The sequence below is a fragment of the Frateuria edaphi genome, assembly GCF_021117405.1.
Lineage (GTDB): Bacteria > Pseudomonadota > Gammaproteobacteria > Xanthomonadales > Rhodanobacteraceae > Frateuria_A > Frateuria_A edaphi.
The window spans coordinates 1465470-1521810 of record NZ_CP088251.1; the positions used below are offsets into that span (position 1 = coordinate 1465470).

The 56341-nt window shown below is 65.8% G+C and carries 55 protein-coding genes and 1 riboswitch (2 of these 56 only partly in view); of the genes, 36 read left to right on the forward strand and 19 right to left on the reverse strand.

Annotated elements, in window-relative coordinates:
• Positions 1–122, reverse strand: the start of a protein-coding gene (recN, locus tag LQ772_RS06980; protein WP_231325264.1) for a DNA repair protein RecN. The gene continues 1552 nt to the left of window position 1, outside the view; 122 of the gene's 1674 nt are visible here — the first part of the coding sequence; the start codon lies at positions 120–122; its stop codon lies beyond the left edge, outside the window.
• A 116-nt stretch (positions 123–238) separates the two neighbouring features.
• On the opposite strand from recN, the gene hrcA reads away from it, so the two are divergent.
• From hrcA to LQ772_RS07010, 6 genes are all read left to right on the forward strand, one after another.
• A complete protein-coding gene (gene hrcA, locus LQ772_RS06985) occupies positions 239–1294 on the forward strand; it encodes a heat-inducible transcriptional repressor HrcA (RefSeq protein WP_231325266.1) in 1056 nt (351 codons plus the stop codon).
• 82 nt (positions 1295–1376) lie between these two features.
• Complete coding sequence (gene grpE / locus LQ772_RS06990) at positions 1377–1898, forward strand: nucleotide exchange factor GrpE (RefSeq protein ID WP_231325268.1); 522 nt, start codon at positions 1377–1379, stop codon at positions 1896–1898.
• A gap of 118 nt (positions 1899–2016) precedes the next feature.
• Positions 2017–3933 (forward strand): molecular chaperone DnaK, encoded by a 1917-nt coding sequence (gene dnaK / locus LQ772_RS06995; protein WP_231325269.1) that lies wholly within the window; start codon positions 2017–2019, stop codon positions 3931–3933.
• Between the two features lie 123 nt (positions 3934–4056).
• Positions 4057–5193: a molecular chaperone DnaJ gene (dnaJ, locus tag LQ772_RS07000; protein WP_231325271.1), complete on the forward strand. Its 1137-nt coding sequence runs from the start codon at positions 4057–4059 to the stop codon at positions 5191–5193.
• A gap of 130 nt (positions 5194–5323) precedes the next feature.
• Positions 5324–6118 (forward strand): 4-hydroxy-tetrahydrodipicolinate reductase, encoded by a 795-nt coding sequence (gene dapB, locus LQ772_RS07005; RefSeq protein ID WP_231325273.1) that lies wholly within the window; start codon positions 5324–5326, stop codon positions 6116–6118.
• Between the two features lie 112 nt (positions 6119–6230).
• A riboswitch (yybP-ykoY riboswitch) is annotated at positions 6231–6349 on the forward strand.
• 118 nt (positions 6350–6467) lie between these two features.
• Positions 6468–7466 (forward strand): sodium:calcium antiporter, encoded by a 999-nt coding sequence (locus tag LQ772_RS07010; RefSeq protein ID WP_231325275.1) that lies wholly within the window; start codon positions 6468–6470, stop codon positions 7464–7466.
• Between the two features lie 3 nt (positions 7467–7469).
• Here the strand turns inward: LQ772_RS07010 and LQ772_RS07015 are convergent, their stop codons facing one another.
• Entirely contained in the window at positions 7470–8165 is a 696-nt protein-coding gene (locus tag LQ772_RS07015; protein WP_231325277.1) for a 2OG-Fe(II) oxygenase, read from the reverse strand.
• Positions 8166–8375: 210 nt separating this feature from the next.
• On the opposite strand from LQ772_RS07015, the gene carA reads away from it, so the two are divergent.
• The 3 genes from carA to greA are packed head-to-tail and all read left to right on the forward strand — an operon-like array spanning position 8376 to position 13203.
• The gene (gene carA, locus LQ772_RS07020) at positions 8376–9503 is read left to right on the forward strand and encodes a glutamine-hydrolyzing carbamoyl-phosphate synthase small subunit (RefSeq protein WP_231325279.1); all 1128 of its coding nucleotides are present in this window, start codon (positions 8376–8378) and stop codon (positions 9501–9503) included.
• Complete coding sequence (carB, locus tag LQ772_RS07025; protein WP_231325281.1) at positions 9503–12730, forward strand: carbamoyl-phosphate synthase large subunit; 3228 nt, start codon at positions 9503–9505, stop codon at positions 12728–12730. Before carA ends, carB begins: the two co-directional genes overlap by 1 nt.
• Positions 12727–13203 carry a transcription elongation factor GreA gene (gene greA / locus LQ772_RS07030; RefSeq protein WP_231325283.1) on the forward strand — a complete coding sequence of 159 codons (477 nt, stop codon included), beginning with the start codon at positions 12727–12729 and terminating at the stop codon, positions 13201–13203. Before carB ends, greA begins: the two co-directional genes overlap by 4 nt.
• 121 nt (positions 13204–13324) lie before the next feature.
• Here greA and ykgO read toward each other — a convergent pair whose 3' ends face one another.
• The 4 genes from ykgO to LQ772_RS07050 all read right to left on the reverse strand — a co-directional run bounded on the left by ykgO (position 13325) and on the right by LQ772_RS07050 (position 17192).
• Positions 13325–13450, reverse strand: a complete 126-nt coding sequence (ykgO, locus tag LQ772_RS07035) for a type B 50S ribosomal protein L36 (protein ID WP_008215056.1) — start codon at positions 13448–13450, stop codon at positions 13325–13327.
• Positions 13451–13515: 65 nt separating this feature from the next.
• Positions 13516–14424 (reverse strand): LysR substrate-binding domain-containing protein, encoded by a 909-nt coding sequence (locus tag LQ772_RS07040; RefSeq protein ID WP_231325284.1) that lies wholly within the window; start codon positions 14422–14424, stop codon positions 13516–13518.
• A gap of 318 nt (positions 14425–14742) precedes the next feature.
• The gene (locus LQ772_RS07045) at positions 14743–16755 is read right to left on the reverse strand and encodes an NADPH-dependent 2,4-dienoyl-CoA reductase (protein ID WP_231325286.1); all 2013 of its coding nucleotides are present in this window, start codon (positions 16753–16755) and stop codon (positions 14743–14745) included.
• 179 nt (positions 16756–16934) lie between these two features.
• Positions 16935–17192: an acyl-CoA-binding protein gene (locus LQ772_RS07050; RefSeq protein ID WP_231325288.1), complete on the reverse strand. Its 258-nt coding sequence runs from the start codon at positions 17190–17192 to the stop codon at positions 16935–16937.
• Positions 17193–17291: 99 nt separating this feature from the next.
• Between LQ772_RS07050 and cmk the strand changes: the two genes are divergently transcribed.
• From cmk to LQ772_RS07105, 11 genes are all read left to right on the forward strand, one after another.
• Positions 17292–17975, forward strand: coding sequence for a (d)CMP kinase (gene cmk / locus LQ772_RS07055; protein WP_231325290.1), 684 nt, complete (start codon positions 17292–17294; stop codon positions 17973–17975).
• Between the two features lie 184 nt (positions 17976–18159).
• On the forward strand, positions 18160–19833 hold the full coding sequence (gene rpsA / locus LQ772_RS07060; RefSeq protein WP_231325292.1) for a 30S ribosomal protein S1: 1674 nt from the start codon (positions 18160–18162) through the stop codon (positions 19831–19833).
• 85 nt (positions 19834–19918) lie between these two features.
• The gene (locus LQ772_RS07065) at positions 19919–20224 is read left to right on the forward strand and encodes an integration host factor subunit beta (protein ID WP_231325293.1); all 306 of its coding nucleotides are present in this window, start codon (positions 19919–19921) and stop codon (positions 20222–20224) included.
• A gap of 205 nt (positions 20225–20429) precedes the next feature.
• Entirely contained in the window at positions 20430–20687 is a 258-nt protein-coding gene (locus LQ772_RS07070) for a lipopolysaccharide assembly protein LapA domain-containing protein (protein ID WP_231325295.1), read from the forward strand.
• Positions 20684–21856 carry a lipopolysaccharide assembly protein LapB gene (gene lapB, locus LQ772_RS07075; protein WP_231325297.1) on the forward strand — a complete coding sequence of 391 codons (1173 nt, stop codon included), beginning with the start codon at positions 20684–20686 and terminating at the stop codon, positions 21854–21856. Before LQ772_RS07070 ends, lapB begins: the two co-directional genes overlap by 4 nt.
• Positions 21853–22893 carry an MraY family glycosyltransferase gene (locus LQ772_RS07080; RefSeq protein WP_231325299.1) on the forward strand — a complete coding sequence of 347 codons (1041 nt, stop codon included), beginning with the start codon at positions 21853–21855 and terminating at the stop codon, positions 22891–22893. The genes lapB and LQ772_RS07080 overlap by 4 nt, the downstream gene beginning before the upstream one ends.
• Positions 22880–24802: a polysaccharide biosynthesis protein gene (locus LQ772_RS07085; RefSeq protein ID WP_231325301.1), complete on the forward strand. Its 1923-nt coding sequence runs from the start codon at positions 22880–22882 to the stop codon at positions 24800–24802. The genes LQ772_RS07080 and LQ772_RS07085 overlap by 14 nt, the downstream gene beginning before the upstream one ends.
• Positions 24803–25675 carry a UTP--glucose-1-phosphate uridylyltransferase GalU gene (galU, locus tag LQ772_RS07090; RefSeq protein ID WP_231325303.1) on the forward strand — a complete coding sequence of 291 codons (873 nt, stop codon included), beginning with the start codon at positions 24803–24805 and terminating at the stop codon, positions 25673–25675.
• 188 nt (positions 25676–25863) lie between these two features.
• Complete coding sequence (locus LQ772_RS07095; protein ID WP_231325304.1) at positions 25864–27150, forward strand: NAD(P)/FAD-dependent oxidoreductase; 1287 nt, start codon at positions 25864–25866, stop codon at positions 27148–27150.
• The gene (locus tag LQ772_RS07100) at positions 27147–27485 is read left to right on the forward strand and encodes a tRNA-binding protein (RefSeq protein ID WP_345778313.1); all 339 of its coding nucleotides are present in this window, start codon (positions 27147–27149) and stop codon (positions 27483–27485) included. The genes LQ772_RS07095 and LQ772_RS07100 overlap by 4 nt, the downstream gene beginning before the upstream one ends.
• A complete protein-coding gene (locus LQ772_RS07105; RefSeq protein ID WP_231325306.1) occupies positions 27482–27916 on the forward strand; it encodes a GNAT family N-acetyltransferase in 435 nt (144 codons plus the stop codon). Before LQ772_RS07100 ends, LQ772_RS07105 begins: the two co-directional genes overlap by 4 nt.
• A 53-nt stretch (positions 27917–27969) precedes the next feature.
• Here the strand turns inward: LQ772_RS07105 and ygfZ are convergent, their stop codons facing one another.
• Positions 27970–28764 (reverse strand): CAF17-like 4Fe-4S cluster assembly/insertion protein YgfZ, encoded by a 795-nt coding sequence (gene ygfZ, locus LQ772_RS07110; protein ID WP_231325308.1) that lies wholly within the window; start codon positions 28762–28764, stop codon positions 27970–27972.
• A gap of 113 nt (positions 28765–28877) precedes the next feature.
• On the opposite strand from ygfZ, the gene LQ772_RS07115 reads away from it, so the two are divergent.
• The 14 genes from LQ772_RS07115 to lpxK all read left to right on the forward strand — a co-directional run bounded on the left by LQ772_RS07115 (position 28878) and on the right by lpxK (position 41917).
• The gene (locus LQ772_RS07115) at positions 28878–29045 is read left to right on the forward strand and encodes a DUF1674 domain-containing protein (RefSeq protein WP_231325310.1); all 168 of its coding nucleotides are present in this window, start codon (positions 28878–28880) and stop codon (positions 29043–29045) included.
• Positions 29046–29130: 85 nt separating this feature from the next.
• Positions 29131–29526: a succinate dehydrogenase, cytochrome b556 subunit gene (sdhC, locus tag LQ772_RS07120; RefSeq protein ID WP_231325312.1), complete on the forward strand. Its 396-nt coding sequence runs from the start codon at positions 29131–29133 to the stop codon at positions 29524–29526.
• A complete protein-coding gene (gene sdhD, locus LQ772_RS07125) occupies positions 29523–29918 on the forward strand; it encodes a succinate dehydrogenase, hydrophobic membrane anchor protein (protein WP_231325313.1) in 396 nt (131 codons plus the stop codon). The genes sdhC and sdhD overlap by 4 nt, the downstream gene beginning before the upstream one ends.
• A gap of 5 nt (positions 29919–29923) precedes the next feature.
• Positions 29924–31711 carry a succinate dehydrogenase flavoprotein subunit gene (sdhA, locus tag LQ772_RS07130; protein WP_231325315.1) on the forward strand — a complete coding sequence of 596 codons (1788 nt, stop codon included), beginning with the start codon at positions 29924–29926 and terminating at the stop codon, positions 31709–31711.
• A 23-nt stretch (positions 31712–31734) separates the two neighbouring features.
• Positions 31735–32514 (forward strand): succinate dehydrogenase iron-sulfur subunit, encoded by a 780-nt coding sequence (locus tag LQ772_RS07135; RefSeq protein ID WP_231325317.1) that lies wholly within the window; start codon positions 31735–31737, stop codon positions 32512–32514.
• Positions 32515–32745: 231 nt separating this feature from the next.
• On the forward strand, positions 32746–32985 hold the full coding sequence (locus LQ772_RS07140; RefSeq protein WP_231325319.1) for an FAD assembly factor SdhE: 240 nt from the start codon (positions 32746–32748) through the stop codon (positions 32983–32985).
• Positions 32957–33382, forward strand: a complete 426-nt coding sequence (locus LQ772_RS07145) for a hypothetical protein (protein ID WP_231325321.1) — start codon at positions 32957–32959, stop codon at positions 33380–33382. The genes LQ772_RS07140 and LQ772_RS07145 overlap by 29 nt, the downstream gene beginning before the upstream one ends.
• Before the next feature lie 148 nt (positions 33383–33530).
• Positions 33531–34775, forward strand: coding sequence for a lipoprotein-releasing ABC transporter permease subunit (locus LQ772_RS07150; RefSeq protein WP_231325323.1), 1245 nt, complete (start codon positions 33531–33533; stop codon positions 34773–34775).
• Positions 34768–35487: a lipoprotein-releasing ABC transporter ATP-binding protein LolD gene (gene lolD, locus LQ772_RS07155; RefSeq protein WP_231325325.1), complete on the forward strand. Its 720-nt coding sequence runs from the start codon at positions 34768–34770 to the stop codon at positions 35485–35487. Before LQ772_RS07150 ends, lolD begins: the two co-directional genes overlap by 8 nt.
• Positions 35488–35649: 162 nt before the next feature.
• On the forward strand, positions 35650–37956 hold the full coding sequence (locus LQ772_RS07160; RefSeq protein WP_231325327.1) for a DNA internalization-related competence protein ComEC/Rec2: 2307 nt from the start codon (positions 35650–35652) through the stop codon (positions 37954–37956).
• A 99-nt stretch (positions 37957–38055) separates the two neighbouring features.
• Entirely contained in the window at positions 38056–38712 is a 657-nt protein-coding gene (locus LQ772_RS07165) for a MotA/TolQ/ExbB proton channel family protein (protein WP_231325329.1), read from the forward strand.
• 8 nt (positions 38713–38720) lie between these two features.
• Positions 38721–39149, forward strand: coding sequence for an ExbD/TolR family protein (locus LQ772_RS07170; protein WP_231325330.1), 429 nt, complete (start codon positions 38721–38723; stop codon positions 39147–39149).
• Positions 39146–40921 (forward strand): lipid A export permease/ATP-binding protein MsbA, encoded by a 1776-nt coding sequence (msbA, locus tag LQ772_RS07175; protein WP_231325332.1) that lies wholly within the window; start codon positions 39146–39148, stop codon positions 40919–40921. The genes LQ772_RS07170 and msbA overlap by 4 nt, the downstream gene beginning before the upstream one ends.
• 9 nt (positions 40922–40930) lie before the next feature.
• A complete protein-coding gene (gene lpxK, locus LQ772_RS07180; protein ID WP_231325334.1) occupies positions 40931–41917 on the forward strand; it encodes a tetraacyldisaccharide 4'-kinase in 987 nt (328 codons plus the stop codon).
• On the opposite strand, the gene LQ772_RS07185 is transcribed toward lpxK, so the two are convergent.
• From LQ772_RS07185 to LQ772_RS07240, 12 genes are all read right to left on the reverse strand, one after another.
• Entirely contained in the window at positions 41914–43635 is a 1722-nt protein-coding gene (locus LQ772_RS07185; RefSeq protein ID WP_231325336.1) for a type IV secretory system conjugative DNA transfer family protein, read from the reverse strand. The two genes, lpxK and LQ772_RS07185, sit on opposite strands and share 4 nt — an antisense overlap.
• A gap of 428 nt (positions 43636–44063) precedes the next feature.
• Positions 44064–45188, reverse strand: a complete 1125-nt coding sequence (locus tag LQ772_RS07190) for a TrbL/VirB6 family protein (protein WP_231325338.1) — start codon at positions 45186–45188, stop codon at positions 44064–44066.
• Positions 45189–45256: 68 nt separating this feature from the next.
• The gene (locus LQ772_RS07195) at positions 45257–46051 is read right to left on the reverse strand and encodes a hypothetical protein (RefSeq protein WP_231325340.1); all 795 of its coding nucleotides are present in this window, start codon (positions 46049–46051) and stop codon (positions 45257–45259) included.
• Between the two features lie 29 nt (positions 46052–46080).
• The gene (locus LQ772_RS07200) at positions 46081–48561 is read right to left on the reverse strand and encodes a VirB4 family type IV secretion/conjugal transfer ATPase (protein WP_231325342.1); all 2481 of its coding nucleotides are present in this window, start codon (positions 48559–48561) and stop codon (positions 46081–46083) included.
• Between the two features lie 48 nt (positions 48562–48609).
• A complete protein-coding gene (locus tag LQ772_RS07205) occupies positions 48610–48918 on the reverse strand; it encodes a VirB3 family type IV secretion system protein (RefSeq protein WP_231325344.1) in 309 nt (102 codons plus the stop codon).
• Positions 48911–49459, reverse strand: a complete 549-nt coding sequence (locus LQ772_RS07210; protein WP_425600826.1) for a TrbC/VirB2 family protein — start codon at positions 49457–49459, stop codon at positions 48911–48913. Before LQ772_RS07210 ends, LQ772_RS07205 begins: the two co-directional genes overlap by 8 nt.
• Positions 49440–50249 carry a lytic transglycosylase domain-containing protein gene (locus tag LQ772_RS17375; protein WP_338029240.1) on the reverse strand — a complete coding sequence of 270 codons (810 nt, stop codon included), beginning with the start codon at positions 50247–50249 and terminating at the stop codon, positions 49440–49442. The genes LQ772_RS07210 and LQ772_RS17375 overlap by 20 nt, the downstream gene beginning before the upstream one ends.
• 16 nt (positions 50250–50265) lie before the next feature.
• Positions 50266–51315, reverse strand: coding sequence for a P-type DNA transfer ATPase VirB11 (virB11, locus tag LQ772_RS07220; RefSeq protein ID WP_231325346.1), 1050 nt, complete (start codon positions 51313–51315; stop codon positions 50266–50268).
• 8 nt (positions 51316–51323) lie between these two features.
• Entirely contained in the window at positions 51324–52508 is a 1185-nt protein-coding gene (locus LQ772_RS07225; protein ID WP_231325348.1) for a TrbI/VirB10 family protein, read from the reverse strand.
• Positions 52505–53272 carry a TrbG/VirB9 family P-type conjugative transfer protein gene (locus tag LQ772_RS07230; protein ID WP_425600827.1) on the reverse strand — a complete coding sequence of 256 codons (768 nt, stop codon included), beginning with the start codon at positions 53270–53272 and terminating at the stop codon, positions 52505–52507. Before LQ772_RS07230 ends, LQ772_RS07225 begins: the two co-directional genes overlap by 4 nt.
• Positions 53269–54141, reverse strand: a complete 873-nt coding sequence (locus tag LQ772_RS07235; RefSeq protein ID WP_231325350.1) for a VirB8 family type IV secretion system protein — start codon at positions 54139–54141, stop codon at positions 53269–53271. Before LQ772_RS07235 ends, LQ772_RS07230 begins: the two co-directional genes overlap by 4 nt.
• Positions 54141–54647: a toxin co-regulated pilus biosynthesis Q family protein gene (locus tag LQ772_RS07240; RefSeq protein WP_231325351.1), complete on the reverse strand. Its 507-nt coding sequence runs from the start codon at positions 54645–54647 to the stop codon at positions 54141–54143. Before LQ772_RS07240 ends, LQ772_RS07235 begins: the two co-directional genes overlap by 1 nt.
• 578 nt (positions 54648–55225) lie before the next feature.
• Here LQ772_RS07240 and LQ772_RS07245 point away from each other — a divergent pair.
• Together LQ772_RS07245 and hisG are read left to right on the forward strand one after the other, a co-directional pair.
• Positions 55226–55558 carry a YerC/YecD family TrpR-related protein gene (locus LQ772_RS07245; protein ID WP_209623028.1) on the forward strand — a complete coding sequence of 111 codons (333 nt, stop codon included), beginning with the start codon at positions 55226–55228 and terminating at the stop codon, positions 55556–55558.
• A protein-coding gene (hisG, locus tag LQ772_RS07250; protein ID WP_231325353.1) for an ATP phosphoribosyltransferase crosses the window boundary here: on the forward strand, positions 55555–56341 show its 5' portion. 110 nt of this gene lie beyond the right edge of the window; 787 of the gene's 897 nt are visible here — the first part of the coding sequence; its start codon is at positions 55555–55557; the stop codon falls past the right edge of the window. The genes LQ772_RS07245 and hisG overlap by 4 nt, the downstream gene beginning before the upstream one ends.

Below are 56341 nucleotides of genomic sequence, written 5' to 3' on the forward strand. Positions count from 1 at the left end.
GCGTCGACCAGCAGCGACTTGCCGGCGCCCGTTTCGCCGCTGACCACGGTGAGGCCCGGGCCGAAGGCGACTTCGGCTTCTTCGACGACGGCGAAATGGCGGACGTACAGGGAAGTGAGCATGGCGTGGAATTGTACGGGCAGAAGTGGCGCGCGGCGCGGCTACCGTCGCGACCGGCGTTCTTGCAAACTCGGCGGCGACACCTTATTTCTGTCCCGTCTCACCGTTTGTTACAGCGATGACCCGACCCCACGACCTCGATGCCCGCGCCCGCCGCCTGCTGCGCACCCTGATCGCGCAGTACCTGGCCGATGGCGAGCCCGTCGGGTCGCGCACGCTGTCCCGATCGTCGGGGCTGGACGTCAGCCCGGCGACGATCCGCAACATCATGGCGGACCTCGAAGACGCAGGCCTGGTCGCCTCGCCGCACACGTCCGCCGGACGCATACCCACGCCACGTGGCCTGCGCCTGTTCGTCGACAGCCTGATCGAGCTGCAGCCGCTGCCGCGCGAGGACATGGCGCGGCTCAAGCGTGAGTTGCCACCCGGACCCACGACCACCCGCGACCTGCTGGGCAACGTGTCCACGCTGCTTTCGGCGATGACCCACTTCGCCGGCGTGGTGACGGTGCCGCGCCAAGGTGACTTTCCCCTGCGCCATATCGATTTCGTGCCGCTGCCGGACGCACGCGTGCTGGTGATCCTGGTGTTCTCCGACAACCAGGTGCAGAACCGCATCGTGCAGCTGGCCAGGCCGCTGGACAGCCGCGAACTGGAACAGGCCGCCAACTACCTCAACACCCATTTTGCCGGTTTGCGCGTGGACGACATCCGCGCCCATCTCCTGCGCGAGCTGCGCGAGGCCGGCAGCGAGCTCAACCGCCTTGTCGCCAGCGCGACGGAACTCGCGGCGGCCTCCTTCGCGCCGCAAGGTGGCGGAGACGACGTGCTGGTGAGCGGCCAGACCAACCTGATGGGTTACGCCGAGCTCGCTGACCTGGACCGTCTGCGCGAGCTCTTCGAGGCCTTCCAGAAAAAAAACGAATTGTTGCAACTGATGGAGGTGTGCGCCCGGGCCCCGGGCGTGCGCCTGTTCATCGGCGAGGAATCGGGCTTTGCCGCGCTGGACGGCTGCAGCGTGGTGACCGCCAGTTACGGCGTGCAGGGGCGGGTCCTGGGTGCGGTCGGCGTGATCGGGCCCACCCGCATGGCCTACGACCGGGTGATCCCGGTGGTGCAGGCGACTGCCGGATTGCTCAGCGACGCCTTGAATCGCGCCGCGACGTCCCTATAACCGCCCCCGGAGGGCGGGTTTCCCGCAGTTATCGGTGGCCGGCACGGAGGTGCCGGTCCGGACCTTTGTTTGGGAGTAATGCATGCAGAACAACGAGCAGACGCCGGACCAGGTGCAGGAATCCGGTTCGCCGGGAACGCAAGGATCCGATGCCCTGCAGGCGCGGGTCGCCGAGCTGGAGGCGAGCAACGCCGAGTTGCGCGAGTCCGTGCTGCGCGAGCACGCGGAGCTGGAAAACCAGCGCAGGCGCCTGCATCGCGACCTGGAACAGGCCCGCCGCTTCGCCAACGAAAAGCTGTTGAACGAGTTGCTCCCGGTCTACGACAGCCTGGAACGCGGGCTGGCCATCGAGAGCAGTGACGCGGCCGCCGTGCGCGAAGGCCTGGCGCTGACCCTGAAGGCGTTGCTGAAGGTCGCCGAGACCCACGGACTGGTGCAGGTTGATCCGGTCGACCAACCCCTCGACCCGGAGCGCCACCATGCCGTGAGCATGGTCGAAGCGCCCGGCAAGGCGCCCGGCACCGTAGTCAACGTGTTGCAGAAGGGCTACGTGCTGAACGACCGGTTGCTGCGTCCCGCACTGGTCGCCGTGGCCAAGGACTGACGCATCGCTCGCTGAACACACAGGCGGCCCCGCGGCATTGAATCGCCGGGCGTGGGCCACCATCTGGAAAACCATCGCGGCCGCGGGGGCCGCCTAGAAAGCATTGGAGCTGAACACTATGGGCAAGATCATCGGCATCGACCTGGGTACCACCAATTCCTGCGTCGCCGTGATGGACGGCAGCACCGCGAAGGTGATCGAGAACGCCGAAGGCGATCGCACCACGCCTTCCATCGTCGCCTTCAGCAAGGACAATGAAGTCCTCGTGGGCGCGCCGGCCAAGCGCCAGAGCGTGACCAATCCGAAGAACACCTTTTATGCGGTCAAGCGCCTGATCGGTCGCAAGTTCACCGACGCCGAGGTCCAGAAGGACCTGCACATCGTGCCGTACGGCATCGTCGCGCATGAGAATGGCGACGCCTGGGTTGAGACGTCCGACGGCAAGAAGATGGCGCCGCAGGAAATCTCCGCCAAGGTCCTCATGAAGATGAAGAAGACCGCCGAGGACTATCTCGGCGAGCCGGTCACCGAAGCCGTCATCACGGTGCCTGCCTACTTCAACGACAGCCAGCGCCAGGCGACCAAGGATGCCGGCCGCATTGCGGGCCTGGAGGTCAAGCGCATCATCAACGAGCCGACCGCGGCCGCTTTGGCCTATGGCCTGGACAAGAAGGGCGGCGACCGCAAGATCGCGGTGTACGACCTGGGCGGCGGCACCTTCGACGTGTCGATCATCGAGATCGCGGAAGTCGACGGCGAGAAGCAGTTCGAGGTGCTGGCCACCAACGGCGACACCTTCCTTGGCGGCGAGGACTTCGACAAGCGCGTCATCGACTACTTGGTCGACGAATTCCAGAAGGACCAGGGCATCGACCTGCGCAAGGATCCGCTGGCGCTGCAGCGCCTGAAGGACGCGGCCGAGCGCGCCAAGATCGAGCTGTCCTCCGCGCACCAGACCGAGGTCAACCTGCCATACGTGACGGCTGACGCCTCCGGTCCGAAGCACCTCAACATCAAGCTGACGCGCGCCAAGTTGGAAGCGCTGGTGGAAGACCTGGTCAAGCGCACCATCGAGCCGTGCCGCATCGCGCTCAACGACGCCGGCCTGCGCGTGTCGGACGTCAACGAGGTGATCCTCGTCGGCGGCCAGACCCGCATGCCCAAGGTGCAGGAGTCGGTCAAGGACTTCTTCGGCAAGGAGCCGCGCAAGGACGTCAACCCGGATGAAGCCGTTGCCGTGGGCGCGGCGATCCAGGGCGGCGTGCTGGGTGGCTCGGTCAAGGACGTGCTGCTGTTGGACGTCACCCCGCTGTCGCTCGGCATCGAGACGATGGGCGGCGTGATGACCAAGCTGATCGAGAAGAACACCACCGTGCCGACCAAGGCCGCGCAGACCTTCTCCACCGCCGACGACAACCAGACCGCGGTGACTGTGCACGTGCTGCAGGGCGAGCGCGAGCGCGCCAGCGCGAACAAGTCGCTGGGCCGTTTCGACCTGTCCGGCATCGACCCGGCGCCGCGCGGCATGCCGCAGATCGAGGTCACCTTCGACATCGACGCCAACGGCATCCTGCACGTGTCTGCCAAGGACAAGAAGACCGGCAAGGAACAGAAGATCGAGATCAAGGCCGGCTCGGGCCTGTCCGAGGACGAGATCCAGCGGATGGTGGCCGACGCCGAGGCGAACAAGGAAGAGGACAAGAAGTTCCACGAGCTGGTCGCTACCCGCAACAAGGCCGACCAGTTGGTGCACGCCACCCGCAGCGCCCTGAAGGAGCATGGCGGCAAGGTCGGGGGCCAGATCGGCTCGATCGAAGAGGCGCTGTCGGAACTGGAAAAGGTCAAGGACGGCGACGACAAGGCGCAGATCGAAGCCAAGATGCAGAAGCTCGAGCAGGCCGCGCAGGCGCTCTATGCCGCGGCCCAGGGCGGCGGCGGTGAGGCCGGTCCGCAGGCGGCGCCGGGCGGCGGTTCGGCCCAGCCCGACGATGTGGTCGATGCCGAGTTCACCGAGGTCAAGGACGAGAAGAAGTAATCGAAGGAAGTCGACGCCGCCGATCAGGCAGCCCGCGCCGGCTATCATGGCTGACGCGGGCTGCTTGTTGATCGGGCAGCCCCGCGGATCGGGGCAGGACAGAGCAGGGGTTTGGTTCAAGTCATGAATGCAGCAACGGGCAAGCGCGATTACTACGAGGTGCTCGGCGTCGAGCGCACCGTCACCGAAGTCGAGCTGAAGAAATCCTTCCGCCGCCTGGCGATGAAATACCACCCGGACCGCTGCCCGGACGATCCCTCCGCGCAGGAGAAATTCAAGGAGGCCAAGGAGGCCTACGAAGTCCTGTCCGACGCCCAGAAGCGCGCCATGTACGACCAGCACGGCCACGCCGCCTTCGAAGGCGGCATGGGCGGCCGTGGCGGCGGTTTCGGCGACATGGGCGACATCTTCGGAGACATCTTCGGCGACATCTTTGGAATGGGTGGCGGCGGTCGCGGCCGGCAACGTCGGGGCGCGGACCTGCGCTACGTGATGGAGCTGGACCTCGAGGAGGCGGTGTTCGGCGTCGGGAAGACAATCGAGATCCCGACCCAGGTCAACTGCCACCACTGCAACGGCTCGGGCTCGGCCGACGGCAAGACGACCCAGTGCAAGACCTGCCACGGCCACGGCCGCGTGCGCATGCAGAATGGCATCTTCTCGATCCAGCAGGCATGCCCGCATTGCGGTGGCAGCGGTCAGGCCATCGAAAAGCCCTGCAAGGCCTGCCGCGGCGAAGGGCTGCTTGAAGAAAAGCGTACGTTGTCGGTGCAGATCCCCGCCGGCGTGGACAACGGCGACCGCATCCGCCTCTCGGGGCAGGGCGAGGCCGGCCCGGCCGGTGCCGAAGCGGGTGACCTGTACGTGGATGTGCGCGTGCGCGAACACGCGATCTTCCAGCGCGAAGGCAACGACCTGCACTGCGAGGTGCCGATCCGGTTTGCCCAGGCCGCGCTGGGCGCCGAGCTCAAGGTGCCGACGCTGGAAGGCGAAGTGGCGGTGTCGATCCCGCCGGAGACCCAGACTGGCCAGACCTTCCGCCTGCGCGGGCGAGGCGTGAAGTCCGTTCGTTCCGGCCGCGTCGGCGACCTGATCTGCCGCGTCATGGTGGAAACCCCGGTGCGCCTGACCCGCGAGCAACGTGAGTTGCTGGAGAAGCTCGAGGCGACCTTCAGCGAAGGCGAGCCTGACGCACACACCCCGCGCGCCAAGAGCTGGGTCGATGGGGTCAAGGAATTCCTCTCCCGCGTCACTTCGTAAACCGGATCTTGTTGGGGCGCTACTCGAATCCGATCCCTCTCCCTGGGTAAGGGAGAGAGCAAAACAGTACGCATGCGCGCCCTAGCTCTCCCGGGTACGCTACGCGCTCCAGCATGCACGGACCCAAGCGATGACCCGACCGCTACGCCTCGCCATCAACGGCGCCAACGGCCGTATGGGACGGGCGTTGCTTGATCTGTTGCGTGACGACGCACGATTCGAGATCGCCGCGGCACTCATCGCACCGGGCATGCCGCAAGTGGGCGAGCGTGCCTGGCATGACCGCGCCACGCCCTGTTTCCGCGCGGACTGGCCACCGGAAGCGCTCGACGCGGTGATCGACTTCAGCGGCCCGGGCGGGCTCGCCTCCGCGCTCGACTACTGCACCGGCCACGGGGTGGCGCTGGTCAGCGGCACCACCGGCATCGATGCCGCGCTGAAGGCCCGGCTGGCGAACGCGTCCTCGCAGATACCGCTGATGCACGCGAGCAACTTCAGCCTCGGCGTGGCGGTACTCACGCGTCTCCTTCGCCAGGCCGCCTCCGCACTGCCGGAGTGGGACCTGGAGATCGTCGAGGCACACCACAAGCGCAAGACGGACGCGCCCTCGGGCACCGCGATCTCGCTTGGAGAGGCGGCCGCCGCGGCGCGCGGTACCACGCTCGCGCGAGATGGCGTCACCGGCTCGCGCGAGGGGGCGCGGCGCGCCGGCAGCATCGGCTTCGCTGTGGTGCGTGGTGGCGACATCGTGGGGGAGCACACGGCGATGCTGATCGGCGCCGGTGAGCGTGTCGAACTGGGCCACCGTGCCACCGATCGCAGCATCTTCGCCCGCGGTGCGATCGAGGCGGCGCACTGGCTGCATGCCCAACCGCCGGCCGCCTACGATCTCCAGGCGATGCTGGCCGCGCGACTCGATGCGTAGGTGGCAGGCCGGGCCCGACCTGTCGCCGTGTATACGACTGTGTCCATCGGCCGGATGCCCACACGGGACGGGCGATGCTTGTCGCGTTCGCACCTTGCCCGTTACCATGGTCTTTATTGTCATTGGGGAGTAGCCATCCTCACCCGCGAAGGCCGTCCGCCTTCGTTCCCCGAGGAACCCGCGTCAACAGACTTGGAGCCAACGCTCCATGGCGTGGGTGGCAGCGCTGCCGTACACCGGCCAGGCGCGTGCCCGGCGAGACCTTTGGCCACGATGTGCTCGAACCCTTGCCGGGCGGGCCGCATCGTCGTGCCATTGGTTTTCCGCTCGCCCGGCCGGATTCGCGTTGATGCTCACTGCCTTGTGGTTCCTGCTTTCCGCCGGGGCGATCTATGCCGCCTGCGAGTACTTCGTCAACGGTATCGAATGGCTGGGCCGTAAGTTCAGGCTGGATGCCACCGCCACCGGGACCGTGCTTGCCGCCTTCGGCACCGCGCTGCCCGAGAGCGCGGTCACCTTCATCGCCGTGGTGTTCGGGCACACCCCCGAGCAGCGCGGCATCGGCGTCGGTGCGGCCCTGGGTGGACCGCTGGTGCTGGGCACCATCGCCTATGCGGTGGTTGGCATCGCCCTGTGGAGCAACCGGCACCGGTTGCGACGCCCCGACGCGGTGGTGAAGGTCGACCACGCGCGGCTTGCACGCGACCAGCGGTGGTTCCTTTCGATCTTCGTGGTCAAGTGCACGCTGGGTCTGGTCGCGTTCGCATTGAAGCCCTGGCTGGGCGTGTTGTTCATCGGTGCCTACGGCTTGTACGTATGGCGCGAGCTGAAAACCGGCGACATGGCGGCGGACGAGGAGGAACTCGAACCGCTGAAATTCCAGCCGCACGCCGACGACCCGGCGATGTGGCGGGTGGTCGCCCAGAGTGGACTTGCGCTGGTGGTGATCGCCATCGCCTCGCGCATATTCGTCACGCAGATCGAGGTGATCGGTCTGGCCTTTGGCTTGTCGGCGCACGTGGTGGCGCTGGTCCTGAGCCCGGTCGCGACCGAACTGCCCGAAACCGTCAACGCGCTGATCTGGGTCCGCCAGGGCAAGGAGCGGCTGGCGTTGGCGAACATTTCCGGGGCCATGATGATCCAGGCGACGATTCCAAGTTCGCTGGCCCTGTTCTTCACGCCATGGCTGTTCGACCTGCCACTGATCGTGGCCGGGGCGCTGACCACGGTGGCGGTGGGTTACCTGTGGTGGCTGTTCCAGCGCGGGCACGTCAACGCGCGCTGGCTGATGCCGGTGGGCCTGCTATACGGAGTGTTCGCCGCGTTCGTGGCCTGGCACCTGGCCTGACGATCAGTCCCGGTGCGCGGCGTTGCGGGCGCGTCGCGCGCCGAAGCGGCGATCCAGCGCGCCGACCAGTTTCTTGAATCCACGCGAGAACTTGCCGCGCCGTGTCTTGCGCAGCTTTTCTTCCTCGCTGGTCAGCCAGGCGACCTGGATGACCCGGCGCTCGCCCTCGAAGGGGAGGTGGCCGTGAAAAGAATTGTCGCAACGCTTGAATACGGCGAACTCACCGTACAGGGGCGTCAATTCCGGCGCAACCAGATCGTCGATGTCGTCGATGCGGCGAAGGAAGCGCAGGCAGCCCTCGCTAGTGTCCGGCCACTGGTGGTTCAGATAGAGCAGGGCGGTGGCGACCTTCGACTTGCTGTCGGTATGGATGGTGCCGTGGCGCTTGTTGAGGTGGCGGCACAGCGTCACCAGCGTGGGGTATTGGGCCAGGTCCGCGATGCCCAGCCGTTCGCCGATCACGCTGGCGAAAGCCGGTGCGGTCAGGTCGGCCACCAGCGCGTTGATCGACGGGCCGCAATCGACCGGATCGTATGGAAAGAAGCCCGCGCTGGTGTAGCGCGGGAAATCGCGTTCCAGATCGTTGCGGGCATCGTCCGGCAACTGGCCGTGGGCGATCAGGAACGGGAACGGGTCCTGCCGCACGTCGGTGTCGGGACGATCGAGGCGGGCGGGATCGAGCAGGACGGTGGCTTTCATGGACTGCTTCGTGGACCGGATAACAGCCAGTTTAGCGCGCGTCGACCACGCACAGAGGCCCGGTTGGATGCCTCGTTCACGCACCGCGCGGTGGACAGAATCGCCCCTCGCACCTATCATTGCGTCCCGCCCGAGACTTCTTCCGACCCAAGGTCCACAAGCCTGCTTGCAGCGGCTTGCGGACTTTGCTGCACCTAAAGGCGGCCCCCAATGCCCACTCCCGCTCTGCTTGCCCTCGAAGATGGCAGCGTGTTCCACGGCCACGCCGTGGGCGCGACTGGCGAAACCGTCGGCGAGGTGGTTTTCAATACGGCGATGACGGGCTACCAGGAGATCCTTACCGATCCCTCCTATGCCCGCCAGATCGTCACCCTCACGTACCCGCACGTCGGCAACACCGGCGTGAATCCCGCCGATGCCGAGTCCACCCGCGTGCAGGCTGCCGGCCTGATCGTGCGCGACGTGCCGCGCCGGCCGAGCAACTGGCGCAGCACCGAAAGCCTGCCCGACTACCTGGCGCGCCAGAACATCGTGGCGATCGCCGGGATCGACACCCGTCGCCTGACCCGCATCCTGCGCGACAAGGGCGCGCTGAACGGCTGCATCCTGGCTGGCGAAGGCGTCGACGCCGAGACCGCGCTGGCAAAGGCACGCGCCTTCCCGGGCCTGAATGGCATGGACCTGGCCAAGGTGGTCAGCGTGCGCGAGCCCTACCGCTGGACCGAGGGCGTGTACGACCTTGACCGCGCGACGTTCACCGCGCCGGGCACCCGTTACAAGGTCGTCGCCTACGACTACGGCACCAAGCTCAACATCCTGAGGCTGCTGGCCAGCCACGGCTGCGACATCACGGTCGTGCCGGCGCAGACGCCCGCCGCCGAGGTGCTCGCGATGAAGCCCGATGGTGTTTTCCTGTCCAACGGACCAGGCGACCCGGCCGCGTGCGACTACGCCATCGCGGCGACGAAGGCTTTCCTGGACGCGAAGATTCCGCTGTTCGGCATCTGCCTGGGCCACCAGTTGATGGGCCTGGCGCTCGGCGCGAAGACCATCAAGATGAAGTTCGGCCACCACGGCGCCAACCATCCGGTGAAGGACCATGACGACGGTCGCGTGCTGATCACCAGCCAGAACCACGGTTTCGCGGTGGATCCGGCGACGCTGCCGGCCAACGTCCGCGTCACCCACACTTCGTTGTTCGACGGCTCGCTGCAGGGCTTCGCGCTCACCGACCGCCCGGCGTTCTGCTTCCAGGGCCACCCCGAAGCCGCGCCCGGCCCGCATGACGTCGGCTATCTCTTTGCGCGCTTCGCGCAGCTCATGCAGGAGGCCCGCTAATGCCCAAGCGCACCGACATCAAGAGCGTGCTGATCATCGGCGCCGGTCCGATCGTCATCGGGCAAGCATGCGAGTTCGACTACTCCGGCGCGCAGGCGTGCAAGGCGCTTCGGGAAGAGGGTTACCGGGTGATCCTGGTGAACTCCAACCCGGCCACGATCATGACCGATCCGGAGATGGCCGACGCGGTCTACATCGAGCCGATCAACTGGCAGACGGTCGAGCGGATCATCGCCAAGGAAAAGCCCGACGCGGTGCTGCCCACCATGGGCGGCCAGACGGCGCTCAACTGCGCACTGGACTTGGCCGACAACGGCGTTCTGGAAAAGCACGGCGTGGAGCTGATCGGCGCCTCGCGCGATGCGATCCGCATGGCCGAGGACCGCGAGCTGTTCAAGCAGGCCATGGCCGACATCGGCCTGGACTGCCCTAAGGCGGAAGTGGCCAGGAGCTACGAGCAGGCGGTCGATATCCAGACCCGGGTCGGCTTCCCGACCATCATCCGGCCGAGCTTCACGCTGGGCGGTTCCGGCGGCGGCATCGCCTACAACGTCGAGGAGTTCGAGGAGATCGTCAAGCGCGGCCTCGATCTCTCGCCCGTGCACGAGGTCCTGGTCGAGGAATCGGTGCTCGGCTGGAAGGAATTCGAGATGGAAGTGGTCCGCGACCGCGCGGACAACTGCATCATCGTCTGCTCGATCGAGAACCTCGATCCGATGGGCGTGCACACCGGCGACTCGATCACCGTGGCGCCGGCGCAGACGCTCACCGACAAGGAATACCAGCGCCTGCGCGACGCCAGCTTGGCCGTGCTGCGCAAGATCGGCGTCGATACCGGCGGCTCCAACGTGCAGTTTGGCATCAATGCCGAGAACGGCCGCGTGGTGGTGATCGAGATGAACCCGCGCGTGTCGCGCTCCTCGGCGCTGGCTTCCAAGGCGACCGGCTTCCCGATCGCCAAGGTGGCGGCGAAGCTCGCCGTGGGCTACACGCTGGACGAGCTGAAGAACGACATCACCGGTGGCCTGACTCCGGCCTCGTTCGAGCCGACCATCGATTACGTCGTCACCAAGATCCCGCGCTTCGCGTTCGAGAAGTTCCCTTCGGCCGATGCGCGCCTGACCACCCAGATGAAGTCGGTGGGCGAGGTGATGGCGATGGGCCGCACCTTCCACGAGTCGCTGCAAAAGGCGCTGCGCGGCCTGGAGATCGGCAAGACGGGTCTCAATCCGACGGGCCTGGACCTGGCCAGCGCCGAGGGACAGGCCAGGGTCCGGCGCGAGCTGCGTGAGCCGCGGCCCGAGCGCGTGTTCTACGTGGCGGACGCATTCCGTGCCGGTCTCTCCCTGGAAGAGATCTTCGACTGCAGCCGCATCGATCCGTGGTTCCTTGCCGCCTTCGAGGACATTGTCCTGACGGAGAAGGAGGTCAGGGTCCAGGGCATGACCGCACTGAACGCGCCGCGCATGCGTGAACTGAAGCGCATGGGCTTCGCCGACGCTCGCATCGCCCAGCTGCTGAACACCGACGAGGCAGCCGTGCGCCACTTGCGCCACACGCTGGGCGTGCGCCCGGTGTACAAGCGCGTGGATTCCTGCGCGGCGGAATTCGCGACCAGCACGGCCTACATGTACTCGACCTACGAGGAAGAGTGCGAGGCCAATCCGACCGACCGCGAGAAGATCGTGGTGCTCGGCGGAGGCCCGAACCGCATCGGCCAGGGCATCGAGTTCGACTACTGCTGCGTGCATGCAGCGCTGGCACTGCGCGAAGACGGGTTCGAGACCATCATGGTCAACTGCAACCCGGAAACCGTTTCGACCGATTACGACACCTCCGACCGCCTGTACTTCGAGCCGCTGACGCTCGAGGACGTGCTGGAGATCGTCGATCTGGAGAAGCCCAGGGGCGTGATCGTGCAGTACGGCGGCCAGACGCCGCTCAAGCTCGCACGCGCACTGGAGGCTGCCGGCGTGCCGGTGATCGGTACCTCGCCCGACTCGATCGACCTGGCCGAGGACCGCGAGCGCTTCCAGCAGATGATCCACAAGCTGGGGCTGCGCCAGCCGCCCAACCGCACCGCCCGCAATGCCGACGAAGCGTTGGCGCTCGCGCGCGAGATCGGTTACCCGATGGTGGTGCGCCCGAGCTACGTGCTCGGCGGCCGCGCGATGGAAGTGGTCTACGACGACGCCGACCTCGCCCGCTACATCCGTGAAGCGGTGCAGGTGTCCAATGATTCGCCGGTGCTGTTGGACCGCTTCCTCGACCATGCGGTCGAAGTGGACGTGGACATCATCGCCGACGCCGAGGGCAACGTGCTGGTCGGCGGCATCATGGAGCACATCGAGGAGGCCGGCGTGCATTCGGGCGACTCGTCCTGCTCGCTGCCGCCGTACTCGCTTTCGACCGAGATCCAGGACGAGCTGCGCCGCCAGGCTGCCGCGATGGCCAGGGAGTTGAAAGTCATCGGCCTGATGAACACCCAGTTCGCGATCCAGGGTGACACGGTCTTCATCCTGGAAGTGAACCCGCGCGCCTCGCGCACGGTGCCGTTCGTTTCGAAGGCGACCGGCATGCCGCTGGCCAAGATTGCCGCGCGTTGCATGGCCGGCCGCACGCTGGCCAGCCAGGGCGCCACCCGGGAGATCATCCCCGACTATTTCTCGGTCAAGGAGGCGATCTTCCCGTTCCTGAAGTTCCAGAACGTCGATCCCATTCTCGGCCCGGAGATGCGTTCGACCGGCGAGGTGATGGGCGTTGGCCGTCAGTTCGGCGCGGCCTTCGCGCGTGGGCATGAGGCAGCGGGCATCCGCTCGCCAAACACGGGCAAGATCTTCCTGTCGGTGCGCGACGCGGACAAGGAGCGGCTGCTGCCGGTGGCCAGGGAAGTGCTGGCGCGCGGTTTCAGCCTGGTCGCCACCGGCGGCACCGCTGCCTTCCTCACCGAGCACGGCGTGCCATGCGAGCGCATCAACAAGGTGCTCGAGGGGCGGCCGCACATCGTCGACCTGATCAAGAACGGCGAGATCGTCTATATCGTCAACACGACCGAGGGCAAGCAGGCGATCGCCGATTCGTTCTCGATCCGGCGCGAGGCCCTGCAGCACCGGGTCACCTACTCGACCACCGTGGCAGGCGCGCGTGCGCTCGTCCACTCGCTGGATTTCCATGGCGAGGCGGACGTGCACAGCCTGCAGGAATTGCACAAGGAGCTGAACGCATGAGTCGCGCCCCCATGACCAAGGCCGGTTCGGAGCGCCTGCGCGGCGAGCTGGATCGCCTCAAGTCGGTCGAGCGCCCGCGGATCATCGCGGCAATCGCCGAGGCCCGCGCCCACGGCGACCTGAAGGAAAACGCCGAATACCACGCTGCACGCGAGCAGCAGAGTTTCGTCGAGGGAAGGATCGGCGAGCTGGAAGCGGCGCTGTCGACCGCCGATGTCATCGACGTGTCCAGGCTGGGCGCCGGCAGCAAGGTGGTGTTCGGTGCAACCGTGGATCTGGAGGACGAGGACTCCGGCGAGCCGGTGACCTACCAGATCGTGGGCGACCTGGAAGCGGACATCAAACAGCGGCTGATCGCCGTGTCCTCGCCGATCGCTCGCGCGCTGATCGGCAAGAGCGAAGGCGACAGCTTCGAGTTCAAGGCGCCCAACGGCGTCAAGCACTACGAAATCACCGGCGTGCGCTACGAGTAACCGCCGTCGAGGGCAGGTGGGCTTTGCCCACCTTGCCGTGCGGGTCCGGTGGGGCGAGCCGGAAACGCAGGCAACAAAAAAGGCCGCATGGAGCGGCCTTTTTTCGTCCAACCCGGAAAGCTTAGCGCTGGCGCGCCTTGAAACGCGGGTTGCTCTTGCAGATCACGAAGACCTTGCCACGACGGCGCACGACCTTGCAGTCACGATGCCGCTGCTTGGCGGACTTCAAAGAGGAAAGCACCTTCACGGCAGGCTCCTGGAAACCAAATCGGGGAAATTCAAGCCGCCAAGTTTAGCCGGTTCCATTGGCGCTCACAAGTCCGCATCTTCAACACCCTTGACGATCTGCAGGAACTTGGCCAGCACCGGGGAAGGGTTGTCCTTGCGGCTGGCGACGGCCAACAGCAGGTAGGCGTCCGGATCCTCCAGCGAAACGTAGCTGACGCCACCCAACTGCACTGCGCGCATGCTGGCCGGAACCAGCGCCAGCCCGATGCCAGCTGCGACCAGGGCCAGCAAGCCATTGATCTGCTGCGCCTGCTGGCCGATCAGCGGATGAAAGCCCGCCTTGCCCGCCAGCTGTACCAACCGGTCATACAGCGTCGCGGCCAGTTCACGGGGCTGGCTGACGAACACTTCGTTTGACAGCGCGCCAAACTGCACGCTGTCCTGTCCGGACAGCGGGTGGCCGCTGGGCACGGCCAGCACCAGCGCTTCGTAGTCGATCACGTCGATCCGCAGCATGCGGGCATCGGACTCGTGGCGGGGTTCATCGCGCACGAAACCCACGTCGATCTGGCCGGCGCGCAGCGCGGTGAACTGCGGTTCGCTGTACATCTCCTGCAACTGCATCCGCACTTTCGGCACGTGCTGGCGAAAGCGCAGCAGGGTCTGCGGGAGCGCGCGATGAAAGGTGACCGAGATCGTATAGGCCAGGCGCAGAACGCCGCTGAAGCCGGCCGCCGCATCGCTGACGTTGGCACGCGCCTGCTCAGCCTGGATGAGGATCTGCCGCGCCTGCTCCAACAAGATGCGCCCGGGCTCGGTCAGCGCCACGTTGCGCTTGTCGCGATCGAACAGGCGCGTGCCCAGATCCTGCTCCAGTGCCTGGATCTGCTGCGACAGCGGCGGTTGGGAAATGTGCAGGCGTTGGGCGGCCCGGGTGAAGCTCAGCTCCTCGGCCACGGCGACGAAATAGCGGAGCTGGCGGAAGTCGAACATAGTCGATTCGCGAATAAATCGGGCTGCAAATATATATTGGATGGGCGTTTGTGACGAGGGTATCGTTTGCCTCGTCCCGCCACCTTCCCCCTCCCCCCAGGTGGCGGTGACCCTCGCTCCGCAGCGACGCTATCCCCGCGGTACCGGCCTCCTCCCCCAGAGCCGCTACCGACGCGTCGTTCGCGGAGCGCTTTCTTTTTGGTTCCCGCGAAACCTCGCGGAACCTCCCTTGCCCCCGACGTCCGCCTGCCCATGCAGGAGCCCGCTTGCCAGTAACGTTTCTGCTCTAGCCCGCAGGCAACGCGCAGTGAGCCGCTCTTACAGCATCGCCGCCAGTCGCGTGCCTTGGGCAATCGCCCGCGTCGCATCGAGTTCGGCAGCCACGTCCGCGCCGCCAATGACGTGCGGCGTCAAGCCAGCCTGGCGCAGGGCGTCGGCCAGGCCTCGGGCCGGCTCCTGGCCGGCGCAGATCACCACATGGTCGACCGGCAGGACTTGCGGCTGCCCTTCGAGCAGGATGTGCAGCCCTTCGTCGTCGAAGCGCTGGTATTGCACGCTGCCCAGCATGCGCACCTGATGGGCTTTGAGCGTGGCTCGATGCACCCAGCCCGTGGTTTTGTTGAGGCGGGCGCCGGGGCGGCCTTCGCTTCGCTGCAGCAGCCAGACCTGCCGCGCGGGAGGCTCGGGTGCGGGAGGTACCAGGCCGCCGCGCGCGGTGAGCGTGCGGTCCACGCCCCATGCCTCCGCCCATCGGACCGGATCCAGCGAGGGGGAGGGCGATTGCTCGGCCAGGAATTCGGCCACGTCAAAGCCGATCCCGCCAGCGCCGATGATCGCGACACGCGAACCGACGGGGTGATCGTGCGCGAGTACGTCCAGGTAGCCCAGTACGCGCGGGTCGTCGCTGCCTGGGAAATGCACCTGCCGCGGCAGTACGCCCGTCGCCACCACGATTTCGTCGAAGCCGCTCAGCGCCGCCACGTCCGCCCGACAGCCAAGCTGCAGATGTACGCCCAATTCCGCCATGCGGTGGCGGTAATAGCGCAGCGTCTCGTGAAACTCTTCCTTGCCGGGAATGCGTTTGGCGTAGTTGAACTGCCCGCCGATGTCGGTCGCCTGTTCGAACAGCGTCACCGCATGCCCGCGTTCGGCCAGCGTGGTCGCGCAGGCCAGTCCCGCCGGGCCGGCTCCGACCACGGCGATGCGTTTCGGCTGCGCGGCCAGTCCGATGACGAGTTCCGTTTCGTGGCAGGCACGTGGATTGACTAGGCAACTGGCGCGCTTGTTCTGGAATACATGGTCCAGGCAGGCCTGGTTGCAGGCGATGCAGGTATTGATGGCCGCGCCGCGGCCGGAACGCGCCTTTGTCGCCCAGTTCGGGTCGGCCAGGAGCGGGCGGGCCATCGACACCATGTCCGCCTCGCCCGTGACCAGTACGCGCTCGGCCACCTCGGGCATGTTGATGCGGTTGGTGGCTACCAGCGGAAGCCCAATCTCGCGCTTGAGCCGCTGGGTGACCCAGGCGAAGGCTGCACGCGGCACCGAAGTGACGATCGTCGGCACGCGCGCCTCGTGCCAACCGATGCCGGTGTTGATGATGCTGGCACCAGCCGCCTCGATGGCCTTGGCCAGCATCACGATTTCGTCCCAGGATTGGCCGCCCTCGACCAGCTCCAGCATGGACAGCCGATAGATAATGATGAAGTCGCGCCCGACCGCCTCGCGCGTGCGTCGCACGATCTCGACCGCAAAGCGCATGCGCCGGATGACGTCGCCGCCCCAGGCATCCTCTCGCTGGTTGGTGCGCGCGGCCAGGAACTGGTTGATGAGGTAGCCCTCAGAGCCCATCACCTCCACGCCGTCGTAGCCGGCTTCGCGGGCGAGCCGCGCGCAGCGCACGAAATGGTCGATGGTGCGCTCGATGCCGCGGGCGGAGAGAGCGCGCGGCGTGAATGGCGTGATCGGCGACTTGATCTTCGAGGGCGCTACCGACAGCGGGTGATAGCCGTACCTGCCCGCATGCAGGATCTGCAGGCAGATGTGGCCTCCCTCGGCGTGCACCGCCCGGGTGAGCTTGCGGTGTCGCCCCACGTGCCAGGGCATCGACAGGCGTCCACCGAACGGTTTGAGCCAGCCCTCGATACTGGGCGCGATACCGCCGGTCACCATCAGGCCCACGCCGCCCCGCGCGCGCTCGGCGAAATAGGCCGCCAGCTTGTCGTAGTCTGCCGCGCGGTCTTCCAGCCCCGTATGCATCGAGCCCATCAGGATGCGATTGGGAAGGGTGACATGACCCAGGTCCAAGGGGGCGAACAAGTGCGGGTAATGCATGCCGGCGTCCATTCAAACGATCGTATGAATGTGCCGGGTGGGCGTAATGAAAGCAAGCTGTCTCACGCTGTGCGTGAGGAAATGGGAAAGTTTCAGCACACCATTTCGTACCTCGGGGGCGAGGTTGGAATGGATGGGGAACCCGATGCGACCTGAGATGGCCTCGAGCGACGACAGGCTCAGGCGAGGAGCTGGCGCACCAGCGCGACGTAGCGGCGCATCGCTTCTTCCTGCGGCATGCCGGACAGTTGTGCCCATGCCTCGTGCTTGGCCGTGCCGACGAAATCGAAAAAGCCGGGGGGGTGGGCCTGGATGTCGCCCAGGGAGCCTTGCTTGTACAGGGCGTACAACCTGAGCAGAGTGTCGTTGTCGGGTCGGGCGCCGAGTCGTTTGACGTCCTCGGCGGCTTGTTCGAACTCGCGGCGAAGATTGGTCATGGCAGAGGGCGCTGCAACGGCGGTGCGCGGCTAGATAGCACGCGCCTCGGGGGTGGTCAACGCGCTACCATCGCGTTTTTGCAGATCCCAGGGAGCCCCATGAGCCGCACGCAGCCGGTCCCAGTCCTCACCATCGACGGGCCGTCCGGGTCGGGCAAGGGCACCATCAGTCGGCTGGTCGCCGAGCAACTGGGCTGGCGCCTGCTCGACTCGGGCGCGCTCTACCGGGCGGTCGGCTACGCGGCGGGAGCCGAGGGGCTGGACCTGTCCGACGCCGATGCGGTGACCCGCTGTGCCCAGACGACCAAGATCCGTTTCCAAGCAGCCGCCGATGGCGGCGATACGCGGGTGATCGTCAATGGTCACGACGCCACCGACGAACTGCGTACGGAAACCGCGGGCGCTGCAGCCTCGGCGATCGCCTCGATCCCATCGGTACGGCAAGCCCTGGTCGACCTGCAGCTGGGTTTCCGCAAGAGCCCGGGCCTGGTCGCCGACGGACGCGACATGGGCACGGTGATCTTCCCGGACGCGTCCTTCAAGGTCTTCCTCACTGCCAGCGCCGCCGAACGGGCGAAAAGGCGCTATAAGCAGTTGAAGGAAAAGGGACTGAACGTTACACTTGCATCCCTTCAGCGCGAGATCGAGGCGCGTGACGAACGCGATGCGTCGCGTACGGTCGCCCCGCTTCGCCCGGCCGAGGATGCGGTTCTGGTGGATACCACCGGCATGCCCATCGAGGTCGTCGTCGCGAAAGTTTTTGCCGTGGTGCAGCCCCGATAAGGCTGCACGCGGCTTTAGGCGCCTCCGCCGCGGCGGGGGTTTTGGTCAACGGTGCCGACAGGGCGGTCCGTCACAGGGCGCGTTTTCTGCGACACCCACAACCGGTGGGCCGGTTAGCCCGTGCGCAATTGATCCGACGGCGCGCACAAGGGGCTTTGGGCCTTTTCCCATTTCTGGAATCAACATGACTGAAAGTTTTGCCGAGCTGTTTGAACAGAGCCAGCAGGCCATCGCCAAGCTGAAGCCGGGTGCCATCGTCACCGGCATCGTTGTGGAAATCCGCAACGACGTCGTCGTGATCAACGCCGGCCTCAAGAGCGAAGGCATCGTCCCGATCGAGCAGTTCCGCGACGAAGAGGGCACGCTGGAAGTGCAGGTAGGCGACGAGGTGAAGGTTGCCCTCGACGCCCTGGAAGACGGCTTCGGCGAGACCAAGCTCTCCCGCGAGAAGGCCAAGCGTTCGATGGTGTGGGACGACCTCGAGCAGGCTTTCGACAAGGAAGAGACCATCACCGGCAAGATTTCCGGCAAGGTCAAGGGCGGCTTCACCGTCGACATCAAGGACGTCCGCGCGTTCCTGCCGGGCTCGCTGGTCGACGTGCGTCCGGTCCGTGACCCGGTGTACCTCGAGGGCAAGGACCTCGAGTTCAAGATCATCAAGCTGGATCGCAAGCGCAACAACGTGGTCGTCAGCCGCCGCGCCGTCGTCGAGACCGAGTTCTCCGAGGAGCGCGAGAAGCTGCTGGAGCGCCTGACCGAAGGCGCGGTGGTCAAGGGTACGGTCAAGAACCTCACCGACTACGGCGCGTTCGTGGACCTGGGCGGCATCGACGGCCTGCTGCACATCACCGACATGGCGTGGAAGCGCGTGCGCCATCCGTCCGAAGTGGTCAACGTCGGCGACGAGCTCGACGTGCGCGTGCTCAAGTACGACCGCGAGCGCAACCGCGTCTCGCTGGGCCTCAAGCAGCTGGGCGACGATCCGTGGGTCGCGATTTCGCGTCGCTACCCGGTCGGCAGCCGCATCTTCGGCAAGGTCTCCAACGTCACCGATTACGGTTGCTTCGTCGAGATCGAGCCGGGCGTCGAGGGTCTGGTCCACGTGTCCGAGATGGACTGGACCAACAAGAACGTCAACCCGGCCAAGGTCGTGCAGGTCGGTGACGAGACCGAAGTGATGGTGCTGGACGTGGATGAAGAGCGTCGCCGCATCTCGCTGGGCATCAAGCAGACCCGCTCCAACCCGTGGGAAGCCTTTGCCGCCATGCACAAGAAGGGCGACAAGGTGTCCGGCCAGATCAAGTCGATCACCGACTTCGGCATCTTCATCGGCCTGGACGGCGGCATCGATGGCCTGGTCCACCTGTCGGACATCTCCTGGCAGGCGTCGGGCGAGGACCTCGTGCGCAACTTCAAGAAGGGCGACGAGATCGAGGCGGTGGTGCTGGCGGTCGATCCGGAGCGCGAGCGCATCTCTCTCGGCATCAAGCAGATGGAGCAGGATCCGTTCGGCCAGTTCATGGCCAACAATCCGCGCGGCACGATCGTCAACGGCACCGTCAAGGAAGTGGACGCCAAGGGTGCGGTGATCGACCTGGGCGAGGGCGTGGAGGGTTACCTGCGCGCCAACGACATCGCCAAGGAGCGCATCGACGACGCCACCCAGCATCTGAAGGTGGGCGACAAGGTCGAAGCCAAGTTCACCGGCATGGACCGCAAGGGCCGCCAGCTGGCGCTCTCGATCCGCGCCAAGGACGAGGAAGACCTGCACGATGCGATGGCCGAGTACGGCTCCGCGGCCGGCGGCACCACCAAGCTGGGCGCGCTGCTCAAGGAGCAGCTCAACAAGTCCGAGTAATTCCTTTAGGATTACAATGACTTGAGTACGAAGCGGGGCGGCACCTAGCCGCCCCGCCGTTTAACGTCACGGACATTGGGGACCCATGACCAAATCCGAACTGATCGAGGCGCTGGCCAGGCGCCAGACCCATCTCGCGTTCAGCGACGTGGAGCTTGCGGTCAAGAGCGTGATCGAGCAGATGAGCCACGCCCTGGCACAGGGCGAGCGCATCGAGGTCCGCGGCTTTGGCAGCTTCGCGCTGCATTACCGGCCGCCACGGATGGGGCGCAACCCCAAGACCGGCGACGCGGTGGCCCTGCCGGGCAAGCACGTGCCGCATTTCAAGCCGGGCAAGGAACTGCGTGAACGCGTGAATCTGTCGCTGCAGGCCGAAGCCGAACTGGCCTGATTCGACAAGCGGACATCGTCTGGAGGCAGGCGGCGCAAGCCGATCCTGCCTTTTTTGTTCTCATGCGCGGCTGCTCGATTCTTTTCACAGGTGGCGGACCGAGGGCGGGTTACCCCATTCCGCATTACGGGCCCGATCCCCACCCCACGCCTCTCTGAAGGGGATGATCCGTGCCAGTTCAAGCGGATTCCGGTAAAGTCGCGCGATGCGATTGATTGCCTTGCTCATCCTGGCGCTTTTCGTCGTCATCGGCGTGGTCGTCGGCGCGCTCAACGCCGATCCGGTGAGCTACGACCTGGCCTTTTTCAGGGTGACCCTGCCCAAGGGAGCCGGATTGCTGGTCGCATTGCTGATCGGCTGGCTGCTGGGCGGTCTTACCGCCTGGCTGGGCATGAGCCTGCGCCATCGGCGCGTGCTGCGTCGCGCGCGGCCGTCCAGCGGGAAGACGCCGGCCCGCGCATGAACGTCCTCTACGTGCTGGTTTTGCTGGTGCCTGCCGCGTTCGCCAGCGGCTGGTTTGCGGCCCGCCGGGCAGCGGTCCATCGCTCGGGCATGCGGGTCAGCGAGCTTTCGTCCGATTACTTCCGCGGCCTCAACTACCTGCTCAACGAAGAGCAGGACAAGGCAATCGAGGTCTTCCTCAAGCTCGCCGAATACAACCGCGACACCGTGGAAACCCATCTTGCGTTGGGCAACCTGTTCCGTCGGCGCGGCGAAGTCGATCGCGCCATCCGCCTGCACCAGCACCTGGTTTCGCGACCGGGCCTGACCGAGGCGATGAAGACGGTCGCGCTGCTGGAGCTGGGCGAGGACTATATGCGAGCCGGCCTGCTCGATCGCGCCGAGGCGCTGTTCTCCGATCTGGTCGCCATGAACGCCCACGCACCGTCGGCGCTGCGGCATCTCGTGGCCATCTATCAGCACGAGCGCGACTGGCACAAGGCGATCGACCACGCGCGCCGGCTCGAGACGATGACCGGTGATGACGAATCGCCCATGATCGCCCAGTTCTATTGCGAACTGGCCGAGCAGGCCCGCCAGCATGGCGCACGGTCGGAAGCGCGCGACTACCTGCGCCAGGCGTTCGGGTGCCAGGCCGATTGCGTGCGCGCCTTCATGCTTACCGGCCGTCTGCATGCCGAAGCTGGTGAGCACGCCGAAGCCGTGGAGGCCTACGAGGCCGCCGTCGGCGCGGACATCGCGTTCGTGCCGGAAATCCTGCCGCCGCTGCTCAACAGCTACGCACGCACCGGGCAGATGGAGCGTGCCGAGCATTTCCTGCGTGACATCCTCGCCCGCTACAACGGCATCTCGCCGGTGCTGGCCTTGACCAAGCTCTATAACCAGCGCGATGGCGAACGTGCCGGCATCGAGTTCCTGACGTCGCAGCTGCGCCAGCGCCCCTCGGTGCGCGGGTTGATGGCGTTGATCGATGCGACCATGGACAAGATCGAAGGCGAGGCGCGCGAGAATTTCCTGATCCTGCGCGACCTCACGCGCAAGCTGCTCGAGGGCCAGGCGATGTATCGCTGCAGCCGGTGCGGCTTCGGCGCCAAGGCCCATCACTGGCAATGTCCCAGTTGCAAGGGATGGAGCACCATCCGCCCGATCCACGGCGTCGCCAACGAGTGATCCGTCCCGAATTCACCATCGTGCTGGGATGGAGCCTGGTCGCGCTGGTCATCGCGACGGTGTCGGTCCGTGGCGCAATCGCTTATGCGCACCGGCGTGGAATGCTGGACCAGCCCGGCCAGCGCCGCTCGCACACGCTGCCGACACCGCGCGGCGGCGGCATCGGCATCGTGCTGGCCTGCCTGGTCGCGATGCCCGGTGCGTTGCTGAGCTTGGCCGGTGCCTGGTCGGCGTTGACGATCGCCAGTCTGGCGCTGGCCTTGTTGTTGGTCGCAGCGATTGGATGGTGGGACGACCATCGGCCGCTGCGGCAATGGCCGAGACTGGGCGTTCAGCTACTGGCGACCTCGCTTTTCAGCGCGGCACTGATCGCGAGCGCAGGTCTTGCCTGGGTCTGGTTGCCGCTGCTGGTGCTCGCTGGCGGCTGGAGTATCAACCTGCACAACTTCATGGACGGCATCGACGCGTTGCTGGCGCAGCAGGGCATCTTCGTGGCGGCAGGGCTTGGCTGCCTCGCCGCGAGCGTGGCCCAGCCTGCACTGATGGGGGCAAGCTTCGTCGTGGCGTTGGCCTGCCTCGGCTTCTGGCTCTACAACCGGCCGCCGGCCCGGATCTTCATGGGCGACGTGGGAAGTGGCAGCGTGGGCCTGCTGCTGTTCGCACTGGCGGCCATGCTCTGGCGGGTTGAACCGGCGCTGCTTTGGCCGGCACTCATCCTCGTGTCCGGTTTCGTTGCCGATGCCAGCTTGACGTTGCTGAACCGCTTCCTACGCGGCAGGCGCTGGTATGCTCCGCATCGCGAGCATCTTTACCAGTGGCTGGTACGATCCGGCCGCACGCATGCGCGCGCCGCCGCGTGGTACCTGGGTTGGAACCTGCTCGTCGCCGCACCCGCGGCGATTGTCGCGAGGCAACTCCCGGCCATGGCATTGCCCGCCTGTGCCGCCGTCTATACGGTGGCCGGCGCAACATGGATCGTTACCAAGCGCCGCTGTCTGCGACGTGCACCATTGAAGGACCGTCATGTCGCCACGTAAATGGATCGCTCTCATCCACCCGCGGATCGCCGTCGTCGCGCACGACCTGGCGATGGCCGGATTCGCCTGGTGGATCGCCAAGGCACTGCGCTATGCCACGGTGCAGGGCCAGGATGGCAGCTTCGACGCCCTCGAATTTCCCATCGTGCTGGCGATGCAGGGATTGATGTTCACCTGGACCGGCCTCTACAAGGGCGTCTGGCGCTTCGCCAGCCTGCCGGATCTCTGGAACATCCTGAAGGCGGCGATCTTCGGCACGCTGGCCATCGGCCTGGCGCTGTTCCTCTATGAGCGCATGGAGGGCGTACCCCGCTCGGTCCTACTGCTGTACCCGGTCGCCTTGACCCTGCTGCTGGGCCTGCCGCGCTTGGCTTACCGATTCTGGAAGGACAGCCGGCTGGACCTTTTCAGCACGCGCTCCTCCAAGCGGGTGCTCATCGTGGGCGCCGATCGCGCGGGCGAGGCGCTCTCGCGCGACCTGCGCCATGACGGTCGCTTCAGCGTGATCGGCTTCGTCGACGACAAGGCCAGCTTGCGCGGCGCCTCGATCAATGGCCATCCGGTGCTGGGGTGCATCGACCAGCTGCCGGAACTGGCCCGCGAGGCGGCGGTGGAGATGCTGCTCATCGCGCTGCCGGGCGCCACGACCGGCCAGATGCGCCGGGTGGTGGAATTGTGCGACCAGACCGGCTTGCCGTACCGCACCGTACCGCGGCTCGAGGATGTGGTTGCCGGCCGCGCGCAATTCAACGAAATCAAGGAAGTGGCGATCGAGGACCTGTTGGGCCGCGACGCGGTCGAGCTGGACTGGACCGCCATCCGCGAGACGCTGACAGGCCGCCGGGTACTGATCACCGGCGGCGGCGGTTCGATCGGTTCGGAACTTTGCCGCCAGGTCGCGCGGCTCGGTGCACAGTCGCTGATCATCGTCGAGCAGAGCGAATACAACCTCTATCGCATCGGCAAGGAACTGCGCAGCGACTATCCCGAACTGCTGCTCGAATGCGTGCTGTGCGACTGCGGCGACCGCATCGCCTTGCAGAAGACTTTCGCCGAGACCAAGCCGCAGGTGGTATTCCATGCGGCCGCCTACAAGCATGTTCCGATGCTGCAGAAGCAACTGCGGGCGGCCTTCCGCAACAACGTGCTGGGTACCCGCACGGTGGCGGACCTGGCCAACGAGTTCCAGGTCGAGTGCTTCGTGCTGATCTCGACCGACAAGGCGGTCAACCCCACCAGTGTCATGGGCGCCTGCAAGCGCGTGGCGGAGATCTATTGCCAGAACCTCAACGCCCATTCGGCCACGCATTACATCACGGTGCGCTTCGGCAACGTGCTCGATTCGGCAGGTTCCGTGGTGCCGCTATTCCGCCAGCAGATCCGCGACGGCGGTCCGGTGACCATCACCCATCCGGAGATCACCCGCTACTTCATGACGATCCCGGAAGCCTGCCAGCTGATCCTGCAGGCCGCCTGCCTGGGGCAGGGCGGCGAGATCTTCGCGCTGGACATGGGCGAACCGGTGAAGATCCGCGATCTCGCCGAGCAGATGATCCGGCTCGCCGGCAAGAAGCCGGGTACCGAGGTGCCCATCGTCTACACCGGCCTGCGCGCAGGCGAGAAGTTGTTCGAGGAACTCTTCCACCAGCTCGAGAACTACAGCGCCACGGCGCACGCCAAGATTTTCCTCGCGCAGCATCGCGAGGTCTCGTGGGAGTTGTTGCAGGCGCTGCTCAACAAGGCTTGCGAAGCCACCGCGATCTTCAATGAAGACGAACTGCGTCGCTGCGTTTCCAGCTTGCTGCCATCGTTCCGCTGGAGCGAGACGGCGCAACCGGACAACGTGGTGTCGATCCGCCGCGAGGCGGGGCGTATCGAACAGGGCCGTATCGAAACAGGAGAAAGCTGAGTGACCAAGCCGTTGCGCAAGGTGGTGTTCCCCGTGGCCGGCCTCGGCACCCGTTTCCTGCCGGCGACCAAGGTCGTCGCCAAGGAAATGCTGCCGGTGCTGGACAAGCCGTTGATCCAGTACGCGGTCGACGAGGCGGTGGACGCTGGCGCCGATACCCTGGTGTTCGTCACCAACCGTTACAAGCACGCCATCGCCGATTACTTCGACAAGGCCTACGAGCTGGAAGCGAAGCTCGAGGAGAAGGGCAAGGACGAGCTGCTGGCGCTGGTACAGGGCACGCTGCCGTCCAACGTGCGCGCGATCTTCGTCACCCAGCCCGAGGCACACGGCCTGGGCCATGCGGTGCTTTGCGCCAAGCCGGTCGTGGGTAACGAGCCCTTCGGCATCATCCTGCCCGACGATCTGATCTGGAACCGCGGCAAGGGCGCGCTGGGCCAGATGGCGGCGCTGGCCGAATCGGAACATGCCGGCGTGATCGCGGTCGAGGAAGTGCCGCACGACCAGACCGACAAGTACGGCATCGTCGACGCCGAACCGATCGACCAGCGCAGTGCGCGCATCCGCTACATGGTGGAGAAGCCCAAACCCGCCGATGCGCCATCGAACCTTGCCGTGGTGGGCCGATACGTGCTGCCCGGCCGCATCTTCGAGCTGCTTGAACAGACCGAGCCGGGCGCGGGTGGCGAGATCCAGCTCACCGACGCCATCGAGGCGCTGCTGATGGAGCAGGGCAAGGTGCTTGCCTACCGCTTCGAAGGCACCCGCTTCGATTGCGGCAACAAGGCCGGCCTGGTCCGCGCCACCATGCACATGGCCATGCAGGATCCCAAGCTCGCGCCGGTCGTGCGCGAGTTCGCCAGCCAGCTCTGACCCGTATCCGATGAACCTGTAGGAGCCCGCTTGCGGGCGATGTGCCGGGCGATCAGAGCCCTGCATCATCCGCAAGCCGGGCTCCGGCGCCGACCGTTGCTTCGGCGGGTACTGCGCGCCATGGCGTTCGTTCGAATAGCGCCGGCCACCGCGATATGCTCAGCCGTCGCCCGACTGGCCTGCCTCTCATGCCGCCGCCCGTTCCGTCCTATTACCGCGCCACGGCCACGCCGTACGCCCCGCATGCGCCGCTCGAAGGCCGGCAGGAGGCTCGCGTGGTCGTCGTCGGAGGCGGCTTCGCTGGACTCAACACGGCGTTGGGACTGGCCGAGCGCGGGCTGCGCGATGTCGTGCTGCTGGAGCGCGAGCAGATCGGCCATGGTGCTTCCGGGCGCAACGGTGGCTTCGTGTTCGCCGGCTATTCGTTGGGCGAGCAGGCATTGTTCGACCAGTTGGGGGAGATGCGGGCGCAGGCCTTGTTCCGGCGGACCATCGAGGGTGTGCACCGCATCCGCCAACGCGTTGCCGAATACGCGATTCCCTGCGACGCAGTGGATGCGGGCGTGATTTGGGCCAACTGGTTCCGTGATCCAGGCGTACTGCGCACGCGTCAACAGTTGCTGGCCGAGCGCTATGGCGTGGACTGGGAATGGCTGCCCGAAGCCAGGCTTCGCGAGCTTGTCCGCAGCCCGCGCTACCACGACGGCCTGTTCGAACGCGATGCCCTGCATTTGCACCCGCTCAACTATGCGATCGGACTGGCCGCGGCGGCGGCCGGGCGGGGTGTGCGCATCCACGAACACAGCGGCGTGCGTCGCCTGCAGCGCGACGGCGATCGCTGGCGCGTGCAGACCGCCTCCGGCGAAGTACTCGCCGAGCAGGTCGTGCTGGCATGCGGAGGCTACCTGGCGGGCCTGGAACGGCGCATCGACCGCGCGATCCTGCCGATCGCCACCTACGTGATGGTGACCGAACCGCTGGGCGATCGCCTTGACGAATGCCTGGCCACGCGCGCGGCCATCTACGACACGCGCTTCGCCTTCGACTACTACCGGCCGCTGCCGGACACGCGGCTGCTCTGGGGTGGCCGCATCTCTGTACTCGACCGTTCGCCGCGCGCGGTGCAGCGCTTGCTGCGGCGCGACCTGCTGCGCGTGTTCCCGCAGTTGGGCGAGGTGCGCGTCGATTACGCCTGGTCGGGCCTGATGAGCTACGCGCGCCACCAGATGCCACAGATCGGCGGGCGCGAAGACGGACTGTGGTGGGCGCAGGCGTTCGGCGGCCATGGGCTGAGCTCGACCTGCGCGGCCGGCGAGCTGCTGGCGGCTGCCATCGCCGAGGGTGATCCCGCGTGGCGGGAGTTCAACGATTATGGGCTCGCCTCCACTTACCGCCCGCTGGGCTTCATGGCGGCCCAGGCGAGCTACTGGCGCGCCGAACTGCAGGATTGGCTGAAAACGAGACTGGAAGGATGAGCGTGGAAGAAATCAGTTGGTCGGACTTCGAGAAGGTGCTGATCGTGGTCGGCACCATCGTCCGCGTGGAGCCGTTTCCCGAAGCGCGCAAACCGGCCTGGAAGGTGTGGGCCGACTTCGGCCCTTACGGCGAGCGCAAGACCAGTGCGCAAATCGCCGCGCTCTACACGCCCGAGCAACTGGTCGGCAGGCAGATCGTGGGCGTGCTCAATTTTCCGGAGAAGCAGATAGGCCCGTTCCGATCGCAGTTCCTGTTGACCGGCTTCCACACCGACGAGGGCGTGGTTGTCACCGCGGTCGAGCGACCGGTACCCAACGGTTCGCGGCTGGCGTGAAAGCGCCGCGCGCAGCGCGCACCCCCGACGCTGCCGAGATCGCGCGGCTGGCGGGCGAGTTGGGCTATCCGGTCGACCCGGACAACATGGCCGAGCGGCTGGATGCGTTGCTTGGCAATCCGCGCCAATGCGTGCGCGTGATCGACGGGCAAGGGCGTCTGGCCGGCTGGATCGCCGCCGAGCGACGCCTGAATCTGGAGGTTGGCGAACGCGTGGAGATCACGGGTCTGGTGGTCGACGGCATGGCCCGTCGTGGCGGTGTGGGGCGCGCCCTGGTCGGCGCGGCCGAAGCCTGGGCTGCGGAGCAGGGCATCGACATGGTGGTCGTGCGTTCCAACGTGCAACGCCAGGCTTCGCATCCGTTCTACGAACACTTGGGCTACGCGCGGCAGAAGAGCCAGCACGTCTACGGCAAGCGGCTCGCTCCGTAGGTGGGTCCCGACCCACCGTCATCTGGCCCCGTAAGCGGTGGACCGAAGCCCATCTACGCAGTCAACGCGATTACCTGCACGCCGCCGGACCCGTCCGGAAGCCCCGCCTCCACTCCGGAAGCCAGGCTGGCCTGGGTATCGTCGTGCACCACCGCCAGGGCTTCGGCCGCGCCACCCACCGCCACCACGTCCAGCAACTGGATCGTCTGGCCGTCCACTTCGAGCATGCTGCCCGGTTCCAGTGGGCGCGACAGTCGAACGCGGTGCAGATGCCGTTTGCTGCCGCCGCGGTAATGCATACGCGCCACGATCTCCTGGCCCGGGTAGCAGCCTTTGTCCAGCGCCGTCGCGCCAAGCGCGCCCAGGTTGAGCCAGGCCGGCAGCAGCTCGCCTGCGGTGTTGCGCACAAGCCACGGCCAGCCGGCGCGCACTTGCCGCAGGCGCCATTCGTCGTCGCCTCGTGTGGCCAGCTTCAGTGCGTGCGAACCACAACCGATCACCAGCGTGTCGCCCTGTTCCGTGACGGCATGCAGCGGCATGGGCTCGGCGGTTGCCAGCTCCCGCGATGGCAACGCCAGGACACGCAGCCTGGCGCGGAACACGTAGCGTTGCAGTTCGCCTGCCATCGCCTGCGCCTCACCACCGCGCAGCAGCAGGCGCAGGCGTTGCCCGTCAAGCCGCATCAGATGGAACAACGCGCGCACGCGCCCCTGCGCATCGAGCCAGGCGCTGAACTGCCACTGGCCATCGGCCAGCGAGGCGAGGTTGCTGCTGAATTGCGCTTGCGCGAACGCGATCGCGTCAGGGCCTTCGAGCGCGATGAGCTCGGCGGAATAGGTGTTGGGCATGGCGCATGAAATAAGGGAAGGAACGCGTTAAGGCAAGGTGCGGACAGGTTTTCACGCACCAGTCAAGGTTGTGCTGCTTGGTCAGCGCGTATTACGCTTCTGCGGCTTTACTTATGTCCGAGTCCTCCTCCAAGAACGAACCCGCCCCTGCTTCCGCGCCCGCGGAGCAGCCCGCCGTGCCCGCGCGGCCGGCCGAGGGCGAGGCGCGACCGGAGCGGCCGGCGCCGGATCCCACCCGCTACGGCGACTGGGAAAAGAACGGACGCTGCATCGACTTCTGATTCGCCCGTGGCGGCGCGAGCCGGTACAGGTCATCAGGGGCGGGCGACTCGGGCGAGACGCGAATCCACCACACGGACAGCCGCCATGGCAGACACGCGACGACCGCTCTCACCGCATCTTTCCGTCTACAAGTGGCAAGTGCAGATGGTGACCTCCATCCTGCACCGCGCCACCGGCATCGCCCTGTCCGTGGGCCTGCTGCTGGTTGCCTGGGGCCTGCTCGCGCTGGCCGGCGGCGAGGAGCGCTTCGGCCATTTCACCGCCTTCGTCGGCAGTCCCATCGGCCTCGTCCTGCTGATCGGCTGGAGCTGGGCGCTGTTCTACCACCTGTGCAACGGCATCCGTCATCTGGTGCAGGACGGCGGTTACGGCTACGAGATCGTGCAGTTCGTGCGATCGAGCTGGGCCTCGATCATCGTCAGCCTGCTGCTGACGGTGGCCGTCTGGGCCTACGTGCTTACTCTGGGAGCTGGAGCATGAGCGCCTATCCGAAGGAATACCGCAACCCGCTCAAGAAGGCCCGTGGCCTGGGTTCGGCCCAGCACGGCGTGAGCCACTGGTGGGTGCAGCGCGTCACCGCCGTTGCCCTGGTCGGCCTCGGCATCTGGCTGGTCACGCTGGTGTTGCGCGTGCTGCACGCCGACTACGCCACCGCCCGCGAGCTCGTCGGCCGCCCGTGGAACGCCGTGCTGCTGATTGCCTTCGTGGTCACCGCGTTCTGGCATGCCGTGCTCGGCCTGCAGGTGGTGATCGAGGATTACGTGCACACCCGCTGGAAGGAAGCGACGCTCCTGATGGCGATCAAGTTCATTGCCGTGCTCGCCACCCTGGCGGGCGTGCTCGCGGTGCTGCGCATCGCCCTGGGAGCCTGAGTTCGATGGAAGCCTACAAGGTTCAGCAACACAAGTACGACGTGATCGTGGTCGGCGCCGGCGGCGCGGGCCTGCGCGCCACCTTCGGCCTGGCAGAGAAGGGCCTGAAGGCCGCGTGCATCACCAAGGTCTTCCCGACCCGCTCGCACACCGTCGCGGCGCAGGGCGGTATCTCGGCCGCGCTGGGCAACATGGGCGAGGACGACTGGCGCTTCCACTTCTACGACACCATCAAGGGCTCCGATTGGCTCGGCGACCAGGATGCGATCGAGTACATGTGCAAGGAGGCTCCGGCCGCGATCATCGAGCTGGAGCACTACGGCGTGCCGTTCTCGCGCACCGAGGAAGGCAAGATCTACCAGCGCCCGTTCGGTGGCATGACCACGCACTACGGCAAGGGCACTGCGCAGCGCACGTGCGCCGCCGCCGACCGCACCGGCCACGCGATCCTGCACACGCTCTACCAGCAGGCGCTGGCGCACGACGCGGCGTTCTTCATCGAGTACTTCGCGATCGACCTGATCTTCGACGAGGCCGGCGTCTGCCGCGGCGTGCTCGCGCTGGACATGAACGAGGGCACGCTGCACTTCTTCCGCGGTCACGCCGTGGTTCTGGCGACCGGCGGCTACGGCCGCGCCTACTTCAGCGCAACCTCGGCGCACACCTGCACCGGCGACGGTGGCGGCATGGTGCTGCGCGCGGGCCTCGCGCTGCAGGACATGGAATTCGTGCAGTTCCACCCGACCGGCATCTACGGCGCCGGCTGCCTGATCACCGAGGGCGTGCGTGGCGAGGGCGGCTACCTCACCAACTCCGCGGGCGAGCGCTTCATGGAGCGCTACGCGCCGAGCGCCAAGGACCTGGCCTCGCGCGACGTGGTCAGCCGTGCGATGACGATCGAGATCCGCGAGGGCAGGGGCGTCGGTCCGGACAAAGACCACATCCACCTCAACCTCATGCATCTGGGCGCCGACGTGATCCACGAGCGGCTGCCGGGCATCGCCGAGTCGGCGCGCATCTTCGCCGGCGTGGACGTAACCAAGGAGCCGATCCCGGTCATTCCGACCGTGCACTACAACATGGGCGGCATCCCGACCAATTACCACGGCGAAGTGGTGCAGAAGAAGGGTGACGACGTCGACGCCGTGGTGCCGGGCCTGTTCGCCATCGGCGAGGCGGCCTGCGTGTCGGTGCACGGCGCCAACCGCCTCGGTTCGAACTCGCTGCTGGACCTGGTGGTGTTCGGCCGCGCCGTCGCGGGCCGCTGCGCCGAGCTGATCCAGCCGGGCACGCTGCACAAGGATCTGCCGACCAGCATTCTGGATAACGCGCTGGGCCGTTTCGACGCGCTCCGCTATGCCAAGGGCAGCAAGCCCACCGCGCAGATCCGCGCCGAGATGCAGAAGACGATGCAGAAGGACGCGGCGGTGTTCCGCACCGGCGAGACGCTGGGCGAGGGCAAGCGACGCATCTCCGAGGTGTTCGACTCGTTCAAGGACGTCAGCGTCACCGACCGCTCGCTGGTGTGGAACTCCGACCTGATCGAGACGCTGGAACTGTCCAACCTGCTCGCGCAGGCGGTCGTCACCATGCACTCGGCCGAGCAGCGCATGGAAAGCCGCGGCGCGCATGCCCGCGAGGACTTCCCCGAGCGCGACGACGAGCACTGGATGAAGCACACCCTGGTCAGCCTGAGCGACGCGGGCCAGACCAGCTTCGACTTCCGCCCGGTGCACATGTACACGCTGACCGACGAGGTCGACGTGGTGCCGCCGAAGAAGCGCGTTTACTGAGCAACCGGACCGGAGAACACATCGTGGCAGAGTTCACGCTACCGAAGAATTCCAAGATCCAGTCCGGCAAGCACTATCCGGCCAAGGACGCCAAGAAGCCGCGCACCTTCAAGGTCTACCGCTGGAGCCCGGACGACGACCAGAACCCGCGCATCGACACCTACGAGGTCGACATGGCCGCGTGCGGCCCGATGGTTCTGGACGCCCTGCTGAAGATCAAGAACGAGATCGACCCGACGCTCACGCTGCGCCGCTCCTGCCGCGAAGGCATCTGCGGTTCCTGCGCGATGAACATCGACGGCACCAATACGCTTGCCTGCACCAAGGCGATCGACGACTGCGCCTCGGGCGAGGTGAAGATCTACCCGCTGCCGCACATGCCGGTGGTCAAGGACCTCGTGCCCGACCTGACGCACTTCTACGCGCAGTACGCCTCGATCAAGCCGTGGATCCGCACGCAGAGCCCGGCGCCGGCGCGCGAGCGCCTGCAGTCGCCGGAAGACCGCAAGCAGCTCGACGGTTACTACGAGTGCATCCTGTGCGCCTGCTGCTCGACCAGTTGCCCGAGCTACTGGTGGAACGGCGACCGCTACCTCGGACCCGCCATCCTGCTGCAGGCCTATCGCTGGATCGCGGACAGCCGCGACGAGGACACCGGTGGCCGCCTGGACGACCTGGAAGACCCGTTCAAGCTCTACCGCTGCCACACCATCATGAACTGCGCGCGCACCTGCCCGAAGGGTCTTAACCCCGCCAAGGCGATCGCGGAGATCAAGAAGCTGATGGTGGAGCGGCGTTCGTAATCGCCGAAGATCAAGCTCCCTCTCCCCTCCGGGGAGAGGCTGGGGTGAGGGGACACGCTTGCGACAAAGTTTCACCAGGACCGTCGTGGCGCAGCCGGGAAAGATGAAGCGCTCCACACACGGACGTCCGGCAACGTGCGGTGATGCCGTGGGCCGCTTTTCCCGCAAGACCCGCTCCTCACCCAAACCCTCTCCCCGAAGCGGAGAGGGAGCCAAAGGCGATGCACCTGCATGAGCCTCGCCCGCCTGCGCTGGCGTGCCCGTCGGGGTACGCGCGAACTCGATGCGCTGCTGGGTGGCTGGCTGGACGAGCGTTACGACGCGGCGGACCAGGCCACCCGCCAGGCCTTCGACGAACTGCTGGATACCCAGGATCCGGACCTGTGGGACTGGATCATGGGCCACGCGCAGCCTTCGCGCGTCGACTGGCAGGCGATCATCGATGACATCCGCGCCCGCCATCGGCTTTGACTACCGGCCTTCGCGGCTGACGGGTGGGCTATTGGGCATCGTCACGGCGCTGGGCCTCGTTGCCGTCGCACTCAGCGGTGCACCTCTCTGGCTCAAGCTCGTGATCGCGGCCGGCTCGCTGGCGCTGGCGTTCGTCGCCACGCGGCGCTTGACGCTGTCGCGCATTGCCGGCGTAGGCTACGGTCCCGATGGTTGGACCCTCTACCAGGCCGACCGCACCCCGCTCCCGGCCAGGTTGCTCTCCCATCGAGTGATCGGCGGCTGCGTGCTGCTGCGACTGAAGACCGATCACGCGACCGAAGTCCTGCTGTTGGCACCTGACAACAGCGACGCCGATATCCGTCGCCGTCTGCGTATGCGCCTGGCCGCGCAATCCGCGGTTGCCGAGGCCTTGTAGAAGCGCCCGCGCGCGCCCGCCGTCTTCGCGCCCAAGGGTGCTCCTGCCGATACCACGCGGCACTTTTCCTCATGGGCACTGTCCGAGCGAATACCCGATAATGCTCCGACAGGGCGGCCCGCCCACCGACTGGAAGAAGCGACCGCCCATGTTCCGACCGCTCGAACTGTTCATCGGCCTGCGCTACACGCGCGCCAAGCGCCGCAACCAGTTCATCTCCTTCATTTCCACCGTTTCCATCGTCTGCATCGCCATCAGCGTCACCGCGCTGATCACCGTGATGTCGGTGATGAACGGCTTCGACTCGGAACTGCGCACGCGCATCCTGGGCGCCATCTCGCACGCCACCGTGTCGGGCCTGCCGGGTGAAGCAGTGCGCGACTGGCCTCGGGCGGTGCAGATCGCCGAGGCCAATCCGCACGTCAAGGGGGCCGCACCCTACGTCGAGATGGAGGCCTTCCTGCAGGCTCGTCGCCCCAGCGGTGCGCTGGTGCGCGGCGTCGATCCGTCGCAGGAGCCGAAAGTCTCGGACATCAATACGCACATGGTCGAGGGCAGCCTGGACGAGCTCAAGCCCGACAGCTGGAACATCGTGCTGGGCAAGGAACTGGCGCTGACGCTCGGCGTGACCGTCGGCGACCGCGTGACCATGGCGGTGCCGGAGTTCCGCGCGACACCGATGGGCAGCGTGCCGCGCCTGCGTGGCTTCCACGTAGTGGGCATCTTCGAGCTGGGCATGCAGGAGTTCGACTCGGGCCTGGCGCTGGTCAACATGCGCGATGCAGAGAAGCTCGGCAATCTGAATGGCCCCAGCGGCATCCGCCTCAAGCTCGACGACATGTTCAACGCAGGCCCGGTCGCCAAGGAGCTGGCCAGTACGCTCGGCCAGTTTTATATGGTGCAGACCTGGATGGACAGTCACGCCAACTTCTTCTCGGCGATCTCGATGGAGAAGCACGTGATGTTCATCATCCTGTCGCTGATCATCCTGGTCGCGGTGATCAACCTGATCTCGATGCTGATGATGCTGGTGACCGACAAGCAGGCCGACATCGCCATCCTGCGCACGCTCGGTTCGACGCCACGCAGCATCATGGGCATGTTCATGGTGCAGGGCGTGCTGGTGGGCGTGGTCGGCATCGGCTTCGGCGTGGGCCTGGGCTCGCTGCTGTCGTGGAAGCTGCCGGCGATCGTCAAATGGATCGAGCACGTCACCGGCGTGACCTTCCTCTCGCCGGACGTCTATTACATCAGCGAAGTGCCGAGCAAGCTGGTCGCCAGCGACGTGGGCTGGGTCACGCTGGTCACCTTCCTCTTCTCGCTGCTGGCCACGCTTTATCCCGCGTGGCGCGCCTCGCGGACCCAGCCGGCACAGGCGCTGCGCTATGAATAAGTCTTCAACCATGGACAAGAACGTCGTGCTGCGTGCCAGCGGGATCGCCAAGACCTACGAGGAAGGCGACCTCAAGACCGAAGTGCTCACCGACGTCAACTTCACCCTCAAACGCGGCGAGACGCTGGCCATCGTCGGCGCCTCCGGCTCGGGCAAGAGCACGCTGCTGCACATCATCGGCGGGCTGGACACGCTCACCCGTGGCGAGGTGGAGGTGGACGGGCGCATCCTGTCCAAGCTTTCCGATGCCGAACGCGGGCGGGTGCGAAACCGCTCGCTGGGTTTCATCTACCAGTTCCATCACCTGCTGCCCGAGTTCACCGCGCTGGAGAACGTGTGCATGCCGCTGTTGATCCGCGGCGTGTCGATCGCCGATGCGCAGCGCCAGGCACGCGTGCTGCTGGAACGGGTGGGGCTGGGCAAGCGCGAAGAGCACAAGCCGGCCGAACTCTCCGGCGGCGAACGCCAGCGCTGTGCCGTGGCGCGTGCGTTGGTCACGCGCCCGGCCTGCGTGCTCGGCGACGAGCCGACCGGCAATCTCGACGAGGGCAATGCGGCACACGTCTACGAGTTGATGCTCGAACTCAACCGTGAAGTCGGCACCAGCTTCATCCTGGTCACGCACGACCACCGGCTGGCCGCGAAGATGGATCGCACGCTCGAGCTGCACAATGGCGTGCTGCAGGAAAAAGCCCGCACAACGCTGGGCTGACAGCCAGCACGCCGTAGGGGAGCTTTAGCCCATCACATGCCAGCGGCGATGGGGTGAAGCCCAGCCTGCCAGAGCGTTCGTTCGCGCCGTATCCCTACACGCATTTCAGCCACTCCACCGGCAGGCCCCATTTAAACTGGCTCCTTCCCACGGGAGGGTGGAATGCACGAGGCACGGAGGCCCGGTGCGGCGACAACCGGCGCGGCCTTGCTGTGCGGCGTGGCGGCCGTGCAATGGCTGCCCGCCTTGCCGCCATCGACGTGGATCGCGTTGCCCGGTCTGCTCGTCCTGTGGGCCAGCCTGCGCTGGCCGCGCCTGCGTCTGCCCGCGCTGGTGCTTCTCGGCGCCGCCTGGGCGATCTGGCGCGGCACGCTCGCGCTCGACCTGCGCCTGCCGCGTGACCTGGATGGTCGCGACTTCGACGTGACCGGCACGCTGTCCGGGTTACCGCAGGTGCGCAGCGACGCCACCCGCGTCGTGTTCGACGTCGACCATGCCACCCTTGGCGGGAAGCCGGTGCCGCTGCATGGCCACGTGCGCCTGAGCTGGTACGACGACGCGCCGGCGCTACCGGCATGCTCGCGCTGGCGATTGCACGTGCGACTGCGCCGGCCGCGCGGCCTGCTCAACCCTGGCGGCTTCGATGGGGAGCGGAACGCCCTGGAAAAACGCATCGCCGCCACAGGCTACGTGCGCGAAGACGGCGCCAATCACCTGTTGCAGGCGGGCCACTGCGTTGACGGCATACGCGACCGGATTTCCCGTGGCATCGCTGCCCGTGTGCCCGATCCGCACGATGCCGCGCTGCTGCAGGCGTTTTCCATCGGCGATACCCGTGGGCTGGACCAGGACGATTGGGAAGTCGCCCGTGCCAACGGCGTGCCGCATCTGATCGCCATTTCAGGTTTCCACGTGGGCGTGGCCGCGCTGTTCGGCGTGGCGCTTTTGCGCTTGCTGTATTGGGTTTGGCCCGGTCTGGCGCTGCGCCTGCCGCGGCTGCCCGCGCAGGCGGCTGCAGCGTTGGTGGCGGCTGGGCTGTATGGCGCACTGGCTGGCTTCGGGCTGCCAACGGTGCGTACCTTGCTGATGATTGCGGTCGTCGCGCTGGGCCGATGCAGCCGACGGGCGATCGGCGGCGCGCAGACACTCGGCCTGGCATTGATCGCGATGTTGCTGGCCGACCCGCTCGCGGTGTTGTCGGCGGGCTTCTGGCTCTCATTTGTGGGCGTGGCGTTCCTTATGCTGTGCCTGGAGGCGCGCCCGCGCGGCCTGCGCGGTTTCCTGCACGAGCTCTCCGCGGGCCAGTTGGTGATGACGGTGGCCTTGTTGCCGCTGACGCTGTGGTTCTTCGGCGAAGCGTCCCTGGTCGGCGCGCTCTCGAACCTCATCGCGGTGCCGTTCGTCAGTTTCGTGATCGTCCCCTGCGCGCTGATGGGTACGTTGCTGCTCCTGCTCGCGCCCGGCGTGGCAATGCCCGTGCTGAAACTGGCCGCGCTCTTCGCGCATGCCCAATGGTGGTTGCTTGAGCGGATGGCGGCCTGGCCCGGCGCGCACTGGTACTTGCCCGAAGTAGGACCAGGGGCGCTCGTGTTGGCCACGTTGGGAGCGTTGTGGCTGTTCGCCCCGCGTGGCCTTCCGCTGCGGGGGGTGGGATTGCTGCTGTTCCTGCCGCTGGCCTGGCCAGTGTCGCCGCTGCCGGCGGTTGGCGGGTTCCAGGCCTGGGTGCTGGATGTGGGGCAGGGGCTCTCGGTGGTGGTGCGCACCCGCGGGCATGCGCTGGTCTACGACGCCGGTGCGCGCTATCCGTCGGGTTTCGACCTGGGCGAGGCCGTGGTGGTGCCGGCATTGCACGCACTCGGGGTCGACCGGCTGGACGTTCTCATGATCAGCCATGCCGACAACGACCACGCCGGCGGCGCTTCGGCGGTGGCGGAGGCCTTTCCGCACGCCACGCGCTATGCAGGCGAGCCCGCACGCATGCCGCTCCCGATGCAGCCGTGCCGGGCAGGGCAGGCCTGGCGCTGGGATGGGGTGAGCTTCCGCGTGCTGTCGCCCGCTCCTCACGAAACAGCGCGGCGCAATGACCGTTCCTGCGTGCTGGTCGTGGACGGCGGGGGCGGGCGCCTGCTGCTCACTGGAGACATCAGCAGCCAGGTGGAACCCGCCGTGGCCTCGGCCCTCGGAAGCGCTCGCCCCACAGTGCTCGTGGTGCCGCACCACGGCAGTCGCTATTCGTCCGACCCGTCGTTCATCGCCGCGATCGCACCGCGTCTGGCGCTGGTGTCGGCCGGCTGGCACAACCGTTTTGGCCATCCACACCCGCTCGTGCTCGGGCGCTACGCCCAGGCGGGCGTGCCGCTGCTGAACACCGCCACGCGCGGCGCCATCGAGGTCGACGCGCCAGCCACTGCCGAGCCCGCCATCGAGGTCACCTGGCGGCAGCGCAGACCCCGCTACTGGCGCGAATGAACGGGTGTTTTTGCAACTGCCAAGCGCACCGCGGAACGATGTGAAGGGACTGCTATGATTCGGCGTCCCCTGAGAAGTTGCCCTGGCGGGAGTTAGGCAGTGCTTGAAATTCTGATGGCTGGCGGATGGGCGTTGGCCCCCATCCTGATCTGTTCGGCGGTGGCTCTGGCGATCGTGCTGGAGCGCTGGTGGTCCCTGCGCCGCAAGGCCGTCCTTCCTGACGGGTTGGGCGAAGAAGTGCGCAAGTGGGCGCGCAGCGGCCAGCTCGATCCCGCGCACCTGGAAGCCCTCGCCGCCGGCTCGCCGCTGGGCGAGCTGCTCGCCGGCGCCCTGGCCGTGCGCAACCGTCCGCGCGAGCAGATCAAGGAACGCATCGAGGACACCGGTCGCCACGTCGTGCACCGCATGGAGCGCTACCTCAACACGCTCGGCACCATCGCCCTGATTGGTCCGCTGCTGGGCCTGCTCGGCACGGTGATCGGCCTGATCCGCATGTTCATGCAGGTCATGGCCGGCGGCATGGCGGACCCCACCAAGATGGCCGGTGGCATCGGCGAGGCGCTGATCTGCACCGCCATGGGCCTGGTGGTGGCGATCCCGGCCTACGTGTTGCACCGCTACTTCCGCTCGAAAGTGGCCGGCTATTGCGTCGACATGGAAAAGCAGGCCACCGCGCTGCTCGATGACCTGACCGGCACGCCGGCCCCGGCGGCCCGCCCGCGCCGCACGGCGACGACCGCCGCGACCAGCGCCTGAGGGTAAGCATGCGTATCGGTTCCGACCGTCGGCAGGACGACTTCGAGATCAACGTGATCTCGCTGATCGACGTGCTGCTGACGCTTCTGATGTTCTTCGTGCTGACCACGACCTTCGTGCAGCACTCGCGCCTGCAGGTCACGCTGCCGCAGGCCAGCGCCGAAGAGCGCGACATGCAGGCGCCCGCGCTGACGGTGATGATCGACCGCGACGGGCATTTCTATGTGGGCAGCGATGCGGTGACGGGCGAGGGCGTCGATCCGCTCAAGCAGGCCATCGCACGTGTGGCCGGCGACGACCGCGACCGCCCGGTGACGATCCGCGCCGACGCGAAGACGGCGCACCAGGACGTCGTGACCGCCATGGACGCGCTCGGCCAGCTCGGCTTCACCCGGCTGGCGATCGCGACCACGCCAAGCCAGGAAGCTGCACGTTGACACTCACCCGCAAGGCGGCCGTCTGGGACGCCGAGACGCTGCGCGTCTATAAACGGCTGCTCGGCTACACACGGCGATGGTGGGTAGTGGGGGTGATCGCCATCGTCGGCATGGCGGTCGACGGCGGAGCGTTGGCGGCCTTCACGCAGAAGCTGCGTCCGATGATCGACGAGCTTTTCGCCAAGAAGGACGCCTACCTGATCTTCTGGATGCCGATCTGGATCGTGCTGATCTTCGCCGCGCGCGGCGTCGGGACGTTCATCAGCAGCTATGGCATTTCGTACGTCGGCCGCAACGTCGTGCAAGCGATGCAGGCCGACGTATTCGCGGCCTATCTCCGGCTGCCGGCTGCGTTCTTCGGCACTGAGCCTTCGGGCCAGCAGATCTCCCGTATCACCTACACCAGCGAGCAGGTCGCATCGGCTTCCACCGATGCACTGAAGGTCGTGGTGACCGAGGGCGTCACGGTCATCGGGATGCTGTACGTGATGCTGACCAACAGCGCCTACCTCTCGCTCACGCTGCTGATGATGGCCCCCGGCATCGGTTTGGTCGCCACGATGGTCAGCCGGCGTTACCGGGAGATCAGCCGGCGCATCCAGGGTTCGATGGGCTCGGTGACCGGCGCCGTGGACGAATCGGTCCACGCGCACCGCGAGGTGCGCGTCTACGGTGGACAGCAGCACGAGGCCGCGCGTTTCGGCGAGGTGTCGCACCGGGCGCGCCGCCTCAACATGAAGATCGCCACCACGGCCGCCAGTTCAAGCACGGCCATCCAGACCGTCGCCGCGCTCGCGCTCGCGCTGCTGGTTTACCTGGCCACACGGCCGCAGGTGATCGACGGGATATCCCCCGGCGTGTTCGTGACCGTGCTGACCGCCATGGGCGCCATGATGCCCTCGCTCAAGCGGCTGGCGAACGTACAGGGCACGATCCAGCGCGGCATCTCGGCGGCCGAGGACCTGTTCGACGTCATCGACCTGCCGCCGGAACAGGACACCGGCCGGCTCGAGATCGAGCGCACCCGCGGCGACCTGCGTTTCGAAGGCGTACGCCTGCGCTATCCACGTAGCGAGGTCGACACCCTGCGGGGCATCGACCTGCACTGCGCGCCCGGAACCGTCACCGCCCTGGTCGGCCGCTCCGGCAGCGGCAAAAGCAGCCTCGTCAGTCTGCTGCCACGTTTCCAGGAACCCAGCGCCGGGCGCATCGTGCTCGATGGCCAGAACTATCAGGAGTACACGCTTGCATCGCTGCGGCGCCAGATCGGCTGGGTCGGACAGAGCGTGGTGCTGTTCGACGGAACCATCGCCCAGAACATCGCCTATGGCGAACTGGCCGGTGCCAGCGAGGCGGACATCGTCGCCGCGGCCGAGGCAGCCAACGCGATGGAGTTCATCCAGCGCATGCCCGAAGGCATCCACAGCCCGATCGGGCAGGGCGGCGGCATGCTTTCGGGCGGCCAGCGCCAGCGCCTGGCGATCGCCCGCGCGATCCTCAAGAACGCCCCGATCCTGGTGCTGGACGAAGCCACCAGCGCGCTGGATACCGAGTCCGAACGGTTGATCCAGCAGGCGCTGCAGCGCCTGATGCGCGATCGCACCACCTTGGTGATCGCGCACCGGCTGTCCACCATCGAACACGCCGACCAGATCGCCGTGATGGACCAGGGACGCATCGTTGAACGCGGCACTCACGCGGAGTTGGTAGCCTTGGGCGGTCAGTACGCCGCGCTCCACCGCATGCAGTTCCACGAACAGGAAGAAGGCTGAGGCGTCCTCATGGCGCTCGCGCAGAAGCTGGAAGAAGCCTGGTACAGCGATGGCCGCACCCCGCTGTGGGTGCATCCGCTGTCATGGCTTTACGCCTGCGTGACCGGCCTTCGCCGTTTTCTCTATCGCCATGGCTGGCGACGCAGCGTACGCCTGCACGTGCCAGTGGTGGTGATCGGCAACATCACCGCCGGGGGCACCGGCAAGACGCCGCTGGCCATTGCCGTCGCCCAGGCGTTGCGCGAGCGCGGCTTCAATCCCGGCGTGGTCAGCCGCGGCTACGGCGGCACCCAGCGCGAGCCGCTGCTGCTTGGTGACGCACCGAACCCGCAGCAGGTGGGCGACGAACCCAGCCTGATCCGCACCCAGGGCATCCCGGTTGCAGTGGGGCGCGACCGCCCCGCCGCCGCCCGGCTGCTCGTCAATGCCGGCTGCGACGTGGTCATCGCCGACGATGGCCTGCAGCACTACCGCCTCGCCCGCGACGTGGAAGTGTGCGTGATCGACGCCGTGCGCGGCTTCGGCAACGGCCGTCTGCTGCCGGCCGGCCCGCTGCGCGAACCGCTGATGCGCCTGGCCACCGCCGACATCCGCGTGTGCAACGGCGGTGAGCGCATGGGCGCCTATCCCATGCAATTGCGCGGCGGTGAGGCCTGCTCGCTCACCGACGACACCTGCCAGCCGCTCACCGCATTCACCGGCCAGCGCGTGCATGCCGTGGCCGCCATTGGCCATCCGGCCCGCTTCTTCGACAGCCTGCGTGCTTACGGCATCCTGCCGGTCGAGCATGCGTTTCCCGACCACCACGCTTTCGTCCCCTCGGACTTCAACCTGGGCGAAGACCTGCCGGTGCTGATGACCGACAAGGACGCGATCAAGTGCCGGCGCTTTGCGCAACCGGGTTGGTGGCGGGTGCCGGTGCGGGCGGAGTTGCCTGCAGAATTCTTTGACGCGCTGGCGAGCCGTATCCGGGCGGCCCACGGGGCGCGGGGCTAGCTGGTTTCCGCGGAGCCCTTACTCGGCTGGCCCATCTCCAGTCGGGGCACGCTGGCAGCGCCTAGCAGCCTCGACTTGAAGTAGCTGTCCTCGTAGTAGCGGATCTTGTTGCAGCGGATCGGGTGCGGCGTGCCCTCGATGAACACGATCTCCTTCTTCGGGTCGAGTGCCTTCAGTTCCTGCGGCAGCATCAACGCGCGTTTCTCCTCCACTTCGGCCAGGGACACGCTGCTACCTTGGCCAAATCCTCCCTTGGAGCGAGTGCGTTGCCGTCTGCGTTCCGTGGTGTAGCCGAGCATCTCGCTGTATTCGGTGGCATCGCGCTGCTCGCGCGGCGTGTAGATCACCTGGCAGGCCAGGTTGGTGATCATGCTGCGGGCCTTGTCCGGGCCGTACACCGCGTCCAGTTGTGAGAGCGACTGGATCACGCAGAACACGCGCACGTTGTAGCCTGCGAAGTAGGCCACGCCGTCGACCATCACGTCGATCGGTCCCAGCGCGGTGAACTCGTCCAGCATGAACAGGCATGGATGCCGGAGGGTCGCGTCCTTGTCCGGGGTGACGTCCACGTTGAGCTTGATCGCCTGGTTGAAGAACAGGTTCAATAGATCGGACGCTTCGCTGAGCTTGCTCGGCGAGATGCCCACGTAGATCGATTGCACCCGGCGGCGCAGGTCGGGTAGCCAGAAATCGTTGCCCGAAGTGGCCTTGTCCAGGATCGGGTTGGCGAGGAGGAGGAGAGGAGCCTGCGTGCTGGCGATCACGGAGGTGAAGGTCTGTTCCGCCAACGCGGTGATGTTGGCAAAGGCCGTGCGCGTCTCGTGGCTGACATGGGGTAGCTTGAGCACGGACTTCAAGTGAGCCTTCAAATCGCTCCCGTCCCCGGAAAGCAGGCGATAGATCGCGCCGAGCGTGGGATAGCCATCGTCCTTGGCGAAACCCTTGTCCAAGCCATCGGTCCAGCAATCGAAAAGGAGGCTGGCGGATGCAACGAATGCCGAGCGCGCCATGTTTACCCAGAACGGATCCTGATTCGGCGGGTCCTTGTATAGGCAATCGGCAATGGCCTGCAGGTCGGACGTGCGATAGGTCGCCTCGGTCCGCACGTACGCGAACGGATTCCAGCGATGGGTCCGAAGGTCCTCGGCAAATGGATTGAACAGGAACGTCGGCCCTAGCTTCGAGCGCCATCTCGAGGTGATGTCGAAGGCTTCCTGCTTGATGTCCAGCACGACCATTGAACCCTGGTAGCTGAGCAGGTTGGGAATGACCGCGCCGACACCCTTGCCGCTTCGGGTTGGCGCGGCGAGCAAGGCGTGCCGCGTGCCGCGGAGGCGCAGGAAGCTGCGTCCGAGCCTGCCCACTATGATGCCGGTAGGGTCCTCGTTGAGCAGCCCAAGCCGGGCCAGGTCGCCACGGGTGGCGAAGCGGGCGTCACCGTGGGTGGAGCGCGCGCGCGTCCTGAACATGCAATAGAGCAGTCCGGCCCAAGCGGCCACGGGCAGGCCGAAACCCGCAACCCCGGCCAGCTTGATCTGGGCCATGTAGGGCCGAACCTCCGGCCTGGAGGCAGCGGCCAGGTAACGTCCGTAGGTTGCAGGGTCAAGGGGCGCCTGCAGATGAAGGAGGGCCAACACCAGCCACCCGGATGCGTAAACACCCGCGCTCAAGGCCAGTAGCAGGGCCAAGAAGGCGGCGATCGCCTTGTTGCGGAACATCGTGGGCTCACCTTTCCGTGTGAGTTGTGGATCCGGCCGATCTCGCCAGTGGTCAGGGCACCGAACCCCATTCGGCAATGATGGCGTTCAGTAGGACAGCGTTGGTCGCGGCGTCCGCGCCAGGGCAAGTCATCAGGTACATCCTGCGCAGCTGAGAGGTCGCCGCGGCATCGAACCAGGGGTCGAATACGACGAGGCTGAAAAAGTAGGTGGTCGCGGGGACACAGGCAGCGCCGCCGCTGGCGCCTGCGCCGGAGACGCCAGCCATGCAAGTGTAGACGCTGCAGGGGTCCACGCTCTGGGCATGAGCAGGCGCTACGGTCAGGCCTGAGGCAGCGACGGTGAGCGCAAGAAGGGCAGAACGGGCGTGTCGTATCAAGGCGACCTCCATCGGGTTGGCAAGGCATTTACGCGAACCCGGCGCGTGCTCAGGTCCGGTCTCTCGGATGCGGACGAATCGGGATTGCTTCCGCCTGCTGCGGGGCCGACATGGCCGTCGTGCGTGCGCCGGATACGGACAGCGCAACGCCGTGCGGACCACTGCCGGCATGCAGGTGATGACTTTGCTGTCCTGCCTGCGCAGCTCGCTGCGCAAGCGATCCGCTATATCCACCGTAGGACCCGGGCGGTTGTCCCTGCGGCCCTGGGCGATTGCCGGTGCCGCCGCCGAAGGCGGAGTAGTGCATGAAGCTTCCCAAGGTGCCCTGGAAAAAAGCGGCGGCCAGTGGTGGCACGCTGACGATCAGGACGGTCATCAACAGGCCGATGCCACCTTGCTGCAGTGCCTGGTTGGAGAGGCCTTCAGCACCGAAACCGGTCATCTGGGTAATCAAGTTCGCCGTCCAGAGTGCTGCTGCTACGCGTAATGTCAGCTGCAACACGAGGGAGCTGATGAAACTGAGCGCGGCCATGGAAAAGATGGTGCCGATGCCGTAGAGCAGCCACTTGCGGAAGAGATCCTTGGTCTGGTCGAAGATCAGGCAAAGGATGAACAGCGGTCCCATACCGATGAACAGGGCGATGGTGGCCTGGTAAAGCAACAACATGGCACCGGCAGCCATCGGTGGACTGGCCGTGCCCAGTCCAGCGATGAGCATGGCGTGCGCCTTGCGCTCGGCGTTCTCGATGTCGCCGGGGGCAACCTGCACGGCATCAATCGCGCCCAGTGCAAGTTGTGTCCAGGCAAGGTTCTGGTCGATGGTCTCCGCAGCCGTGTCGTCGCTGCCGGTAAACAGCTGATTGATGCCTGTACTCAGGTCAGTCGTGAACAGCTGCTGCAGATTGGAGCCGAACACCGACATCGTGGTTGCGGCGCTGACGATGATGACGATGCGCGTCATGTTCATCACCATCGCCATCAGTGAATCGCGCGAGTGCCCGGTAATCAGCCGATAACCCTGGATCATGATCCACAACGTGACCATGAGCAGCGCCAGTGCGCTTGCCCAGGTCATGAAGGACGCCATGAGGTCCATTCCAAAGGTGTTGATTTGTTTGCTCAGGTAGTCGTACACCAGCCTGAAGTAAACGAAATCGGCGAGGTTTGTTGGCATTGCGCGTGATTCCCTTCTTGCGCGTTTGGCGACTCACCCCTTGTGCATTGGGAGGCCGCCCGAATACGTCAGTCGATCGAGAATGCCGCTTTCAAGGCTGCCGCCTGAACGACGGTCCCGATCACGCTGCTTCCCTTTAGCGCTTTTTTTGCCAGGATGGATTGTTGCTGGTTGAGGGCCTGAATAAGCGCCTCGTCTCCGGCAATGGCTGTCTGCCATCCCTGCATGGCATAGGCGGCGGTCGCGCTGTAAGTGGCAGCCTGCGTAGTGGCGCCGCTTGTCGTGCCTAGCGTTTTCACCTCGTTTGCCAGCTTGTTCAGCTTTTGCAAAGTTTGGCCGTACTGATCGAGCTTGCCGAGGATAGCCACCGTACGGTTGTACTCATCAATATGGAGCATCGTGATATTTGCACAGACCTGTTGTTGAGCGACGGTAATGGGCGTGTCAGGGCTGAAAGACGATGCAACCGATGTCACAAGCTTGCCGACTATCGAACCGCCTGACGTGCTCGGACAATTCTGGTCGATGAGCTCAGTCGGGTCGTCGATTGGCTCCAGCTTGTTCGACGACAAAGAAACATTGATGCCGAGACCTTTTATGGTCATGAGCAACTGTTTGTACTGTTCGACTTGTTGATAATATTGTTCAAGCTGCTTTGCGTACTCCATCCCTTGCCTGGCGTATTGCGCCATGCTTTGCGCAAGCTGTGACTTGAACCCTTCTTCACTCGCTGCTATGGCCGTGGGGTCGGTGACCAGCACCTGGGCCTGGGTAGACGCAACGCAAATGCCGAGCAAGGCCACGATGAGCGCGACTTGGCTCCAAGGGCGCGGGCGCATCGGGTAACGGAGCACATGGGTCATGGCGTATTCCTCTGGCGAGCGACGTTGAGTTAGCCAGCCGTTGCGTACGTCGCGCGGGCAGCGGGTGGCGCGATGGAGCGGGATTTGCCGCTGCCCTTGCGACTTTCATAAAACCGGTCGAGCCATTGTTCGGGGCGCAAGGCATCGACGGGCAAGCCTTCGACAGCGGCGCACTCGCGCAAGACCTGATGCATTATTTCGATGTTGTCGGTGGACGCCGAGATCACCGCCAGGGCGTCATCCATGCCGCGCAGGTTGAGTTGGCAGACGGCGCTGGCATGGCCCTGCTTGATCAGGAAACAGCGGGACCGCTCGTCGAGGCTCACGACCACCTGATATTCGGCCTCGGTGAGCTTCAGTCCGTTGATGTAGTCCTCGCGGCTCGCGTTGGGATTGGGCAGCAGGATCATCGTGGCCGTCTGTTCGATCAGGGCGGCGGCGATGTCGCTGGCGAGCGCGTCTTCCGGGCTCTGCGTAGCGAAGATGCCCAGGCCATTCTGTTTCCGGATGGTCTTCTGCTTGTTCTTGGCGAACTCCTTCAGGCCGCCCTTGCCATCGAGGATCTTCCAGAACTCGTCCATCACGTAGATCAGCGGCCGACCGTCGATCAGCGCTTCCAGGCGATGCAGGAGGTAGTTGATCACCGGCGCGCGTACTTCCGGGTTGTCGATGATGTCGGTGTAATCGAAGCCGATGATGTTGGCCTTCTCCAGGTCGATCGTGTCGACCGGGTTGTCGAACACCCAGCCGAGCGAATTGCCGGCGGTCCACTTGCGCATGCGGATGAACAGGCCGTCGTCGCCCAGATTGGGCAGGCTCTTCTGGAAGTTGGTCATGTTGCGCAGGCGCATGGGGGTGTCGAGAATGTTCTCGACGGCGCGGAAGATGTCCTCGTCCTCGCGAGGGCTGTACACGCTCTTGCCCGCCAGCACCTTGACCAGATCGGCCAGGAACTGGACGTTGGCCTCGGTCTGCTCGCAGTGGAACGGGTTGAAACCGGTAGGCTTGCCATTTTCCAGCGCAAGGTAGTTGCCGCCGCAGGCGCGCACGAAGATCTCCGCGCCGCGGTCCTTGTCGAAGAAAAAGATGGTCGGCGCGGGTTCGAACTTCTGCACCTGGCTCAGAAGGAAGTTGATCAGCGCAGTCTTGCCGGTGCCTGATTTGCCGATGACCATCGTGTTGGCGATGGCTTTCTCACCTAGCGAGTTCTCTGCCGGGTGGGTGGCATGGAAGTTGAAGTAGTAGGGTTGCCCGTTAGTGCTCTGGAGGGTGGTGACGCAGTCGCCCCAGGGATTGTTCTCCCGCTTGCCCATGGCGAAGTTTTGCAGTGGGCTCAGTCCTAGGAAATTGAGCGAGCTGACATTGGCCAGGCGGGTGCGGTACTTCCAGTTGCCTGGCAGCTGCGCGTAGAAGGCAGCGGTGACGGCGAGGTCTTCCTTGACCGATACGAAACCGGCGTTGGACAACTCCGCGCGGGTCGCTGCGATCTGCTGCGACAGCGCTTCCTGGCTCGGTGCGTAGATGGCGATGGTGAAGTGGTACTCGCCAAGCACGAAATTACCTGAAGACAGCTGGTCCATCGCGAGATCCATTTCGGCGATCTGGCTGAACGCCTTGTCCCCGGAGGACACCATCATGCCCTTGGTGCGGTCCAGCGCCTTGAGCGCATCCTGACGTCCCATCGGGCTGAAGGAGTGCGTGATCACGTACTCGAAGCCCAGATACTTCAGGCCGTTGAGAATGCCGGGGTAGGTGCCGTCGGTGTATTCCTTGATGTTCAGGATCGCGCCGAAGTGGTTGACCCCTTGCGGCGTGGTGATGACGAAATCCCCAGTCCTGGCGGAAAAGCGCTGCTTGCTTAGCGGCAGGTAGTTGTAGACCGGCGCCGGCAGCACGGGCACCGGCTCGTCCAGTCGGTTGAGCAGGTAGCCGTAGAATTCCAGCGCTTCGGAGAACACCACGCCGTTGGCGGCCTCGTACATGCCGAGGCGATGTGGCGCGTAGTCCTTGAGCACCGCCTCGACGTTGGCCGCCAGCTCCAGGATTGTACTTACGGCCTGGTGCTGCTCGGCCTCGAGCCGTGTGACGTCGCCCGACTTCTCGGCCAGCTTCTTCCCGCCGACGACCGGGCGGTAGAGCATGGTGAGGTAAAGCTCGTTCTGCATGAGCTTCTGGCTCGACAGCGCCTCGTAATACGCCTCGGAAAGGGCCTGGTTGAACGGCTGGGCGAAACGGCCCCCGCTGGCGATACGGCGACGGCGGCGTACGTCGTGGACCCAAAACGCAACATTGACGAAATCGGGCGCGCGAAGGGTCTGCAGCATGCGGTTGAAGGTGGCGTGGCGATGCTCGAGTTCCCATTCCTCGCGCCCCACGAACGGCAGGCCACCCAGGCGCCAAACCATCAGGAAATCGCCGCCGGTGGTTTTGAGCACCGTGGGCGAGACGTGGGTGGACAGCGGCACGAGTTCGCTGATCGGGGTCTCAGGCAGGAAGACGGGCTTTGACATGCGCAGGTTCCGGTAACCACCCTGGGATAGGGCCAGGGGGCTGTGGCGTTACGGATTGGCCTTGGACTGGCCGCGGTGAATGTTGGGCGTGAATACCCACATACCGTCGTTTTCCTCGAGGTTCCTGACCCGGGTGCGAAACTGCAGGCGCAGTCCGAGCAGGCGGAAGATCATTTCGTCGCGTCGCGCCATTTGGCGCATCCCGAAGATCACCGGCGGGATCAGCAGCAGAAAGAACAGGTTGAAATACATCGCCAGCAGCAGGCATCCGCCTGCGGCCATGAAAAACGGCACGTAGGGCACGCCCATGAACATGGGCGGTCGGGTGCAGCCACGGAACAGTGCGTCCTTATGCATAGAAATTGAGCACGTGGGTGACCAGGCTCGCGGTGCAGGCTGTGGCGCCCGAAGCGCTGGTGCTGCCGGCCAGGAACATTTTGGCGATCTGCCCCGCGGCGCCGATCAGGACGGCGCCGATCAGCACCGGCGAAATATCCGAGATGCGCTTGTGCGCGAAGGCGATCTGGTAACCGGAGAAGACGATCGCGATTGTCACCACAATGATCGAGATGGCATTCAGGATCTTGTTGACGTTGCTGGCGAATCCGCAAGTGGTGGCGATGGTGTCGGTGACATCCTGGCCGAACGCGATGCTCGGCAGCACGACCGCCAGGCACATCGCCAGTGTCATGAACACGGCGGTCCTGCTGCGGATGAGGTGGCGAGCGTTCGGGTTTGAAGACAGGTTCTTGGCCATCTTGGTTTTTCCTTTTGGACGGTTGGAAAGCAGCGGCCATCGGGCAATGGGCGCTTCATGGATGGCCGCACGGAAGGCAGCCGGATTTGGCGGAAGCGCCAGCGTTTGCCGGCGCGGTCGGTCAGAAGACGAACGCAGCATCAGGAGTCTCTTGGTCGGAGGCGGTCTGGCTGCCAGTGGCGAAGGTGGCTGGCGTGGGCTCGCTACTTGGCGCGTCGCCGGGACCGCTCACGCGCGGCACGAACGCCGACGCGGTGGTCTCGGCGGGCTCCTTGGTCCCAGGTAGCGGCTGCCTGTCGGCCGTCTTGGCGGGGCCCGGTGTCCCTGACACAGCGGCAACAAGCGCGTCCCCACCTGCATCTATGGCCACCGAACGGATCAACACGCGATAGGCAGAGCTGCCGGGTGCGGTAGGGAGCGCCGTCGGAACCGATTTGTCTGCAGGATGTTCGGTCGTCTGCGGGCGGACGGTTATCGGCTCGGAGGTCCCAGGCGGGTCGACGTGCAGCGAGGCGAAGATCCGTTGCACGTAGCCATCGCGGTAGCCCGTGGTGAAGTTGCCCGAGTAGTAGCAGCTGAAAGCCTTGCCCCAGTCATCACCCGAGCGGCCATAACACTCGGCCAGGATGCGTGCGCCCGCGGTGAGGTTGGCGCAGGCGTCGAAGGCCTGCTCGAAAGTGTCGAGCCCATAACGGGGTAGGTTGCTGCGGTTGATCTGGGCTATGCCGAGCGAAAAGTCATATCCCTTCGCTTCGAGCATGCGCGCGGTAACGACCGCTTCGCCGAGGTTGCGCGGCTGGCGCTCCAGACGGCCCCCGACGATGCCGATGGCGAAGCGATTGCCGCCGGATTCGGCTTTGATCACATGCTTCATTACCTCGGCTGGGACCGCCAGGTGAGGGCAGGACATCGGGTTGAATACGGCGACCATCCTTGGTTCCTCGTCGTCAGCACGCTTGCGACTGCGGGTCCTGCAGGAAATTGCGTGCAGGATCGAAGTCGATGCCGGTGATGTGCCGCTGCCCTGCATGCGCCTTGATGTGGACGACGATGTCGATCGTCAGCCGGAGCAGCCGTGTGATGGTCGCGAACTCGAGCCCGGCACCTTCTGCCGAGGCTTTGACCATCAGCGCAAGCTGGTCCCAGGTCTGCTCGGTGCTGCCCGCGTGACAGCTGGTGATCGATCCGGGATGGCCCGATGCGCAGTTGCGGATGAAGTAGAACGCCTCGTCGCCGCGCAACTCGGCCAGGATGATGCGGTCGGGCTTCATGCGCAGGCAGGTTTCCATGCAGCTCTTGGCCGTGACGTTGCTGGCGCTCTGGCCACCCTTGGAATAGAGCAGGTGCACGACGTTGGGTTGGCTGATGAAAAGCTCGCGGGCGTCCTCGATGGTGACCAGCCGTTCCTCGGGCGGGATGTGGTCGACAAGCGACTTCATGAAGGTGGTCTTGCCGCTGCCGGTGGCGCCGGATACCACGATGTTCTTCTTGCTGCGTACGGCCGCCTTGAAAAATTCGGCATAGCGGCGCCCGGCACGCAGGTCGAGCAGGTGGCGATCTTCGTCGCCGAGGTCGCACGCGTCGTCCAGGATGTGATCGAAAAAGCCATCTGCCTGGTATTGGTCCAGCGTCCTGGACTGCTTCGAGGGAAGGCGGATGGTGATCGACACGTTGCCCGCCTCGCAGGCAGGCGGGATGACGAACTGGGCGCGCTGGCCGGTCGGGAAGGTCAGCGAGACGACGGGATCGATGTCGGTGATGCGCTGCCCGGTATTGCTTTCGTTGACTACGGCGGTACAGAACTGGCGCGCGCGCTCGAAGGTCAGCGCCGGGACTTCCACCCGCTGCCAGCCGGCACGGCTTTCAAGGTAGAGCTCGCCAGGCCGGTTGATGCAAATCTCGGTGACCTCGGATGAGGCCATGAATTCGCGCACGCCCAGCACCTCGTACTGGTAGTCGAGGAATTCGTTCGAGACAAGGGCGAGGGGATCTTCCATAAGCCTGTTCAGAAGCGCGCGACGACGTCGCTGAAGTCAACGTCGCGGGCGACGTAGACGTAGATCACCGTGCCCTGGTTGATGGTCACCGTGGGCGGCCTGTTGGCGGCCTCGCGCACGGCCATGTCGGCCAGGTTCTGGACGGTGCGGGCGGTATTGCTCTCGAAAGGTTCCTGCACGATCACGCCGCCTGCGGCAATCGAGGAAGTCGTGGGGCCGTGCCCGGCGGCCTCATACTTGAAAGCGTCGCTGAGCATGCTGATGAGCAATGCGGCGCTGATGCGGCTGCCCCAGTGCGCGTCGTAGTGCCCGGGCAGTCCGGCGCCGCCCAGATTGTCGATGCCGGGGCTCGGCTTGCTGCTCATGTCCACGTCGATGCCGGTTGGCGTGATGATGCGATCCCACACCACGGCGACGCGCCGGCCTTTCGGGCCGCTCGAATAGGCGCCGAGCACCTTTGAGCCCTTAGGCAGCAGCAGCTTGCGGCCGTTGAATGAATACACCGGCTCGGTGACCAGGCAGGAGGTGTAGCCCGGCACGTCCGTGACGATCCGGGTTTCCAGCACGCAGCGGATGTAGGTCCCGCGCTGCATCAGCGCATCGGCGTGCTCCAGCGGCTCGGCTTGGGTCGCCGTCGCTCGGCCGGACAGCGAGGCCCGGCCGAGGCCTGGAGACGGTGCGCCGGCAGGTGTCGCCGAAAGGTTGCCCATCGGGTCCGATGTGCCGGCGATGCGGCGCTCGATCAGCGTGGGTTCGCGGGGCGTATAAGCCAAAGACGCCTGTGGGGTTTGTTCGGCGGGCGGTTGCGGTAGCGGCAGCGGCGGCAAGGCGGGTTGCGTGGCCAGAGGAATCGGTTCGGGCCCGGGGCGGCGGGCAGGCGGCAGGGCCAAGGCCGGCGGTGCATCGGCCACGGTGACTTTTTCTTCCCTCGGTTTGTTCGGTTCGCGACGCGAGGTGGCGCTGCTGATCATCCAATACGAGACGAACAACAACAGCGCGACTGCAGAACCTAGCATCAGCAGCACGCGCCGGTTCATCCGTCGCAGTTCATGCGATTTCAGCAGTGGCGCGCCGGCGTCCAAGTCGGGCGAGGCGGACTGCTGGTAGTGCGCGGAGTAAGGATTGTGCGTTAACGCTTCGCCATGACCGGCGTCCGCGCTATCGACGGACTGGTAGGGGGTGTGCGTGCTCACTTGGCGGCGTTCCTTCGCAGGCCGATGACGTCGTCGCCATGGCGGATGACGAGATAGGGATACGTTCCGTGGACGACGATGGTGTTGCCCTCGACGGTCGTGTTGACGAGGGAATCGTCGCCGTGCTCCGTCTCGCGCATGAAGATCGCCGGGAAGTTGCCGGTGGGAAAGCGCTTGAGGTCGCTCATGCGGATGTAGGTAAAGCGGCCATCGTCATAGACGTGCGCCGGGACCAGCCAGGGCGCGCGCTTGCTCCGCGTGGCGTAGTCGTAGTCGAAGTTGTAGTTGCGTCCCGGGATCAACCGGGTATCCAGCGGAGGTGCTTCGGCGGCTTTCTTCCTTTCCGTCGAGAAGCTGGTGCCGGCGGGATAGGCAAAAGTGATCTTGTACTGCACGCCCTCGCGCTTGGCCTGGTCTAGTACCTTCCAGTCGGTCGCCACTACCTTCAGTTCGAAGATGTAGGAGTGCGTGGCCGTACGCACCATCATGTTGGTGTCCACGTCTACGTTTTTGGGCTTGAGGTAGAACACGTTGTCGCGACGGGTGAGTTCCCAGCCGCTGCTGAAGCCGGTGCTGTAATCGAGGATTTGCTCGTTCGGGCTGAGCTCGATCTGCGTGGTAATGCCCAGGCCCGAGCGCACTGGATAGATGTGGTCCGGCTGGTATTCGTACTGCTGCACGACCTGTGCTTGTGCCTGGCTTGGTATGCCAATGGCGGCCGCGCACATCAGGGTCGCCACGAACGCAAGGTGGTACCGGGTCATCGAGCCGCTCCCGTTGGGGCATCTGCTGCCGCATCGAGCCGTGGTGAAGAGCCCTGACCTTGGATAGGCGCGGGCGGGTAGGCTGGCGTGGAGGACTGCGTCATCGCCTGGGCATTGGCGGCTTCCGGGATCTCGGCAGGCGCAGGCGTGGCGTAGTCGTTGTCCACGCGGTAGCTGGTGACCCAGAAACCCAGCGGGTTCTCGATGCGGTTGCGGTCGTCCATTTCCAGGTTCGCCTTGTAGATGAATTCCATCGTGGCGATCTTGCTGTCCAGCGGCTGCGTGGCGCCGCTCTGCTTGTCGTAGAGGCTGCGCTGGAAGCGGACGGTGGCGCCCGTTGGCGTGCGGCCCGCGCCGCCGCCGATCAGGACGATGCTGAGCAGCCTCACTCGTATGGCTTTGTCCTTTCCGTATGCCTTGTAAGGGCTGTCCGGGTTCATCGACGAGTAGAGCCGCGTGTAGTCTGCCTTGACGCCAGGCGAGGCCATGGTCTGTACGGTGGTCCAGTCGCCGAGGTTGAGCAGCGCCAGGTCGTAGGACTCGCGGGCCATGACGAAATGCGCGACGTTGCTGCGGTTGATCGCCTCGCTGGTGCTTATTCGGCGATGCGTGAAGTCCCCGGTCAGCCGGGCCACGGTGCTCGTGCCCGTGTAGGCATCAGCCATCACCAGGTAGGGCACTTTTTGCTTGAGCGGAAGCATGTAGAAATAGCCGCCAGCGAGGATCAGCGACATGCCGAGCGCGCAAAATGCCACCCACCACGCGCGCCGCTCGCTGCGGCGCGCGATGTCTGCGATCGAGAGTTCGTAGTTGACCGCCTTGGCGACGGCTTCCTCGACCTTGCGGGAGCTGGCTTTCCTGGCAAGCATCAGCGCACTCCGCCGACGGTGTCGGTAGAGCCCGGCTTCGTAGCTACGCCGGTCGGAGGCATCGATGGCTGCTGCATCCCTGAAGGCGTGATGCTGGAACCGAAGCTCTTTACGCGGTCGACTTGAAGCCTTTCACCCGCAACGGTGACCGACACGCCCTGCGCCGCGTAGACCGCGCTCAGTTCGCTAACCGCTTGCTGGATGTCCGTCGTGCGCAACTTGCTGACTGGCGCGAACAGCGTGTAATCGGAAGGAATGCGATAGACCAGCGTCATGCCGGTGTCGGTGGTCCAGCGAACCAGCATGTTGCGCAGCGTCTCGTCCATCGGAGCGGCGTAGTAGGTATAGGGCTGATTGAGCGGAATCTCGGTGGTAGACGGCTGGAAGCGATTGACTGGTTTCCAACGCCCGCCGAAATCCTTGGCGGCAGGCGTTCCGCAGCCGGCCAGCAGGAGTGCTGGCAGCAACAGGGCGCTCAGAATCCGGTTCGGAAAAACCTTGTTCACGTGGAGCTCGCAGGTCGAGGTAGTTGTCAGCCGCGTGGCGTGGGGCGCACGCGCGCACCGGCACGGCGCGGCGCCGCACCCTGTTCGATGCCGGGGCAAATCAGTAGATGTGGAGAAAGCCTTGGAGCCGGTGCGATGGCGCGCGCACGACACTCCGTCCGCATGCGCGGAAGGCGTGTAGGCACTTGCTTGCCGGCATCAGCGCGCCGAGCAACAAAATTTGCAGGGCCCACGCTGCACTAGTTGGCGATTCCATTCCGACTCCCTGTCTATTCCGTCTTCAAGCAGGTCTTCGGATGCAAGGCGAGAGACCTGTTGGCAGTAGCGTTCACGTCACTTGAACGCGGTGCTTATTAGAGCCGCGGCCCGCTACGAGCGACAAGCCCGATGCGTCAGTACGTGGCGTCATCCACGTGACATCCTCGCTGTGGGTGAAGACCTACGAATGGTTGGGTGGGCCGCTGTCAGCGTGCTCGCCCAGGCTTCTCGTGTTGGCGACTAGCCGCTTGCCGTGGTCTTGCGCCGCGGTTGAAGTGCGTCTATATTGCGCAACTCATATGTTAGCGCGTTAGTACATTATGAAGCGACGAGCGATTGATCCCGAGACCCCGAACGAGTCGGTGGAGCGCAGCCTGTGCGAGGCGCTGCTGGCGCTGCGCGACGTGGACGAGATGCAGGCGTTCCTGCATGACCTGTGCACGCCGGCGGAACTGGAGGCGATGGTGGATCGCTGGCGGGTGGTGCCGTACCTGCAGGAGGGGCTGCCTTACCGGGAGATCCACGAGCGCACGGGGGTGAGCATCACCACCATCGGGCGGGTGGCGCGCTACCTCAACCAGGGCAACGGCGGCTATCTCGCCGCGGCGGCGCGCGCGGCACGCAAGCGCAAGACCGCCAAGGCACCGGCATGAGGCCGCGCGATCGACTTCGCATCGCGATGCAGAAATCCGGGCGGCTCACCGAGCCGGCGCAGGACCTGCTGACGCGGTGCGGGTTCACCTTCCGGCAGAGCCGCGACAAGCTGTTCTGCTTCGGCGAGGGCGAGCCGGTGGACCTGTTGCTGGTGCGCGATGACGACATTCCCGGGCTGATCGCGCAGGGCGTGTGCGATCTGGGGATAGTCGGGCGCAACGTCCTCAACGAGTACGAGCTCACCGCTGGGCGCGAGGATGACGTGGCGCTGGCGGAATGGCGCGGGCTGGGCTTCGGGCGCTGCCGGTTGTCGCTGGCGGTGCCGCAGGAGATGGACTATGCCGGCGCCGCGGACCTTGCCGGGCGACGCATCGCGACCTCCTATCCGGGGCTGCTCGGCCGCTGGCTGCGCGCGCAGGGGATCGAGGCCGGCGTGGTGACGCTGGCCGGATCGGTGGAGATCGCGCCGCGGTTGGGTACGGCCGAGGCCATCTGCGACCTGGTGCAGAGCGGCGGCACGCTGGTGGCGAACCAGTTGCGCGAGGTCGAGGTGGTGCTGGACAGCGAGGCGCTGCTGGTGGGCCCGCAGGTGCTGCCGGCGGACGAGCGCGGCGACCTGGTCGAGCTGCTGCTCAAGCGCATCGATGGCGTGATCCAGGTGCGCGAGTCGCGGCTGCTGCTGTTGCAGGCCGCGCGTGGCTCGCTGGAAGCGATCACTCGCCTGTTGCCGGGCGGCCCGCAGCCGACGCTGCTGCCGCTGGCCGGCCAGCCGGACCAGGTGA

Coding starts and splice junctions, on each gene's coding strand:
- hrcA (WP_231325266.1), top strand. CDS start 239: ATGACCCGACCCCACGACCTCGATGCCCGCGCCCGCCGCCTGCTGCGC.
- grpE (WP_231325268.1), top strand. CDS start 1,377: ATGCAGAACAACGAGCAGACGCCGGACCAGGTGCAGGAATCCGGTTCG.
- dnaK (WP_231325269.1), top strand. CDS start 2,017: ATGGGCAAGATCATCGGCATCGACCTGGGTACCACCAATTCCTGCGTC.
- dnaJ (WP_231325271.1), top strand. CDS start 4,057: ATGAATGCAGCAACGGGCAAGCGCGATTACTACGAGGTGCTCGGCGTC.
- dapB (WP_231325273.1), top strand. CDS start 5,324: ATGACCCGACCGCTACGCCTCGCCATCAACGGCGCCAACGGCCGTATG.
- LQ772_RS07010 (WP_231325275.1), top strand. CDS start 6,468: ATGCTCACTGCCTTGTGGTTCCTGCTTTCCGCCGGGGCGATCTATGCC.
- LQ772_RS07015 (WP_231325277.1), bottom strand. CDS start 8,165: ATGAAAGCCACCGTCCTGCTCGATCCCGCCCGCCTCGATCGTCCCGAC.
- carA (WP_231325279.1), top strand. CDS start 8,376: ATGCCCACTCCCGCTCTGCTTGCCCTCGAAGATGGCAGCGTGTTCCAC.
- carB (WP_231325281.1), top strand. CDS start 9,503: ATGCCCAAGCGCACCGACATCAAGAGCGTGCTGATCATCGGCGCCGGT.
- greA (WP_231325283.1), top strand. CDS start 12,727: ATGAGTCGCGCCCCCATGACCAAGGCCGGTTCGGAGCGCCTGCGCGGC.
- LQ772_RS07040 (WP_231325284.1), bottom strand. CDS start 14,424: ATGTTCGACTTCCGCCAGCTCCGCTATTTCGTCGCCGTGGCCGAGGAG.
- LQ772_RS07045 (WP_231325286.1), bottom strand. CDS start 16,755: ATGCATTACCCGCACTTGTTCGCCCCCTTGGACCTGGGTCATGTCACC.
- LQ772_RS07050 (WP_231325288.1), bottom strand. CDS start 17,192: ATGACCAATCTTCGCCGCGAGTTCGAACAAGCCGCCGAGGACGTCAAA.
- cmk (WP_231325290.1), top strand. CDS start 17,292: ATGAGCCGCACGCAGCCGGTCCCAGTCCTCACCATCGACGGGCCGTCC.
- rpsA (WP_231325292.1), top strand. CDS start 18,160: ATGACTGAAAGTTTTGCCGAGCTGTTTGAACAGAGCCAGCAGGCCATC.
- LQ772_RS07065 (WP_231325293.1), top strand. CDS start 19,919: ATGACCAAATCCGAACTGATCGAGGCGCTGGCCAGGCGCCAGACCCAT.
- LQ772_RS07070 (WP_231325295.1), top strand. CDS start 20,430: ATGCGATTGATTGCCTTGCTCATCCTGGCGCTTTTCGTCGTCATCGGC.
- lapB (WP_231325297.1), top strand. CDS start 20,684: ATGAACGTCCTCTACGTGCTGGTTTTGCTGGTGCCTGCCGCGTTCGCC.
- LQ772_RS07085 (WP_231325301.1), top strand. CDS start 22,880: ATGTCGCCACGTAAATGGATCGCTCTCATCCACCCGCGGATCGCCGTC.
- LQ772_RS07095 (WP_231325304.1), top strand. CDS start 25,864: ATGCCGCCGCCCGTTCCGTCCTATTACCGCGCCACGGCCACGCCGTAC.
- LQ772_RS07100 (WP_345778313.1), top strand. CDS start 27,147: ATGAGCGTGGAAGAAATCAGTTGGTCGGACTTCGAGAAGGTGCTGATC.
- ygfZ (WP_231325308.1), bottom strand. CDS start 28,764: ATGCCCAACACCTATTCCGCCGAGCTCATCGCGCTCGAAGGCCCTGAC.
- LQ772_RS07115 (WP_231325310.1), top strand. CDS start 28,878: ATGTCCGAGTCCTCCTCCAAGAACGAACCCGCCCCTGCTTCCGCGCCC.
- sdhC (WP_231325312.1), top strand. CDS start 29,131: ATGGCAGACACGCGACGACCGCTCTCACCGCATCTTTCCGTCTACAAG.
- sdhD (WP_231325313.1), top strand. CDS start 29,523: ATGAGCGCCTATCCGAAGGAATACCGCAACCCGCTCAAGAAGGCCCGT.
- sdhA (WP_231325315.1), top strand. CDS start 29,924: ATGGAAGCCTACAAGGTTCAGCAACACAAGTACGACGTGATCGTGGTC.
- LQ772_RS07140 (WP_231325319.1), top strand. CDS start 32,746: ATGAGCCTCGCCCGCCTGCGCTGGCGTGCCCGTCGGGGTACGCGCGAA.
- LQ772_RS07145 (WP_231325321.1), top strand. CDS start 32,957: ATGACATCCGCGCCCGCCATCGGCTTTGACTACCGGCCTTCGCGGCTG.
- LQ772_RS07150 (WP_231325323.1), top strand. CDS start 33,531: ATGTTCCGACCGCTCGAACTGTTCATCGGCCTGCGCTACACGCGCGCC.
- lolD (WP_231325325.1), top strand. CDS start 34,768: ATGAATAAGTCTTCAACCATGGACAAGAACGTCGTGCTGCGTGCCAGC.
- LQ772_RS07160 (WP_231325327.1), top strand. CDS start 35,650: ATGCACGAGGCACGGAGGCCCGGTGCGGCGACAACCGGCGCGGCCTTG.
- LQ772_RS07170 (WP_231325330.1), top strand. CDS start 38,721: ATGCGTATCGGTTCCGACCGTCGGCAGGACGACTTCGAGATCAACGTG.
- lpxK (WP_231325334.1), top strand. CDS start 40,931: ATGGCGCTCGCGCAGAAGCTGGAAGAAGCCTGGTACAGCGATGGCCGC.
- LQ772_RS07185 (WP_231325336.1), bottom strand. CDS start 43,635: ATGTTCCGCAACAAGGCGATCGCCGCCTTCTTGGCCCTGCTACTGGCC.
- LQ772_RS07190 (WP_231325338.1), bottom strand. CDS start 45,188: ATGCCAACAAACCTCGCCGATTTCGTTTACTTCAGGCTGGTGTACGAC.
- LQ772_RS07195 (WP_231325340.1), bottom strand. CDS start 46,051: ATGACCCATGTGCTCCGTTACCCGATGCGCCCGCGCCCTTGGAGCCAA.
- LQ772_RS07200 (WP_231325342.1), bottom strand. CDS start 48,561: ATGTCAAAGCCCGTCTTCCTGCCTGAGACCCCGATCAGCGAACTCGTG.
- LQ772_RS07205 (WP_231325344.1), bottom strand. CDS start 48,918: ATGCATAAGGACGCACTGTTCCGTGGCTGCACCCGACCGCCCATGTTC.
- LQ772_RS07210 (WP_425600826.1), bottom strand. CDS start 49,459: ATGCTGCGTTCGTCTTCTGACCGACCGCGCCGGCAAACGCTGGCGCTT.
- LQ772_RS17375 (WP_338029240.1), bottom strand. CDS start 50,249: ATGGTCGCCGTATTCAACCCGATGTCCTGCCCTCACCTGGCGGTCCCA.
- virB11 (WP_231325346.1), bottom strand. CDS start 51,315: ATGGAAGATCCCCTCGCCCTTGTCTCGAACGAATTCCTCGACTACCAG.
- LQ772_RS07230 (WP_425600827.1), bottom strand. CDS start 53,272: ATGACCCGGTACCACCTTGCGTTCGTGGCGACCCTGATGTGCGCGGCC.
- LQ772_RS07235 (WP_231325350.1), bottom strand. CDS start 54,141: ATGCTTGCCAGGAAAGCCAGCTCCCGCAAGGTCGAGGAAGCCGTCGCC.
- LQ772_RS07245 (WP_209623028.1), top strand. CDS start 55,226: ATGAAGCGACGAGCGATTGATCCCGAGACCCCGAACGAGTCGGTGGAG.